The 57,671-nt window shown below is 69.7% G+C and carries 49 protein-coding genes and 1 pseudogene (2 of these 50 only partly in view); 17 read left to right on the top strand and 33 right to left on the bottom strand.

Annotation, left to right across the window (positions count from 1 at the left end; genetic code table 11):
• A protein-coding gene (locus K7C20_RS05945) for an AAA family ATPase (protein WP_053210513.1) crosses the window boundary here: on the bottom strand, window positions 1-1,647 show its 5' portion. It extends 249 nt beyond the left edge of the window; only the first 1,647 of its 1,896 coding nucleotides appear in the window; the start codon lies at window positions 1,645-1,647; the stop codon falls past the left edge of the window.
• 473 nt (window positions 1,648-2,120) lie between these two features.
• A complete protein-coding gene (locus tag K7C20_RS05940; protein ID WP_030080795.1) occupies window positions 2,121-2,705 on the bottom strand; it encodes a uridine kinase family protein in 585 nt (194 codons plus the stop codon).
• A 205-nt stretch (window positions 2,706-2,910) separates the two neighbouring features.
• On the opposite strand from K7C20_RS05940, the gene K7C20_RS05935 reads away from it, so the two are divergent.
• Window positions 2,911-4,323: a peptidase C39 family protein gene (locus K7C20_RS05935; protein WP_053210539.1), complete on the top strand. Its 1,413-nt coding sequence runs from the start codon at window positions 2,911-2,913 to the stop codon at window positions 4,321-4,323.
• Here the strand turns inward: K7C20_RS05935 and K7C20_RS05930 are convergent.
• From K7C20_RS05930 to K7C20_RS05870, 13 genes are all read right to left on the bottom strand, one after another.
• Window positions 4,279-5,754, bottom strand: coding sequence for a DegT/DnrJ/EryC1/StrS aminotransferase family protein (locus K7C20_RS05930; protein WP_048829368.1), 1,476 nt, complete (start codon window positions 5,752-5,754; stop codon window positions 4,279-4,281). The two genes, K7C20_RS05935 and K7C20_RS05930, sit on opposite strands and share 45 nt — an antisense overlap.
• 256 nt (window positions 5,755-6,010) lie before the next feature.
• Entirely contained in the window at window positions 6,011-6,829 is an 819-nt protein-coding gene (locus K7C20_RS05925) for an immunity 49 family protein (protein WP_063753930.1), read from the bottom strand.
• A 143-nt stretch (window positions 6,830-6,972) separates the two neighbouring features.
• Window positions 6,973-7,752: a hypothetical protein gene (locus K7C20_RS05920; RefSeq protein WP_048829367.1), complete on the bottom strand. Its 780-nt coding sequence runs from the start codon at window positions 7,750-7,752 to the stop codon at window positions 6,973-6,975.
• On the bottom strand, window positions 7,749-10,997 hold the full coding sequence (locus K7C20_RS05915) for an ICP22 family protein (protein ID WP_052414306.1): 3,249 nt from the start codon (window positions 10,995-10,997) through the stop codon (window positions 7,749-7,751). Before K7C20_RS05915 ends, K7C20_RS05920 begins: the two co-directional genes overlap by 4 nt.
• Window positions 10,994-11,449, bottom strand: coding sequence for a DUF6507 family protein (locus tag K7C20_RS05910; RefSeq protein WP_053210540.1), 456 nt, complete (start codon window positions 11,447-11,449; stop codon window positions 10,994-10,996). Before K7C20_RS05910 ends, K7C20_RS05915 begins: the two co-directional genes overlap by 4 nt.
• Before the next feature lie 125 nt (window positions 11,450-11,574).
• Window positions 11,575-11,886 carry a pore-forming ESAT-6 family protein gene (locus K7C20_RS05905; protein ID WP_030080780.1) on the bottom strand — a complete coding sequence of 104 codons (312 nt, stop codon included), beginning with the start codon at window positions 11,884-11,886 and terminating at the stop codon, window positions 11,575-11,577.
• Between the two features lie 48 nt (window positions 11,887-11,934).
• Window positions 11,935-12,267: a hypothetical protein gene (locus tag K7C20_RS05900; protein ID WP_030080778.1), complete on the bottom strand. Its 333-nt coding sequence runs from the start codon at window positions 12,265-12,267 to the stop codon at window positions 11,935-11,937.
• 202 nt (window positions 12,268-12,469) lie between these two features.
• Window positions 12,470-13,888, bottom strand: a complete 1,419-nt coding sequence (locus tag K7C20_RS05895) for a DUF6177 family protein (protein WP_030080777.1) — start codon at window positions 13,886-13,888, stop codon at window positions 12,470-12,472.
• A gap of 85 nt (window positions 13,889-13,973) precedes the next feature.
• Entirely contained in the window at window positions 13,974-17,948 is a 3,975-nt protein-coding gene (eccCa, locus tag K7C20_RS05890; protein ID WP_053210514.1) for a type VII secretion protein EccCa, read from the bottom strand.
• Between the two features lie 36 nt (window positions 17,949-17,984).
• Window positions 17,985-19,214 carry a MinD/ParA family ATP-binding protein gene (locus tag K7C20_RS05885; protein WP_053210515.1) on the bottom strand — a complete coding sequence of 410 codons (1,230 nt, stop codon included), beginning with the start codon at window positions 19,212-19,214 and terminating at the stop codon, window positions 17,985-17,987.
• A 61-nt stretch (window positions 19,215-19,275) separates the two neighbouring features.
• Complete coding sequence (gene eccD, locus K7C20_RS05880; RefSeq protein ID WP_053210516.1) at window positions 19,276-20,631, bottom strand: type VII secretion integral membrane protein EccD; 1,356 nt, start codon at window positions 20,629-20,631, stop codon at window positions 19,276-19,278.
• A gap of 159 nt (window positions 20,632-20,790) precedes the next feature.
• Window positions 20,791-21,069: a hypothetical protein gene (locus tag K7C20_RS05875; protein ID WP_030080767.1), complete on the bottom strand. Its 279-nt coding sequence runs from the start codon at window positions 21,067-21,069 to the stop codon at window positions 20,791-20,793.
• Window positions 21,070-22,089: 1,020 nt separating this feature from the next.
• A complete protein-coding gene (locus K7C20_RS05870; protein WP_246655291.1) occupies window positions 22,090-23,067 on the bottom strand; it encodes a PP2C family protein-serine/threonine phosphatase in 978 nt (325 codons plus the stop codon).
• Between the two features lie 860 nt (window positions 23,068-23,927).
• On the opposite strand from K7C20_RS05870, the gene K7C20_RS05865 reads away from it, so the two are divergent.
• From K7C20_RS05865 to K7C20_RS05855, 3 genes are all read left to right on the top strand, one after another.
• Window positions 23,928-24,440 carry a putative immunity protein gene (locus K7C20_RS05865; protein ID WP_030080763.1) on the top strand — a complete coding sequence of 171 codons (513 nt, stop codon included), beginning with the start codon at window positions 23,928-23,930 and terminating at the stop codon, window positions 24,438-24,440.
• A gap of 37 nt (window positions 24,441-24,477) precedes the next feature.
• A complete protein-coding gene (locus K7C20_RS05860) occupies window positions 24,478-24,660 on the top strand; it encodes a hypothetical protein (RefSeq protein ID WP_030080761.1) in 183 nt (60 codons plus the stop codon).
• 340 nt (window positions 24,661-25,000) lie between these two features.
• Complete coding sequence (locus tag K7C20_RS05855; protein WP_209444045.1) at window positions 25,001-26,911, top strand: FAD-dependent oxidoreductase; 1,911 nt, start codon at window positions 25,001-25,003, stop codon at window positions 26,909-26,911.
• 599 nt (window positions 26,912-27,510) lie between these two features.
• Here K7C20_RS05855 and K7C20_RS05850 read toward each other — a convergent pair.
• A pseudogene (locus tag K7C20_RS05850) lies at window positions 27,511-27,750 on the bottom strand (transposase); the annotation flags it as partial.
• 277 nt (window positions 27,751-28,027) lie between these two features.
• On the opposite strand from K7C20_RS05850, the gene K7C20_RS05845 reads away from it, so the two are divergent.
• From K7C20_RS05845 to K7C20_RS05835, 3 genes are all read left to right on the top strand, one after another.
• Complete coding sequence (locus K7C20_RS05845; protein ID WP_053210518.1) at window positions 28,028-29,161, top strand: hypothetical protein; 1,134 nt, start codon at window positions 28,028-28,030, stop codon at window positions 29,159-29,161.
• A 110-nt stretch (window positions 29,162-29,271) separates the two neighbouring features.
• Window positions 29,272-29,865 (top strand): hypothetical protein, encoded by a 594-nt coding sequence (locus K7C20_RS05840; RefSeq protein WP_053210519.1) that lies wholly within the window; start codon window positions 29,272-29,274, stop codon window positions 29,863-29,865.
• A 354-nt stretch (window positions 29,866-30,219) separates the two neighbouring features.
• Window positions 30,220-31,074 carry an alpha/beta fold hydrolase gene (locus tag K7C20_RS05835; RefSeq protein ID WP_053210520.1) on the top strand — a complete coding sequence of 285 codons (855 nt, stop codon included), beginning with the start codon at window positions 30,220-30,222 and terminating at the stop codon, window positions 31,072-31,074.
• Between the two features lie 107 nt (window positions 31,075-31,181).
• Here K7C20_RS05835 and K7C20_RS05830 read toward each other — a convergent pair whose 3' ends face one another.
• The 6 genes from K7C20_RS05830 to K7C20_RS05805 all read right to left on the bottom strand — a co-directional run bounded on the left by K7C20_RS05830 (window position 31,182) and on the right by K7C20_RS05805 (window position 37,004).
• Window positions 31,182-31,703, bottom strand: coding sequence for a MarR family transcriptional regulator (locus K7C20_RS05830; protein ID WP_048829378.1), 522 nt, complete (start codon window positions 31,701-31,703; stop codon window positions 31,182-31,184).
• 165 nt (window positions 31,704-31,868) lie between these two features.
• Window positions 31,869-32,480 (bottom strand): DUF4142 domain-containing protein, encoded by a 612-nt coding sequence (locus K7C20_RS05825; RefSeq protein WP_245171906.1) that lies wholly within the window; start codon window positions 32,478-32,480, stop codon window positions 31,869-31,871.
• Between the two features lie 288 nt (window positions 32,481-32,768).
• On the bottom strand, window positions 32,769-33,383 hold the full coding sequence (locus tag K7C20_RS05820) for a GTP-binding protein (RefSeq protein ID WP_030080746.1): 615 nt from the start codon (window positions 33,381-33,383) through the stop codon (window positions 32,769-32,771).
• A complete protein-coding gene (locus tag K7C20_RS05815; RefSeq protein ID WP_030080823.1) occupies window positions 33,331-33,747 on the bottom strand; it encodes a DUF742 domain-containing protein in 417 nt (138 codons plus the stop codon). The genes K7C20_RS05820 and K7C20_RS05815 overlap by 53 nt, the downstream gene beginning before the upstream one ends.
• Window positions 33,748-33,916: 169 nt before the next feature.
• A complete protein-coding gene (locus tag K7C20_RS05810; RefSeq protein WP_053210521.1) occupies window positions 33,917-34,393 on the bottom strand; it encodes a roadblock/LC7 domain-containing protein in 477 nt (158 codons plus the stop codon).
• On the bottom strand, window positions 34,374-37,004 hold the full coding sequence (locus K7C20_RS05805) for an ATP-binding protein (protein WP_167352557.1): 2,631 nt from the start codon (window positions 37,002-37,004) through the stop codon (window positions 34,374-34,376). Before K7C20_RS05805 ends, K7C20_RS05810 begins: the two co-directional genes overlap by 20 nt.
• 434 nt (window positions 37,005-37,438) lie before the next feature.
• Here K7C20_RS05805 and K7C20_RS05800 point away from each other — a divergent pair, with 434 nt between their 5' ends.
• Entirely contained in the window at window positions 37,439-38,575 is a 1,137-nt protein-coding gene (locus K7C20_RS05800) for a substrate-binding domain-containing protein (protein WP_030080740.1), read from the top strand.
• A gap of 204 nt (window positions 38,576-38,779) precedes the next feature.
• Here the strand turns inward: K7C20_RS05800 and K7C20_RS05795 are convergent, their stop codons facing one another.
• Window positions 38,780-40,297: an amino acid permease gene (locus K7C20_RS05795; protein WP_048829364.1), complete on the bottom strand. Its 1,518-nt coding sequence runs from the start codon at window positions 40,295-40,297 to the stop codon at window positions 38,780-38,782.
• A gap of 84 nt (window positions 40,298-40,381) precedes the next feature.
• Window positions 40,382-41,323, bottom strand: coding sequence for a hypothetical protein (locus K7C20_RS05790; protein ID WP_245171909.1), 942 nt, complete (start codon window positions 41,321-41,323; stop codon window positions 40,382-40,384).
• A gap of 634 nt (window positions 41,324-41,957) precedes the next feature.
• Between K7C20_RS05790 and K7C20_RS05785 the strand changes: the two genes are divergently transcribed.
• Window positions 41,958-42,875 carry an ABC transporter ATP-binding protein gene (locus K7C20_RS05785; protein WP_030080734.1) on the top strand — a complete coding sequence of 306 codons (918 nt, stop codon included), beginning with the start codon at window positions 41,958-41,960 and terminating at the stop codon, window positions 42,873-42,875.
• A 39-nt stretch (window positions 42,876-42,914) separates the two neighbouring features.
• A complete protein-coding gene (locus K7C20_RS05780) occupies window positions 42,915-43,721 on the top strand; it encodes an ABC transporter permease (protein WP_030080733.1) in 807 nt (268 codons plus the stop codon).
• A 43-nt stretch (window positions 43,722-43,764) separates the two neighbouring features.
• Here the strand turns inward: K7C20_RS05780 and K7C20_RS05775 are convergent, their stop codons facing one another.
• Together K7C20_RS05775 and K7C20_RS05770 are read right to left on the bottom strand one after the other, a co-directional pair.
• The gene (locus K7C20_RS05775) at window positions 43,765-44,421 is read right to left on the bottom strand and encodes a response regulator transcription factor (RefSeq protein WP_030080731.1); all 657 of its coding nucleotides are present in this window, start codon (window positions 44,419-44,421) and stop codon (window positions 43,765-43,767) included.
• Window positions 44,418-45,710 (bottom strand): sensor histidine kinase, encoded by a 1,293-nt coding sequence (locus tag K7C20_RS05770; RefSeq protein ID WP_078953644.1) that lies wholly within the window; start codon window positions 45,708-45,710, stop codon window positions 44,418-44,420. Before K7C20_RS05770 ends, K7C20_RS05775 begins: the two co-directional genes overlap by 4 nt.
• 415 nt (window positions 45,711-46,125) lie before the next feature.
• On the opposite strand from K7C20_RS05770, the gene K7C20_RS05765 reads away from it, so the two are divergent.
• The 3 genes from K7C20_RS05765 to K7C20_RS05755 all read left to right on the top strand — a co-directional run bounded on the left by K7C20_RS05765 (window position 46,126) and on the right by K7C20_RS05755 (window position 48,380).
• Entirely contained in the window at window positions 46,126-46,710 is a 585-nt protein-coding gene (locus tag K7C20_RS05765) for a hypothetical protein (RefSeq protein ID WP_030080727.1), read from the top strand.
• 195 nt (window positions 46,711-46,905) lie between these two features.
• A complete protein-coding gene (locus K7C20_RS05760; protein ID WP_053210522.1) occupies window positions 46,906-47,703 on the top strand; it encodes a DUF3761 domain-containing protein in 798 nt (265 codons plus the stop codon).
• 128 nt (window positions 47,704-47,831) lie between these two features.
• Window positions 47,832-48,380 (top strand): hypothetical protein, encoded by a 549-nt coding sequence (locus K7C20_RS05755; protein WP_030080723.1) that lies wholly within the window; start codon window positions 47,832-47,834, stop codon window positions 48,378-48,380.
• 141 nt (window positions 48,381-48,521) lie between these two features.
• Here K7C20_RS05755 and K7C20_RS05750 read toward each other — a convergent pair whose 3' ends face one another.
• Window positions 48,522-49,301 carry an SDR family NAD(P)-dependent oxidoreductase gene (locus K7C20_RS05750; RefSeq protein ID WP_030080721.1) on the bottom strand — a complete coding sequence of 260 codons (780 nt, stop codon included), beginning with the start codon at window positions 49,299-49,301 and terminating at the stop codon, window positions 48,522-48,524.
• 528 nt (window positions 49,302-49,829) lie between these two features.
• Between K7C20_RS05750 and K7C20_RS05745 the strand changes: the two genes are divergently transcribed.
• The 3 genes from K7C20_RS05745 to K7C20_RS05735 all read left to right on the top strand — a co-directional run bounded on the left by K7C20_RS05745 (window position 49,830) and on the right by K7C20_RS05735 (window position 52,853).
• Entirely contained in the window at window positions 49,830-52,049 is a 2,220-nt protein-coding gene (locus tag K7C20_RS05745) for an NADP-dependent isocitrate dehydrogenase (protein ID WP_053210523.1), read from the top strand.
• 188 nt (window positions 52,050-52,237) lie between these two features.
• Window positions 52,238-52,426, top strand: coding sequence for a hypothetical protein (locus K7C20_RS05740; protein ID WP_030080715.1), 189 nt, complete (start codon window positions 52,238-52,240; stop codon window positions 52,424-52,426).
• A 28-nt stretch (window positions 52,427-52,454) separates the two neighbouring features.
• Entirely contained in the window at window positions 52,455-52,853 is a 399-nt protein-coding gene (locus K7C20_RS05735; protein WP_030080713.1) for a VOC family protein, read from the top strand.
• A 31-nt stretch (window positions 52,854-52,884) separates the two neighbouring features.
• On the opposite strand, the gene K7C20_RS05730 is transcribed toward K7C20_RS05735, so the two are convergent.
• The 5 genes from K7C20_RS05730 to K7C20_RS05710 all read right to left on the bottom strand — a co-directional run bounded on the left by K7C20_RS05730 (window position 52,885) and on the right by K7C20_RS05710 (window position 56,715).
• Window positions 52,885-53,583, bottom strand: a complete 699-nt coding sequence (locus K7C20_RS05730) for an HAD family hydrolase (protein ID WP_030080711.1) — start codon at window positions 53,581-53,583, stop codon at window positions 52,885-52,887.
• Window positions 53,580-54,320, bottom strand: coding sequence for a phosphatase PAP2 family protein (locus K7C20_RS05725; protein WP_030080709.1), 741 nt, complete (start codon window positions 54,318-54,320; stop codon window positions 53,580-53,582). The genes K7C20_RS05730 and K7C20_RS05725 overlap by 4 nt, the downstream gene beginning before the upstream one ends.
• Before the next feature lie 48 nt (window positions 54,321-54,368).
• Window positions 54,369-55,304, bottom strand: coding sequence for a M56 family metallopeptidase (locus K7C20_RS05720; protein WP_030080707.1), 936 nt, complete (start codon window positions 55,302-55,304; stop codon window positions 54,369-54,371).
• A 139-nt stretch (window positions 55,305-55,443) separates the two neighbouring features.
• Window positions 55,444-56,091, bottom strand: a complete 648-nt coding sequence (locus K7C20_RS05715) for a DUF5134 domain-containing protein (RefSeq protein WP_053210524.1) — start codon at window positions 56,089-56,091, stop codon at window positions 55,444-55,446.
• 237 nt (window positions 56,092-56,328) lie between these two features.
• A complete protein-coding gene (locus tag K7C20_RS05710; protein ID WP_030080701.1) occupies window positions 56,329-56,715 on the bottom strand; it encodes a VOC family protein in 387 nt (128 codons plus the stop codon).
• A gap of 140 nt (window positions 56,716-56,855) precedes the next feature.
• Here K7C20_RS05710 and K7C20_RS05705 point away from each other — a divergent pair, with 140 nt between their 5' ends.
• On the top strand, window positions 56,856-57,389 hold the full coding sequence (locus K7C20_RS05705) for a GNAT family N-acetyltransferase (RefSeq protein ID WP_030080698.1): 534 nt from the start codon (window positions 56,856-56,858) through the stop codon (window positions 57,387-57,389).
• Window positions 57,390-57,456: 67 nt separating this feature from the next.
• Here the strand turns inward: K7C20_RS05705 and K7C20_RS05700 are convergent, their stop codons facing one another.
• A protein-coding gene (locus K7C20_RS05700) for an amino acid ABC transporter ATP-binding protein (RefSeq protein WP_053210525.1) crosses the window boundary here: on the bottom strand, window positions 57,457-57,671 show its end. The gene runs 598 nt beyond the window's last position; only the last 215 of its 813 coding nucleotides appear in the window; the start codon falls outside the window, past its right edge; it ends in the stop codon at window positions 57,457-57,459.

Genomic DNA, 57,671 nt, shown 5'->3' with positions numbered 1-57,671 from the left:
CAGCTCGTCGCGGGACTCCTCGTCCCAGCAGTCGCCGTTCTCGGCGGCCAGTACCTCGCCGATCGCGGTCAGCTCCAGCGGCCGGTAGCTGGGGAAGTCGACGCGGCTGGTGAAGCGGGACGACAGGCCGGGGTTGGTGGCCAGCAGCCGGTCCATGCCCTCGGGGTAGCCGGCCAGGATGACGACGAGGCGGTCGCGGTTGTCCTCGGCGCGCTTGAGCAGCACCTGAAGTGCCTCGTCGCCGTAGGCGTCGCCCTTGCTGTAGCCGGAGTTGGACAGGCTGTACGCCTCGTCGACGAACAGCACCCCGCCCAGCGCCGAGTCGATCAGCTCATTGGCCTTGACGGCGGTCTGGCCCAGGAACTCGCCGACCAGGTCGGACCGTTGGGCCTCCACGAGATGATCGCCGCCGAGGAGCCCCAGGGCGTAGAAGACCCGCCCCAGTATCCGGGCGACGGTCGTCTTGCCGGTGCCGGACGGGCCGGAGAAGACGAAGTGTCGTTTCGGCGGCTGGACCGGCAGGCCCTGGCTCGCCCGCAGCCGCGCCATCCGCAGCTGGGCCGACAGCGCGCGCACCTGCCGTTTGACCGGCTCCATGCCGACCATCCGCTCCAGCTCCGCCAGGGCCTTCTCCAGCAGCACCGGATCGGCGGGACCGGCGGGCAGCCGCTCGGCGCCGCGTGGCACCGGCGCCGTCGCCTTGACCCGGGCCGCGGCATCGCTCCCGGCCGGGGCGGGCCCCACCTCGTCGTCGGGCCCGTCCGCCTCGCCGGTCACCAGCAGCTCACGGCCGTCGACCGGATCGAGCGGGGTCAGATCGCCGCCGGCCTCCTGGCCGAAACCGGACGCGGAGACCGTCGCAAGGTCGGCGCCCTCGTCCAGGCCGTCCCCCTCCGCGATGGCGGCGAGCCGTGCCGCGGTGTCCATGAACGCCGGGTCGACGCGGTGCACCGCGCGGTAGAGGGGGAGCGCCGCGGCACTGCGGCCGGTGCCCTCATGCGCGCGGGCGAGCCAGTAGCGCAGCTCCTTGCGCTGCGGCTGCTCACTGCGGCAGCGCATCAACGCGGCCGACAGCAGCGGCTCGGCCTGCCCGTACATCTCCAGCCGCACCCGCGCCATACCGCCGAACAGCCCGGCCTCGATGCCCAGCACCGGATCGGCGAGCAGCGGCTCGGTGTGCCGTACGAGCTGGTCCCAGTCCTTGACGAGATAGGCGCGGCAGGCGTGCAGAAAGCGCACCTGGGGGTCGGTGTCGACCGGCGGGCAGCCGGCCAGCGCCTGGTCCAGCTCGGCGACATGACGGCCGTCGAGCCAGTGGGAGGCGTGGGCGAGCAGCAGATCGCGGCCGGTCTCCAGCACCGGCTGCACCCACCAGCCCAGCCAGTACCAGGAGTTGAGGGTGCGTCGGTGGCGGGCGCGCATCTCACCGAAACGGTCGCGGTGGCGGTGCATCCGCAGCAGCGCTATGGAGGTGTCGGCGCGCAGTGCGTGCAGACCGAGCCAGGCGTCGGCCATCGACGGGTCGAGGCGCACCGCGGCCCGGAACTCCTCCTCCGCCTGCGGATAGGCGCCCACGGTGTAGGCGTCCACCGCGCGCAGCCAGGCGAGCTCGGCCGGGGCGGGCGAACCCTGAGTGCCGACATCCATCCCGTCCCCCCACAAAACGTCCCCCGAGTACCGCCGGGCGCGTGCCGCCGTGGCCTAGCGAACCGGCATACGGCGGGCGGGAGTTGACCGGCTCCGCGCGCATATCGGTCCTGGCCTGCGGTGGCACAGACTCGCATCGTACCCGCGGGATCGGTGCAGGCCGTAGAGGGCGGTACGGGGCAAGAGCGGAGGGCGGGGCACGGCGCGGCGGCGCGAAGAATGCGGTGACCCAGGGTGAGGGAGAGGCGGCGCCGAGCGGCGGCAAGAGGTGATTTCGCACAGAACGAAGCCCCCGATCACGGGGGAACAACCGGGGGCTTCGCATCTGCGGGCGGTCCGTAGAACCGCACATTGAGAACGTAAGTCCTGTACGGCCCCCAGGTCAAGCCGAGTTGGGGCACTCGGCGGGACCCTGTCGGCGCCGTTCGACCGCTCGGCCGCCGTCCGTCACAGAGCGTGAAATGCGGGGCCCGTCACGGCGTCGCGGAAGGTCCCACGAGCACCTCGTACCCCGTCTGTTCCTGGTGCACCAGGAAATCGGCATACGGACGCGAAGGGTCCGCCTTGAAGTGCGCGCGCTCCGCCGGAATCCAGCCACTCCAGAAGGCGGAGAGCCCCGGTCCGTCCCGGAGTTGTCCTCTTTCCCAGGAATGCTCGCTCGCCAGTTCCATCCACAGCAGGCACGCCAACGAGGGCCGCAGTGCCCGCCGCCCCGCGCCCACGCCCTCGACCAGCACCAGCGGAGCGGGCGCCAGCACCCGCTCCTCGGTGAACTCGCCGCGCACCCAGTCGTAGACGCCGTACCGCGCCGTCTCGCCCCGGGACAGCGGCCCCAGGATCTGGGCGGCGAACCGCTCGCCCCAGGCGAACAGTTCCTCATGGGTGGCGAGATCGTCGGTGTGCACCACCGGCACGCCGCCCAGCGCATCGGCCAGCCGGCCGGCGAACGTGCTCTTGCCCGACCCCGCGTGCCCGTCCACCGCGATCAGCCGCACCGGCCCGCAGGAGGGCGGCAGGGCACGCAGCCGGGCGGCGAGCGGAGCCAGATCGCGATCCATTGCGTCAGCGTACGCGTGGGGCCCACGCCGCTGCTCATGCCAGTGGTCCACACCAATATTCGTACGGCGACGCGCGCCGTAGCGCCTTCCGAAGCAGGCCCGGAACCGGAATAGTTGAGCCACTGCCGACCCGCCCGTGCCCGCCCGTGGCCCCGGCCCGACCTTCCGCGCCCGCTCGTACGCATCCGACTGGGGGACCTCCACCATGACCAGCTCCGCGCCCCGGCGCACCGTCCTGGCCGCCGCGCTCGCCGCCGCGGCGGGTGTCGCCGCCCCCTCCGCGCAGGCCGCCGACACCTCCCGCAGACCCGCCGCGGCCCCGGCCACCACCACTACCCCGGCCACCGCCACCACCCCGGACGCCGCGCGCCGACCGAAGAGCCTCGTGGACTATCACGCCTGGACCACCGCATCCGACTGGACCAAGGGCCACGCAAAGGGCACCGCCGTCGCACACGGCGCCCGGCCCGGCATCCGCCTGGCGCACCCGGCCGGCACCTTCGACTACAAAGATCCGCACACCGGCAAAACCGCCACCTGGGAGTACGCGACCTGGACCGCTCCGGTCCACCATCTCAGGGTCCCCGCCACCGAGGTCATCGCCTCGTGGAACGCGCACACCCCGTCCGGCACCTGGATCGCCGTCGAACTGCGCGGCACCTACACCGATGGCGGCCGCACCCCCTGGTACGTCATGGGCCGCTGGACCGCCGGCGACAGCGACGCCGACATCCGGCGTACCTCCGTCGACGACCAAAAGGACGGCAAGAGCAGCATCTCCACGGACACCTTCGCCATCGACACCCCGGCGAGCGGCCTCCGCCTGACCTCCTACGAGCTCCGCGTCACCCTCTACCGCAAGCCCGGTGGCACCCTCACCCCCACCGTCTGGCGGCTGGGCGCCATGGGCTCGGACGTCCCCGACCGCTTCGAGGTGCCGGCGTCCGCGCCCGGTCTCGTCGGCCGTGAGCTGGTCGTCCCCCGCTACTCGCAGGAGATCCACAAGGGCCAGTACCCGGAGTACGACAACGGCGGCGAGGCATGGTGCAGCCCCACCTCCTCCCAGATGACCATCGAACACTGGGGCCGCAGGCCCACCCAGCAGCAGCTGTCCTGGGTCGACCCCGACTACGCCGACCCCCAGGTCTGCCACGCCGCCCGCCACACCTTCGACTACCAGTACGAAGGCTGCGGCAACTGGCCCTTCAACGCCGCCTATGCCGCCACCTACCGGGACCTCCAGGGCATCGTCACCCGCCTGTCCTCCCTCACGGACGCCGAACGCCTCATCCACGCAGGCATCCCGGTCATCACGTCCCAGTCCTTCCTGAAGACCGAACTCGACGGCGCGGGCTACGGCACCGCGGGCCACCTGATGACCGTCATCGGCTTCACCAAGGACGGCGACGTCATCACGAACGACCCGGCCTCGCCCGACAACGCCGCGGTCCGGCACGTCTACAAGCGCCGTCAGTTCGAGAACATCTGGCTGCGGACCAAGCGCAAGAACGCGGACGGCAAGGTCGTCGGCGGATCCGGCGGCGTCTGCTATCTGTACTTCCCGGCCAAGCCGTCACCAACTCAGCGCCGGGTACTCGCGGAGCTGGGAATCCGCTGAGCATGTGCACCCCGAAGGTGGCCTCGACGCCCTCGACGGCAGGCAGCGCTCACTGCCGTCGAGGGCGAGGCGGCCGTACCGGTCCACCGTGATCTTGATGGAGCTCTGGCCCATCCACCGTGACACCTCGTGGATGGGCACGCCGTTGCTCAGGGGCACGGTGGCCATTTGTGCCGCAGGTCGTGCGGGTACGACATCGGCGAGTTCCGATGGGTCTTCGAGCAGCATGCCCGACCCGGCTGCCTGTCCGAACAGCGCCAGCCTGGTGCAGGCAGCACGGGCCTGCGTACACGACACGGTGCGTGAGTGCGCGTAGTCCTGGGCTGCGCCGTCGGCGTAGATCGGCTCGTCGGGACAGGCGATGAGGTCGCGGAGACCGACAGGGATGCCTTCCGCTCTCAGCGCGGAGCGGAAGGAACTGATCGAGATGTTGCTGAATGCTTCGGCGTCGATGGTGAACGCGAGGGAGAACCGGCCGTGTCTGGTTACCCGTGGATCAAGATCGGCGGGCACAGGCCGCAATCCTGGCACGCTGGACAGCACGCTGGTGAGGAACGCTGCGCCCTTTGTCTTCGCTGCGAGTTGGCGGTCCAGGCGTTCGAGCCGGACGCCCAGTATGGCGGACTGAAACTCGCTGAGCCGCAGGTTCCAGCCCAGTTCGGGGTGGTGACCGGTGACGCCAAGGGGGCGCCCGTGATCGCGTAGCGACGCGATACGTGCCGCGAGCTCACCATCTTGTATGACAACCGCTCTACCCTCTCCGGCGGAGATGTTCTTGGTACGGGCGAAGCTGAACACGCCGACCCGACCAAGCGATCCGGTGTGAGCGCCGTTCCAGGTCGCGCCGAGAGACTGGGCGCAGTCCTCAATGATCGGGACACCGCGTTCCTCCGCGATGAGTCCGAGGCGGTCCATGTCGGCAGGGTGCCCGCCCAGGTGAACGGCAATGATCGCCTTCGTCTTCTCGCTGATCGCAGCTTCCACGGACGAAGGGTCGATCGTGTGGGTGTCAGGGGCGATGTCCGCGAACACCGGCACCCCGCCGAGTACGGATACTGCGGTGGCCGTCGCCACATAGGTCATGGCGGGGACGACGACCTCGTCGCCGGCTGGGACACCCAGTGCTCTCAGGGCGATCATCAGTCCAGCAGTGCCGCTCGAGACCACCGCCATGTGCGGCACGTCGAGGTACTCGCCGAGCGCCCTTTCGAACGCCTCACCTTGTGATCCGCTGTGGACCCCTCCCCAGCGGCGGCTGGCGAGGACACCGGCAAGTGCACCGAGCTCCGCCTGGTCGGACTTCCCGGCGTGCAGGTAGTCCTGCGGGCCGGTGGCGGGGAGCCTGCGCACCTCGTCCAGGGTCCCGGCCCGCAGCGGAACAGGCCCCTCCTGCGTGGTACTCGCGGCGAACAGGGCGGAGCCCACCTGCATCGCAAGTATCCAGGACTCCCCTCCTCGAGCCAGGTCTCGAGCTTGTCCGAACTGGGGTCTTGGAGACAGCGCCACTTCGCTGCGCCCGGTGTGAAGGTCAATGCGTCGTAGCGGTCGTCCTCGGAGGTCTCCATCCCCTCGACGGCTTCCTGCGCGGCCGCGACAACCGGCGCCATGATCACGGCCACGTTGCCCATACGGAATGCGTGGCGTGGGATGACGATGGTCATGTGTGCGCCTTACGTGGGGTGCGGTGTTACGCGTCGAACTCGCCGCGCCAGGCGAAGTCGAGGAGGGCCTCGGGGAGGAAGTCGGTCTCGACCTCGACCGGGATGCCGTTGGCCTTCGCGAGGCTGGCGATGGCCAGCGGGGCGAGGGCCACGATCCCGAGGATGTTTTCGGTGCGGTCCTCGTCGGCGGTCCAGTACTCCTTGTGCCAGTGGATGGCGTCGGCCAGGGCGTCGTTGAAGCCAGCGACGTCGTTGCGCAGGTAGCGGTAGAGCATCATGATCGGCGGGTACTTGAGCTTGATCATTGTCTCCGCGTCGACGACGCGGGCGTGCTCGGGAGCGCTCAGGTCCACGGCGTTCACCAGGTGTGTGCGCAGGTCGTCTCGGTGGAGCCAGAAGCTCCGGAGGGTTTCCACCCAGGCGTAGGTGTACTCGTCCAGGGCGCCGCCGAAGTCGCGCAGCAGGGACACCGGGATCCGGGCCAGCATGTCGAGGCGGGCTGCTTCACGGCAGATGACCGCGAGGTAGAAGGCGTTGAGCCAGGTGTTCGCGTTGAGGTAGGTCTGCGGCCCGGTGGTGGCGAGGTGGCGCTCCTCCTGGCGGATCTTGCAGGTGACCGTTTCCCGGTTGGGATCGGCGGCGGCGAAGACGGCCGAGTGCACCTGTATGGCCAGCAGCCAGGACTCCCAGGTCTCCAACATGCCGGCAGTGGGGTCGCCGACACAGCGGACGAGGGCGACGTTCAGCGACTCCATGACCGCTTCCGACCTGGAGTTGTGCGAGGTCTCGATCTCCTCCAACGAATCGGACAGCGACCCCTCCATGACGGGAACCACCGCTGCCATCTGTTCCAGGTGCCTCACGTGGGGAACTCGCCGAGCCAACCGTGCTGCAGGAGGTGCTTGGGCAGGTACTCCGACTCGTCCTCGATCGGGCTCCTCCCGTCATAGGCGAGGCAGTCAATGGCGAGCAGGCAAGAACGTGACGGTCACGGTGTGGCCGAAGGGGAGCCAAGGATCTTCGCCGTCACCGATTCGATGAACGCGGCAGCCTCGATCTCTGTGATCTTGACATGGTCCACTTCGTTGTGACCGAGGTCGTACAGATTGAGGTACTCGGTCGGCTCCCAGCGGAGGCGCCGGGTGAAGGCTTCGTCATACGTCTGGCCTTCGTCGATTCGACGCCGGACGATTCCGCGCGGTTTGTGCCGGGGGTAGCCCTCGCTGACCTTCGCGTAGTAGGTGATCTGGCCTTCGGCATCGAGCGCGTCGAGTGTCGCTGGGGCGAGCGTGACGAAAGACGTGGCGGAAGCGTTGCTCTCCACGTTGCCGAGCCGGATCATCACGCCGTTGAGGTCGAGATACTCCTCCAGGTAGTACCCGCCGCCCCGTTCGTACATGAGGAGTAGCGGTTCATAGGGGTCCGGCAGATCGGCAGGCAGATCGTCTCGGACGTCACGCAGCGCCGCCCACCGGATAGCGGCTCGGCAGGTCCGCTTCAGCGAAGTCGGGGCGAGCCCGGCCAGGACTTCTTCCACTTCGGCGGCGACATCGGGGGGTGTCTGGAACTCCGCATCGACGTGCTCCGCGACGTCGAAGAAAGGCCAGGACTGCTCTGCCCCACAAGCACGCGCCCACAGAGCGGCTCGTCGGAGGTATTCGCGCATGAGCAAAGCGCGCGAATTGGCGTGATCGGATGCCGCGAAATCGTCGGCCCAGTCAATGGCACGCAGTCGCTCCAACACCCTGCGTGAAGAATTCTCGGTCACTTCAGGTCCACCCCCTTGGCTCGCAGTTCCTTAACAATATCCTTCACGAAGTCATCGATGTTGGACAAATCAGCGGCCAGATCCGTCTTGGGGTGCCTGAGGCCAAGCTTCTGCCACTGCCTCCCGAAACCACCCCGTGCAGGGTTGGGCGCCAGGTCGTGTGCACCTGCTGCAGACAGGCTCTTCGGCGACCTCCTGCCTTCGAATTCACCCTCGTCGCCCCACCTCCACAGGCCCGTCTCGTCGTACACGTACGGCAGACCCCCCTTCATCAGCCGGCTCTCCACGTACTCGTGTGTCATCAGGTGCCTGAATTCCACGATCTGGTCCGCGTCCAGGGTTCCCTTGCGGGCACCGTCCCACAGTTCAGCCAGGTCATCGCGAGGCGTGAAGAGACCACGCTTAGACTCCCCGGGCCGGGTGACCACGTCGTGCTGTTCCTTGATCATATGGGTCTTCACCTGCCGGATGACGGCCTCAGCGATACCGGTGTTACGGGCCATCACGGGGACGTCAACGTGATTGGGTGTGGCCCGGAGCGATTCGTACACACCAGCCGCATAATCCGAGGGCTTTTCGACCCAACCGGCTCCTCCCCAGCCGCCGTTGGGTCCGTGGGCGTACGGATTCTCCGCATTGCCCGCAGCGTCCAGCGCATCGTCACGCAGTCCACTGATGTCTACCGCGTCTTTGCCCAAGCCCCCGACATCGTCGCCCACCGCCCCGAGGTCGTGAGCCGTCGAGTCGAGGTCTTTGCCGAGTGCGGCTGCCACATCGTCCGCGCCGTGTGCACCGATCCTGATGGCACCCGCATCATGCGGTACCGGCACCTTGCCGAACAGTTCGGCCTGCTTGACCTTGATCGCGGCAATCTCGTCGCGGGAGACTCCGGGCAGGCGCTCCTTCTCGTACAGGACGTGGCCGTCCATCTTGGCCACAAAGCTATCGGCTGTGTGGAATTGCAGCTCGAAGACCTGGCCACTGACCGGGTCGCGCCAGGTTGAGTTAATTCCCTTGTAGCCGACGGAGTCCCAGGTGTTCTTGAACGTGACGTTCTCGAACCCCCTGGCCTGCAGGTCGTTGATCGCCTGCTGCACTCCGTGGGTGTAACGGTTGCTCGGGACCTCCATCGTGTAGCGGATGGAGTCCTTGATATCGCCGAGCGCTCGGCCGTGGTCCATGCCGATGTCTTCAAGCATGTCAGTGGCGAGCTTGCGCTTGAGGGAGTCCTCCCCCTTGAGGCGGTACTCCAGGCCGATCAACTTCCCGTCGTCGGCCTTGCCAGCGATGTCCTGCATCGCCTCAGTGATGCGCGGCTCCGCCTCAGCGGACCTGCGCATGAAGTCGTCCGCGGCGGCGTTCGCTTCCTGGTCTAGATGTAGGCCGTTCTCGCCCGCCCATGATCCGTCGGCCCGATTGCTTTGCGGCCCGACAGGCGTTGTTTCACCAGGACCGTCGGCGTCGCCGACGCCGCCGGGCGCGTGGTCCCCACTGGATGAGTTCGTCGGGTCGTGCCCGTGGTCACCGCTGGTCGGGGTGTCGGTGGTGTGGCCACTGCCACCGACTGTGTTGTCGTCCAGGCTATTCGTGGGCATGTGGTCGCCCACGTTTCCGCCGGGGGCGCCATGGCCGTCGGCGCGGCCCATGGGGGTGTTGTCGTGTGAGCCAGCGGCGCCGTGGCCTGCGTTGTCGCCGGTGCGGGCCGGGTCGGGGATGTCCGGGCCGACGCGTGTGAAGTCGTCGCCCCGTCCGCCGACGCCGGCCGGGACCCGCTGTTCCTGGTGGGCCGGGGTCTCGATTCGTGGGTTGTCCGCTCCCGTGGCGGGTTGGGCGGGGTTGCCCTGGGGGGCGTCCTTGGCGTCTTGGAGCAGGCTGCCGTCGTCCTTGCTGTAGAGGTGGCCGGCGGCGTCCGTGTAGTTCCCCGTGAAGGGGTCCTTCACTGTGTGCGCGGGGAGGGTTACCGTGCCTTCGGGCAGCTCGATTCTGCCGCCCGGGAGTTTGGTCGCCCCTTCCGGAATGGCGGCGCCTTCGGGCAGTTGGATCGTGCCGTCCGGCATCTTGGCGGCTCCCTCGGGCAGGCTGTAGGCGCCCTCGGAGATCTTCGGGGTCTCGACGTGGCCGAGGCCCTTGAGGTGGGCCATCAGGTCGCCGACCTTTGACAGGCCCGCACCGGCGCCCTTGATGACGTAGGTCATCGGGTCGACGGCGCTGCCCACCTTGCTGACGACGGACAGACCCTTGGCCAGCCCGCCCGCCTTGCCGGCGCCCTGCACGGCGGCACCGCCACCGCGGGTGAAGAGGGCGGTCACGATGTTGAAGGTGACTGCGCCGGCGGCTCGGGAGCCGTTCGTTTCCCACTGGTCCCAGGCCACAAGAGCCTTGCCGGTATCCAGCACCGCGGTACGCGAGTCCCGCAGCCAGGAGGGGAGCATCTTCCCCGGCGCCATCCAGTAGGCGACGTTCAATCCGGGCGTGGTGGTGATCGCCACTGCGGTGGAGAGCTTGGCCAGACCGAGCCACGCCTCGCCGGCGGCGTCCCCGCCGTGCCCGCCGAACAGGGTGTAGATGCCGTCGATGGTGCCCCCCACGCCGTCGACGATGAAGCCCTTGCCGAAGTCGTAGGCGTGTTCCCACACCTGCCACCAGGGAACGGATTCTTCGACCGTGTCGCCCCAGGGAAGGCTCTTGGATGCCTTGAGGGCTTCGGCGTCGTAGCCGTATCCCTTCTTGTGGGAGGCGTCGATTGTGTGGAGCGCCTTGCCGCCGGGTACCAGCGCGACGATCTTGGCGTGGCAGTCGCGTTCGGCTTCCTGGAACGCGGCCCAGACCTCGGCGATCTTGTTGCGGCGATTGAGGTTCTCGTCGGTCAGGTCGCCGTCCTCGCTCCAGTCGTCTTCGGCGGCCTCGTTGTCGCGGAAATCGGCGGCCTCCTGCTTGAGCTGGTTCAGCCGGTGGATCAGTGGCCTGATCTCGCGGGCGTAGGTGCTCAGAGCCCCGGCGATGACATGCATGTCGTCACTCAGGTCGTGTGCCGTGCGCTCCACCGGCTTGGTGACGCCGAACAGCTGCTCCGCCTCGGGCGCCTTGTAGAAGGCAGCCAGTCCGCCGAAGGACTTGTGGACGTCCGAGCCGGCGGTTCGGACCTTGGAGCCGCCGTGGGACAGTGCCTTCGTCTTGGCTTCCAGAACGTCCAGATCACCGGTGAAGACCGGTACATCGGCCGGGTCGACCGGTCCGCCGCTCACTTCTTCTTCCCCCCGAAGTCCTTGAGAGCGTCCAGCCGCACGGTATGGGCGGCGTTCTGGGCGTTCTTGGCCGCCTCCAGATCGCCTTGGACGTATTCATTGGTGGCTTTGGCAGCCCCCAGGACGGCGGCCTGGCAGCGATCGGCCATTGCCTTCATGTGCGGCTTGTGTTTCGTCACGTACTCGGCCAGGGCCGCGGCGACCGGCCCCGTCGCCGTCTGCGTGAACAGGGAGGTGGCCGCCGGTCCCAACGGCTTGTTCCTCGGCGCCCACGGTCCGGGCGACAGCGGCGTTCGGGCCTGCGTGCCCGGCACGGCCGTACCCGCAGCCTGAGCAGCCTCCTGGATGTCAGAAAGCAGTGTGGTGAGGGCTTTCCCCAGATCTTCGGCATGCGTGCCGACGACCTTCAACTGGCCCTGCACTCCCTGCGGCTGAATGTCCCATGACGCCATGAACGCCCCCTGCGTACATATTTCTTGCACCGGCGCCGCGACCCACGCGGCGCCGCCCCCCACGGCCGGCAACCCGTCCGCGCACTCCGACGGATTGCCTGATCTGTCGATGCGCTGAGGCCGGCTCAGCCGATGTTGTCGACCGCGGACTTCGCGCGTGCGAGCGTCTGGTGCGCGGTGCCGTCGTTCTTCTCCAGCGTCGTCTTCAGCAGCTGGATGATGCTCCTGACCTCCTGCGAGGCGCGGTTCCAGCGCAGTTCCTTGCCGTGGTACTCCTCCGCGACACCATCCGCGGCGAAATCCGACATCGCCGCCTTCACCTGCGCATCACGCGCCGCGATCACTTGCTCCAGGCGCGCGATCACCGCCTGGATGTTGCCTTGCGCCTCCGCGGACGCACCCGTGTCGTACGAACGACGGTCCATGCCGGCAGCCATCACAATCACTCCCCCTGAGATCTGAGTACTTCTGTCGCCTGCGGGCTGTCAGCGGCCCGAGAAGCGGGCGGCGTCGAAGTTTGCCGCCGACATCTGCGACCGGGCGTTGTCGGCCTGCTCCTGGTCGCCCGAGCCGAATGCCGTCTCCATGCCCGACTGTCCGCCCACAATCGCGGCCAGCGCACTGTTCAACTCCGCCGCGATCTCGTCCGAGTGCGACTTGAACGAGTCGAATGCCGCCTTGCCCGACCCGTTGAACTTGCCTTCCAACGGCTGTGCTGCTTGCACGAGCTGACGGATCAACGTCCCCAGTTCCGTGCTCGATCCCTGCGACTTCGACCTCAGGGTCGAGAGCGTCTGCGCCCCCATGTCGAACTTCATCAGGCTCCCCCCGCCAGACTTGACGATCGTATGTACGGTCATGCCTATCAATTGCGAAGTCATTGGTGCAATCCGCAATCCCGATGCTATGCCCAAGGTCTGACAACGGCTCAAAACAGCCTGGAGCCCACCCACCTGCCAATGCCTGCAGGGTGCTTGGCAGGGAGGTCCACGCGCACGTTCCCCCCTGTGCCAGGTGCTCTCACTCGCCTTTCAGATGCCGCATCAGGCGTTCGAAGTCCTGCCAGCCCGACAGGTCCAACGGGTCCCCGGGCAGCGGGTAGTACATCGCAGGGCGGGTCTTCGGACCGAGGGGGACAGGCGGCTTGGACAGTGGCGTCTTCCGGGCACGGTCGCCGGGCATCTGGCGGACCTCGTCCGCGCCGAGCACGAAGGCGAGTGGGACACCGGGCCCCTCGAAGTGGGGCGGCACCGCCAGATCCCGGCGAGCTTTGCGGATCTGGATGAGCATCGACAGGAGGCGGTGGCGGGTGGCGAGCAGCTCCGCGGCCCTGGGGAGGGAGTCCACCGGCGGCTTCTCGTCGGGGCCGTAGCCGAACATCAGCGTGACGTACTCCTCCACGCCCGCCTTCGTCCGGCTGACGCGCACCGTGGCGAGGCCGGGCCGGTCAGGGCTGCCGACCACCACGAACCAGGTCGGCTCGGGCGCTCGCTCGTAGGCGAGGTCGGTCATCTGGCGCGGCGACCAGGGGAGGTTGGCGGGTTCCGCGGTTCCCCACCCAGCTGGAGGCTCACCGGTGAGTTCGCGCCACATCGACTCCAGCGCGCCGCCGAGGACCAGACGGTCGTCTGCGGGGTGGACCGTGCGGAAGGTAATGGCCAGCTGCTGCTCGCCGGTGTCCGTGACCTCCTGGTAGGAGGCGGCGACCGGGGTGCGGGGGTCGTCAGCGGTCGCGTCGGCCGCCGCCACCGGTGCGAACATGCCGTCCTGCCAGCGCAGGACGGCTCCGGACTGTCCGTCGTAGTAGCCGTCCCGCTCGTCGCGCACGACCCAGCGGGACGGCCAGTTGCTCAGGCCGGCGCGTACGGCCGGGGAGAGCGTGGTTCCTGCCGGGGTGACGACCTGGAGGCCCAGCTCGTCGCCGGCGGCGGACTGGAACGCGTCCTGGAGCCAGGCTGTCATGGCAACCACCGGGCGGTCCTGGATGACGACGGCGACCTTGTCGGTAAGGACGTCGACGGCGGGCTGCCCGGCGGCGGGCGTGGGCGCAACGCTCACACCGTCGGTCTTCACCACCGCCAGGGACTGCGCGGCCTCAGGCGGCCAGGCCGAGCCGTCGGCCAAAGCGGCCAGCCGGGCCGCGAAGGTGCCCGCCAGCCGCTCGGCTTCTTCCACACCGGTGGTAGCGCGGGCCTCTGTCCACCAGTACGGCACCGGTGGCGGGGTGGCTCCGAGCAGCCGCTCGGCCTCGCCGGCGACCTGCACGAGCAGCGGTGCCTCGACGGAGACGAGGGGGCGTCCTTCCTCGTCGCACAGCCGCACGACGGCACCCTCGCCTGTCGTGTCCACTAGCTTGTCCGGGCCACCGGAGAGCAGTCCCGCGAGCATGGCCGACGGGTCGGGCATGCGTTGGGTGAGGGCGATGACGTCCTTGGTCATGTTGTTCTCGTCCGGTCCTTCGTCGTTCGGGGCATGGATGCCGTACGTCTCGTGGTCCGCGTGGGCGGGAGAGCCCTCCTGAATGTCACGCGGGGGAGTACACGGTCTGGATCAGACGATTGGCCTGGCCCCTGCGGATGAGGACACCGCGGCCCGGCGGCTGCCAGGAGGCGTACACGCCGGGGAACAGCTGGCCTTCGCCGCGGTCACCTGCCATGAGGAGCGCGGAGGATCCCGACTCGCGCAGGCCCTGCACCAGGGGCTCGTAGATGCCGCGTGAGGCGCCTGCGACGCGGCGGGTGAGGACGAAGTGAAGACCGATGTCCACTGCGGAGGGGATGTACGGCAGGAAGCGGGCCAGCGGTTCCTGGCCGGCGGTGGTCAGGATGTCGTAGTCGTCGACGAGGACCACGATCCGCGGGCCGCCGCCCCAGCTGCCCGGTTCCAGGTCCTCGAGGCCTGCGCCGTCATCGGGAAGTCGCTTGTCCAACTCGGTGCAGACCGCGGCGGCGAGGCCCGCGCACAGCTTGGCGTTGTAGGCGTAGCCGCCGTTGAACTCCTCGGGGATCGCGCCGCGCAGGCTGCGCCTGGGGTCCATGACGGCGAAGACCAGCTCGTCCTGGCTGTAGCGCTCCATGAGGCCGCTGGCGATGGTCTTGAGGAGGTTCGTCTTGCCGCACTCGCTGTCGCCCATGATCAGCAGATGCTGGTCGTGCTGGAACAGGTCCAGCAGAGCGGGTTCGAGTGCGGTCTGGTCCAGGCCGATGGGCACCCGCTGGGGTTCTGCGACCGGGCCCGGCAGGAGGTGGGGCTCAAGGACGTGCGGCAGTACCCGTACCGGCTGGGCGACCTCGCCGCTCCAGGTGGCACGGATCGTCCGGGCCGCACGCGCCAGAACCGCGCCCAGGTCCCCGGTGTCAGGAAGCGAGTCCGTACGGGGAAGCGCGACCTGCGCGAAGAGCCTGCCGGCGGTCAGGACGCGGCCGGGCTCGTCGGGGGAGAGGGTCATTGCCAGCTTGCTGTCGATGCTGGATTCGCCGGGGTCGTTGAGCCGTAGCTCGACGCGGGTGCCGAAGTTCGACTGGACGGCGATGCGCACGTCGTTCCAGCGGAGCATGCCCGCCACGACGTGGATGCCGTAACCGCCGCCGCGTTGAAGGATGTCGGCGACATCGTCCTCCAGCTCTTCGAAGTCGTCGCGCAGCGCGCCGAAGCCGTCGATGACGAGCACGATCTCGGCGGAGGCCAGCTGGGGCAGCCGGCCCGCCGCGTGCAGGTCGCGAAGCTGCTCGACGGAGTCGATGCCGTGCTCGCGGAAGAGGCCCTCCCTGGCGGCGAGCATGGTTCGTACCTCGTCGACGGTGCGGGCCACCCGCTCACGGTCGACGCGACCTGCGATACCCCCGACGTGCGGCAGGCCCGCCAGGGCCGCCAGGCCGCCGCCGACCAGGTCGAGGCCGTAGACGCCGACCTCCTGCGGGGTGTGGGTCAGCGCCAGCGAGAGGACGAGGGTGCGCAGGAGCGTGGTCTTGCCGGACTGCGGGCCGCCGATGACGGCGGCGTGGCCGCCCGCCACCGTCAGGTCCAGGTGCCACTGGCCCTGCCACTGTCTGGCCGGATCGTCGAGCAGACCGAGAGGTACCTCCAGTGGGGCGCGGCGCCCCGCGAGCTGCATACCGCGCGCACCGACGTTCAGGGGGCCGGCGACCGCGTCCAGGGCGATCGCGTCGGGCAGCGGGGGCAGCCAGATGCGGCGCACCGCACCGGCGGCGTTCGCCAGCTGCTCGACAACGACGCTCAGCTCGGTCGGCCCGGTATCGCGGCGCCGCATCGCAGGCTCCTGCGCGTCCGCATCTTCCTCAGTGGAAAGGGTGTTGAAGGTGTCGTAGGGGAGGGCGAGGGGGCCGCTGTCCTCGTCGTCAGGGCGCTGCGCGGGGCCGCGGTAGGCGCCCGAGACGTAGCTTGCCTTGAAACGCTCGTAGTGGCTGGTGTCGACTTTGAGGTAGCCGAATCCTGGCAGCGGCGGCAGGTGGAAGGCGTCCGTGGTGTCCAGGACCGTACGGGATTCGTCGGCGGAGAAGGTGCGCAGGCCGAGCCGGTACGAGAGGTAGGTGTCCAGACCTTTGAGGTTGCCGCCCTCGATGCGCTGGCTGGACAGCAGCAGGTGTACCCCGATGGAGCGGCCGATGCGGCCGATGGACAGGAACAGGTCGATGAAGTCCGGTTTGGCGGTGAGCAGTTCGCCGAACTCGTCGATGACGACGAACAGGTGCGGCAGCGGCTCCAGGTCGGGCCGCCGGCTGGCGCGCAGTGCGGCGTAGTCACCGATGTCGGCGATGTTGCCCGCGTCCTTGAGGACCTGCTGGCGGCGCTTGACCTCGCCGGCGAGCGAGGCGTGGACGCGCTCGACGAGGCCGGCCTGGTTCTCCAGGTTGGTGATGACACCGGCGACGTGCGGCAGGTTCGCGAACGGCGCGAAGGTCGCACCGCCCTTGTAGTCGATGAGGACCAGGGCGAGGTCCTCCGGCGGGTGCGTGGCCACGAGGGCGAGGACGAGGGTGCGCAGGAGTTCCGACTTCCCGGAGCCTGTGGCGCCGACGCACAGACCGTGCGGGCCCATGCCGAGCTCCGAGGACTCCTTGAGGTCCAGGAGCACCGGCTCGCGGGAGTCGTTGATGCCGATGGGGACGCGCAGGAAGGCACGCTCGCCGCGGGGCGCCCACAGACGCGACACGTCGAGCTGCGCCACGTCGTCGATGCCGAGCAGGTCGGCGAAGTCGACGGGCCCGGACAAGGGGGCGTCGGTGAGCGACTCGGCGGACAGGCGCAGCGGCGCCAGCATCCGGGCCAGGCCCTCGGCGAACGGGATGCCGGCCTCGTCCACGGTGCCGTGGACACTGACCGGCTCCTGCTCACGCAGATCCTCGATGATCACCCGATCGCCGTCGACGGTGATCCGGACGCCGACCTGTCCCGGCTCCTGGACCCGCTGTTCGAGCAGGTGCAGGACGGTGACGCCCATCTCCCGCAGGCCGACCGCCTCGTCGGGACGCGGCAGGTCCACGGCGTCCGCGCCGTGTCCGTCGGCGACGACGAGCAGCCGGGACGTCAGGGACAGGGCGTCCTTGCCGGACAGGCCGCGCCGCACCTCGGCCGCGTAGGAGGCCCGTCGGCGCAGTTCGGGGCCGAGCAGCCGGGCGAGTTGGGGCGCTGAGGGGGCGATGCGGCGAGCGGCGACGGGCCCGTCGAACTGCTCGGTGTCGAGCAGATGCGGCATCCACTTGGCCCACTCCCAGTCGGCGAGGCGGTCGCCGGGCGCGGCGAGCGCCATTGCCACGTCGTCGGGGGCGTGCATGGCGGCGGTCTGGACGAGCAGGGCGCGCGCGACGCGGAGGCAGTCCTCACGGGGACCGATGACGCTGACGTTGCCGGCACGGTCCAGCGGGACGGTCAGCGGCAGCTCGGTGCCGGTGCGGAAGCGGGCCATCAGCGCCGACGCCTCATTGAGCATGAAGCGGTCGGGCGGGGTGAGGACCGACGAGCCCTGCTGAGCGATCTGCAAGTCGCGCACGGGCATCTCGCCGGATCCGACCCGCACATGCAGGAAGTCGCCGTCGATGCGGCGGCGCTCCCACAGGCGAGCCGGATCGCGCACGATGTCGTAGAGGGCGGGTGGCGGCGGGTTGAGGACGTCGGCGCGCTCGCGCCTCTGACGTTCTTCGGCAGAGAGTTCTTCGCGCAGATCCTCCAGATAGGCGAGATACGCCTCGCGCTGGGTGCGCCGGGTGCGCTGGGCCTTGCCGCGCTGCGAGAAGACGAGCGCGACGGACCCGATGACGGTGACGACGAGGATGATCGCCCCGAGTCCGGCGAACTGGCTGTTGCGCACGACCGTCATCATCACCACGGACGACATGACACCGGCGACGGGCAGCAGCGACATCGCGATGTTGCCCGCCTTCCCCTCGGGGAGGTTGGGCGGGGCCTCGATGACGCGCGCCTCGGAGGCGGCCGGGGGCCTGGTGGCCCTAGCGGGGCGGTGTATCAGTCGGGTACTCATCGTCGTCCGTCATTCACGATCGGGCTCGGCATCTGGTCAGTGACGCTTTTGGGCGAGAGAAAGCTGGAAGACGTCCGCGGCGATGCGGGCAGCGGCTTCCCTGGTCGGGTGAGCCAGCAACTCGGTCTGGACTCGCCCACCGGCTGCCAAATGCCGGTCATACGGCAGAACCTGAACGCTTACCCCAGTGGACCTGAGCCTCTGGGCGGCCTCGTCGAGGTCGACTCCCGAGTGAGCTACCAGTTCGGTGAGCACGACGACCGTGCCGGCGATCACATGGCGAGGCAGCCCCTGCATCCACTGGAGCACCGAGAACGTACTGGTGACGCCTTCCGGCGTGGCGGGTGCGGTCAGCACCCGGCCATGGGCGGCGGCCAGCGCGACCCGGGCAACCTCCGTGGGCAATGTCTCGCAATCGATGACCATCACACCGAAATAGCGGCGCAACGCCACCACGGCCCGCTCGTACGACCGGCTGTCCAGCATGACGCCGATCTGTCCCTGGCTTGCGGGCAGCAGCCAGGCGTTGTTGGGGAGCTGGACGAGATAGCCGGTGACATCGAGCAGCGACATGTCCGCCTTGACGATGTCCGCGATATCGCTGGTCGTCCAGCGCAGCGCCTCGGCGCCGAGACGCAGCGGCAGCGAGCCGAGCGCCGGGTCGGCCTCCAAGAAGAGGACCGGGTCGTGCCGGTAATGCGCGTACGCGGTGCCGAGCAACGCGGCGACGGTCGACTTGCCGGACCCGCCCCGGATAGAGGTGATGGCGATCTGCCGACCGGTCGTCACGGGCTGCTGCAGCACCGCAGCGGTGCGGGTGATCGCGGCGACCTCGCTCGCGGCCGACGAGGAAAGCGTACGGCGCAGGGCACGTGCGGCACGCGCCGCGAAGGACTCGCCGTGCCGCGGCTTGCTGCGTAGCGTGCCGGCCAAGCCCTCGTCCACCACGGGCCGCGAGCCGATACCGCTCTGGGGCTGGGGGCCCGGGGCGTACGCGGCTGGGGCCTGCTGCTTCTGCTGCTGTTCCTGGTACCCGGCCTGCTGCGGCCAGCCGCCCGGATGACCCGCGTGCTGCTCCTGCCCGTACGGGTAGCCGGCCTGCGGTGGCGCGCCACCGCCAGGGGCGGCGTCCGGCGCCTGCATGCTCTGCACAGGGCCCGGCGCGGAAGCGCGGTACGTCTGTCCGCCGGGGCCTTGTGCACCTTGCTCGGCGCCGCCCCTCAGGTCGCGCAGCACATCACCCTGCCAGCCGTCTCCGCTCGGCATACCTGTTTATCCCCCCACTCTGCTGCCCTGCCCACAGCGCCAGCACATCGACTCAGAACTGTCAGAACTCGTTGAGCAGCTGCCCGTACACACCGAACACACCAAAGGCGAGCGGGAAGAGCCCCACCATGCCAATGGACTCGACCAGATCGCCCATCCGCCGCAGCCGCACCTGCACATGCTCGGGCACCTGCACCGCCAAAACGACCAACGGCAGCGTCGCAGCCACACACAGCACAGCCAGCGGCCCGACACCCCCCGCATGCTCCATCCACCACGTCACCAGGCGCACCACCAGGCACGACGCAGCAGCCAAGAGCGCAACAACCTCAACGACCAACGGGAACGCTCGCGCCCTCGACACCAGCACCACGACAACGAGCGCCGCCAGCACCACGGTCCATACGGTCGGCTTCTCGGCCAGCGTGAGCAGCCACCCGGCGGAGGCTGCCGAAATCGCCGTGACGATCGTCGAGAGGGCAAGGCCGCGGTGCGTCGCCGCCAGCGCGGTACCTACCTGGTGACGGCTGACGGAGACACCGCCCGAGCGGCGGTCATCGAGCGCTGTGAGTCCCGACGCCATCAGCGCAAGCCGCGGCAGCACACCGAGCACCACCAAAGAGAAGACAGCCATCACGGCACCGAGCCGGGCCGGATCACCCTGAACAGCGGCAACCGCCTCCCATGCAACGGCGAGAGCGGCAGTGGTTACCGCACCAACGAGCCCACCCTTGCCCAGCGGAGAGAAGTAACCAAGGAACACAAGCGTCACGACCAGCGCACCCGCCACGGCAGCGAGCCGCGCGGTGCCAGGCCAGCCGAACGCATCGGCAGCCGTCCACCCCGTGAGAACACCAAGCCCACCAGCGGCGAGTAGGAGGGCGGTCGCCAGCCCCCGGTTCCCCCGCCCGATCTTCGCGACGAGCGCACCGGCCGCCAGGAGCACAAGCGCTACAACTGACAGAGCACCGACCAGGGCGCCCAGCGGGAACTCACGGCGGGCGAGCAGTGCGGCGATCACGGCGAAGGCGACGGTGGCGACACCCGCACTGGCCCGGCGCGCAGCAGGACGCCAGCGCCAAGACCGCAGATCGAGGTCGTCAGCCACCTGATCGGTAACGTCGTGCACCACGGGAGCCGGCGGCGCAGAATGCGTCGTCACCAGCCGGAGCACGGCGCCGTCGGCTACACCGGCCGATGCCAGCGTGCTGTCGTACGGCAGGACAGAGCCGTCGGACGTAATCAATTGCCGGGCTACCGGCCGCGATGCGGGCCGATCGCCCAGCAACGGCAGGACATCCGGGATCAGCTGCCCGATCGGTGTATCGGAGAGCAGGACGACATCGGCCCGGCGTCGCTCGCCGACCAACGTCACTCGGCTCAGTTGCGTCCGGGAACTCGCTGCTCTGCTCACCACTTACCGGAACCTATCATCGCGGAGTTGACGAACTCTCTGGCCAAACGGGACATGCTTCCACTCTGACTCTGCGTCAGGGAATCCTTCTCCCGCCACGGGAGCTCTTCGCGCATTCGCTGGGAATGCCGCAAACTCTGTCCGGATCCGATCCGTTGGCTTCTAGGGTTTCGCCGACCTTGTCGGTTGCCCGTACTGCTGCATCTGACGCTGCTGCTTCTCCTGCTCCGCCTTCTGCGTGGCCAGCGTGTGCTGAAGGAACGACCACCCCACGCACCCCGCGCACAGGACAGCCGTGATCGCGATCCCCGCGAAGACCTTCCCCAGCCGCTCGTCCGCCGTGCGACGTCCCCGCTGCGCACCGAACAACAGGGCATCCCGCATCCTGCGACGGCGTACTGCCACCGACTCCAGCAGCTGACTGTCGTAATCCCGCGCCATTTCCTCGTCCGTCGCTTCAAGTCGCCTGCCGTACTCGCCATGGTCGATGAACCCTCGGCCATTGGCGTTCCATACGCTGGCCGTTACTCCGAGACCCTCATGCATGATGGCGCACTTCTGTGCCCGCCGTCGTCCGGCTGGCTCGTCGAGCACCGTCATGCGCCCGGTCGAAGCGGTGCATGGCGGGCCGACTCCAGATCTTCAGCGACCAGCCAGCACGTGTCCGCATGACGCACAGGCCCATGCCGGGACCAACCCCGCGGGTGCGGGGAGCAGCCGAGCGGACGCTGCTGCTGTCCTGGCTCATCGGGACCAACCTCGCATGCGCGGGGACTACCGGTGAATTGCTGCATGCAGGCTCCTGTCGCGGGGACCACAGCGAGCGAGGAGCGCGGGCCGTCGTCCGCGAGGGATCAACCCCGCATGCGCGGGGACCCAAGGGGCCACTTGAGGGACGTCGGGCGGAGCGCGTCATCGGGCTCGACGACGTCCGACAGGACATCGCCATGCTGCGGACCCGGACGGCCACGGCCGAGTAGGGATGGCGGTGTTCCACAGGCGCGAAGGCCATCACCGCCGAGCCGAAAGAGGCGCCGGCGAACACGCTGGGCATTCGTCGCATCATGTTCGCCGTCGACGACACCGAGGACGTCATTGCCCGCCCCGCACCCGCGGCGCCGAACTCGTCGGCGAGCTGGAGCAGTACGAGGACACCTATCGGCTCTGTTACGTCCGCGGCCCCGAGGGCATCATCGTCGGACTGGCCGAGCTGCTCGGCTGAAGGCTCCGCAGGGACCGTCCACCCACAGAGTCATCCGGGCAGCCGGGCGAGGCGTCGGGTGTGGCTTTCAGACTCCTGTCCCTTGTGCTTCCACCGATGGGCCGCCCGGCGGCGACTCGGCTGCCAAGGCGGAATGGCGAATGATCGCTCGGTAGGGAATCGACAGCGCGGTCGTCCGTGGGAGGCACCGGCAGCGCACCGGATGGAGGCATCACATGGCCGCGATCCGGGCCCCGGCCTTACTCCGAGGGCTCGCACAGGCGCACTGCGAGGGCGGCGATGTCGTCGTCCAGGCGTCCCCTGCTGTAGCGGAGGAGGTCGCGGTGAAGAGCCGTGAGCAGCTCGTGGGGCGGCGTCGGGGGCTGTTGGCGCATCCAGGCCGCCAGCGGGAAGAACCCGCCGTCGCGGGCGCGGGCCTCGGCGACCCCGTCGGTATAGAGAAGCAGCAGGTCGCCGGGGGTGAAGTCGAAGGTGTCAATGTTGTAGTGATCGCCGATCAGCTCCGCGAGGTTGAGCAGCGGCGAGGGGGTGGTGGGCTCAAGGGCACGGAGTTCCCCGCGGTTCAGGAGCAGCGGCGGGGGGTGGCCGCAGTTGAGGATGTCGATACGCCTGCCGTCGTGCGGGATCTCGACAAGGAGGGCGGTGGCGAAGCGCTCCATCGGCCCCTCGGGGGGAAAGGCGGCGTTGTAACGGGTGCTGCTGGCGTCCAGCCGGCGCGCGACGCTGATCATGTCGGCCTCGCCGTAGGCCGCCTCCCGGAAGGAGTTGACGATCGCCGCGGCCGCCCCCACTGCCGGCAGGCCCTTGCCCCGCACATCACCGATGAGCAGCCGGACCCCGAATCGCGTGTCGACCACCTCGTAGAAGTCCCCGCCGATACGGGCCTCCGCCGCGGCCGCGAGATACAGCGACTCGATCTCGACGCTCCCGAAGCGGCGCGGCATCGGACTCAGCACCACCTGCTGCGCCGCCTCGGCGACCAGCCGCACCTGAAAGAGGGTCCGCTCCCGCTGGAGCCGGACATGACTTCCGTACGCGGCCGCCACGGTGACCGCGATGATCCCCGCGGCCGTCCACCACGTCCCCAGACCGGGGAACACGATGCTGAGGCCGATCATCAGGAAAAGGCAGACCGTCCCCAGCAGGACGGTGGGGAGCACCGGCCACATAGCGGCGGCGAGGGCCGGCGCCGCGGGCAGGAGGCGACTGAAGGCCATTTCCGGGGGAGTGGCATATGCCAGGCTGGCAATGACGACGGTGAGGATCACCGGCGACAGCCGCACAAGCCTCCGTCGGCCGTGGCGACGCCGGAGCCGCGGCCGTCCAGACTCGATCACACTTCACAGAATATCTACGCAAAGAGGACATGGCGCTCTGACGGATGGGAGTCGGCCGCCTGTCCCGGGCCGGCTCGCCGGCTTTGGCGATATCGCACCTGTTCCGCGCGGCTCCGGCAAGGTCGGCGGAAACCTGCGACGCACCCAGCGATATGGCCGCCGCCTCCAGCGGGACGCGTCCGCGAGGTTCGGCGGCGACGATCAAGGTTCGGTCGCACGGGATGCTCGGCTTGGTCTTGCGGGCGGCGGTCGAAGCAGGTCCGCAATCGAACGCGGGTGCGAGGTGGCCTCTGTCGAGGCTGCAGGCCGTAGCCACGTACCTGCGCTGGAGCCGTCGGATCGGGTCGGACGATGTGCACGCTGCCGGCAGCCGTGTCACAGGAATGGCGTCGGCGGGAACCCCTCGTGCACCAGGTGCCGGGCGACGGTCGAAGCCCGGCGGGCCATGGCGGCGGCTGTCGCGTAGGTGCCCGGCTGCCTGCTTACCACCGGCTTCCCCGGCCCCTCTCCGCAGGTCGGAGGCCGGGGTGTGCAGGCGGGCATCCAGTCGTGGACGTTGTCGTCGGTCGGCGCCGGTGCCCCGAGAGCCGCGAGCAGCGCGCTCAGGTGCGCACCGGGTGTGGTCGACGAGCTTGCGGATCGACCATCGGGTTTGCAGGATCTGCTTCGGGGTGGGCATGGCTGGTCGCGGGCGCGCGCCCTCGGGTGTGGGGCGGATGCCAGCAGAAGGAGTGCCAACCATGATCCTCCCGAAGGTCCGGGACCCCCGGTTCGTGACGATCCGGCGCGGTGGCACCCTCACTGATCCGGATCACCATCTCCTCGCTCTTTGGGCGGCATCTTGCGCGGAGCACGTCCTTGACCTCTTCGAGTCGGCTCAGCCCGAGGACCCACGGCCGCGTCAAGCGATCGAGCATGCCCGCGCCTGGGTGCGTGGCGAGGTCAACATGACCCGGGCTCGCGCGGCGGGAGGCCATGCCATGGGCGCGGCCCGAGACCTGCGTGGCGCAGCACGGCATGCCGCGTACGCCGCCGGCCAGGCCGGGGTCGTCGCACACGTCGCCGCGCACGAGCTCGGTGCGGCCGCCTATGCCATCAAGGCCATACGTGCTGCCGCGCCGGAAGGGGAGGGTGAGGCCGCAGGGCGACGCGAGTGCCAGTGGCAGCGTGACCAGCTCCCGGAGGCGATTCGCGAGCTCGTACTTGACGACCAGCGATTGCGGAACGGCATCTGCTGGTCGGTGTTCGACTGAAGTTGGACTGGACCCTCTCCTTGTCGATGCTGACGGCGTGCCGACGCTGGTGCAGGTCGAGCGGGACGCCGACACCCGTGTCCGCCGGGAGGTCGTGGGGCGGATGCTCAACTACCTCGCGAACGGCGCTTGTTACTGGTCCGGCGTGCTGCTGTGGCGCTCTCCGCAGGCGAGGTGGATTGTGCTGGTCAAGGTGCTTCGGGAAGGGGCGGGGGAGTGAACGTCCGCTTCTCGTCTGGACGTTGACGTTGACGGGGGAGCCGCGTCATGTAGCGGTTTGAGTGGTTTACGGTCCTCGTCCGTGTGAATGCACTGGCTCTGTGTCGCTCGTATGCCAAGTGTGATGCCCGATGAGTACACAAGACATGACTACACAAGACATGAGCACCCCAGACGTGAGCACCCCAGGCATGAGCACCCCAGACGTGAGCACCCCAGACGTGAGCATTCCGAGCACGAAGAGCACGGGCGCATCGAGCGAGGAGCAACTCGCGACGGATGCTTCACGCGCCTCGCACCCCTCGCCTCGGTCGCACGACGCACAGCCCTCCCGGCGCTCCGTGGTCACGGCGACCGGTGCCTCGGCGCTCGCTGCCGGGCTCACCGCCGTCTCCGCCGCGCCCGCAACCGCGTTGAGCCCTGCCACCGCACCCTCGGCGGCGCCGGCCGCGCTGCTGCCCGGCGTCGATCCCAAGGCATACACCACGGTCGCCCGCGCCATCGCCGTCTACGACGAGCACGACAAGCCCCTCGTCCCGGCCTACCTGAAGGCCATCGAGAACGGCTTGCCCGCCAGCGGGGCGAAAGCAACGAAGCGGGTCCTGATCGTCGGGGCCGGACCGGCCGGCCTGCTCGCCGCCAACCTGCTCAACCGGTCGGGCCACGATGTCGTTGTGATCGAGGCCAACGGCAACCGCGTCGGCGGCCGAATCAAGACGTTCCGCAAGGGCGGCCACGAGAAGGGGGAGCAGCCCTTCGCCGACCCCAAGCAGTACGCCGAAGCCGGGGCCATGCGGCTGCCCGACAGCCACCCGCTCCTCATGGCACTGATCAAGAAGCTCGACCTCGCGCTCCAGGAGTTCTACCTGGTGGACGTGGAGGTCGACAACCCGACGAAGAAGGCCAATCGCACCTGGATCCACGTCAATGGCATCCACATGCGCCGTGCCGACTACGAGAAGAACCCCGAAAAGATCAACGGCACCTTTGGTGTCACGGGCCCCAACCGCACGAAGACCGCCTCCGCCATCCTCGCGCACGCCCTCGAACCCGCACACCGGCTCATCCGGGGCAAGGAGGGGACGGCCCTCGTCGACGGATGGGCCGAGGTTCTCAAGAAGTACGGCCACTGGTCCATGTACCGCTATCTCACCGAAGCCGCCAGGCTCGACACCAGGACCATCGACCTCATCGGCACCGTCCAGAACCTGACCTCCCGGCTGCACCTCTCCTTCACGCACAGCTTCCTGTCCGCCGCGCTGATCGACCCCAAGACCAAGTTCTGGGAGATCAAGGGCGGCACCGCGCTGCTCGCCGACGCGCTGTACGCGCCTGTGAAGGGGAAGGTACGGCTCGACAGGCGCGCCTTACGCGTCGAACACCACGGCGGCAAGGTCAGGGTGCACACCGTTTCCGAGGACTGCCAGACCGGCGACGGGGGCGTCACGGAGGTCTTCGAGGGTGACGAGGCGATCATCACCGTCCCCTTCTCCGGACTGCGCCACGTCACCTTCGACCCTCCGCTCACCTACGGCAAGCGCCGGGCCATCACGGAACTGCACTACGACGCCGCGACCAAGGTGCTGCTGGAGTTCTCCCAACGGTGGTGGGAGTTCACCGAGGCGCAGTGGAAGGCGGCGCTGAACTCCATCGAGGACAAGCTCTACGAAAAGTACAAGGCGGGCGGAGTCAAGCACGGCAAGTACCTCGGCGCGCACAAGTCCGTGAAGGCCCTGGGGGTGACGATCCCCGACGAACTCAAGAAGTGCTTCGCCGTCTTCCGGCCCGTCGTGAGCGGCGAACCGGATGCCGCCCATGTCCGTGGCGGCGGCTCCGTGAGCGACAACGCCAACCGCTTCATGTACTTCGAGCACGCGCACCCTCTGGAGGGCAGCGACGGAGGCATCATGCTCGCCTCCTACAGCTGGTCCGACGACGCCCTCAAATGGGACGCCTTCGCCGACGAGGAGCGGTATCTGCGCGCGCTCGCCGGAGTGCAGGCTGTCTTCGGCCGCCGGTGCGAGGTCTTCTTCACCAACAAGTGCAAGACCCAGTCGTGGATGCGTGACCACTACGCTTACGGCGAGGCTTCCGTGCTCTTCCCCGGCCAGCACACGGAACTGTTCCCCGACGTCCCCGCATCCGAAGGGCCGCTGCATTTCGCGGGGGACCACACGTCCATCAAGCCCGCCTGGATCGAAGGCGCCCTCGAATCCGCCGTCCGGACGGCATTGAAGGTCCACACGGGCTGAGAGGGGTGAGGGGACCCCCGGCCCGGTGTCCCGGCATCCCACTCGCCGGGACACCGGGCCGGGCCCCGTCCGCTCAGCCCCCGTTTTGATGCTCGCGATCCTGCAAGAGGGCCGCTGACCTCCAGGTCCCACCCACCACCGTCTCCCGTCGAGGGGATGACGCGGGGGCGGGGTCGGGGGTGGGGTCGGGGGGTGTCGCCGGGCCCGAGGGGTGCATACGCCTCTTCTGCCGTGGTGATCCCCAGCGCCGGGGCAGCAAGCGCAGGCGAAAGGGCCGGCAGGCGCCGGCCGTGGCGTTTTGGGAAGCCGGTTCGGTCTTCCTGACCTTGGGGGCGAGACGGTAGTGGTCGGCCTCGCGAAGCAACTCCCGAAAACGCAGCTGGTGGCTCTCGATGTTCATCCTCGCTCCTCCGCGAGCCGGCCACTTCAGTTGGCCCACTGATGCTGTGGCTTCTCCCAGGGGCAAGGTCAACCAGCGGCCTCGGTCACAGGCTCCAGCGGGTGAAGACGGTGTGTGGCTCGGGCGTGTTGAAGGGACTCTGGAGATTGGCCTGGGGCGAGTCGCCCGAGTGGTGTTCGTCGTAACGGGCTGCGCGATGTCACAGGAGGCGTCCGCCTGACTGGGTCTGAATCTGCTGCAGAGCGCGGGTGGGCACGCCGTCGAGCGCGTAGCGGCGGAAGCGGGTGCAGAGCGTCTGCCACGGCCCATAGCGTTCCGGCAGGTCACGCCGCGAGATGCCGGGGCGGATCTTTAGGCCAATCCCCTTGCTGACCTGGCGGCCTGCCACCCGAGGCCGTTTGGTGACGGCCCACGGTATCAGCGGGGTGAGCAACTCCCACTCATGTTCAGTTCATGGTCAGTGAGTTCATGGCGGCGTATCGCCCCACCTGGACCCTAACGGAAATACGAGGATACCTCCCACCTTATGCGCCACTGCGGTGACTTGAGGGTGCAACCTTTTCGCAGTGCGAGCCGTCTTGCACGGGGCGCAGGTGTGCACATGTACGCATGTCTGCAAGCGCACTCACGCACACCATGCGTCATGCACGGCCTGACCATGACGAACGTCAACCTCTGCCGCCCAGGCGGCACTTGGGATCCGAGAGGTCTGCTGAATGAAGATTCGCCGCGCCCTGACGGCCGCCGCAGCGGCTGCCGTGATAGCGCCCACCGCCGTACTGGCCGCGCCCGCCGCCTCGTTCGCAACGGAACCGGTGTCCGAGGCCGGTCCCCGCACGCCCGTCTCCCCCGCCTCCCCCGATGCCGCGACACCGGCGGACCGGCCGGCGGATTCCGCAACGAGCGGCGGCGGAACGGGTAACCCGGACGAGCCGCGGCGCCCGGGCGAAGCCGCTGCCGGCGGCTCGGCATCCCAGGACCGCGACGGGGCCGCCCGTCCCGGCCCGGGGAAGCCGCCGAAAGCCGCCGGGACCGCCGAAAGGACCGCTGCGGGGACCACCGGCGCGGGTGGTGCCACCGGTGGAGGCAAGGCCCCCGGTGATGCCGATGATGCGGGTCAGTCCTGCGCGTTCGAGTCCGGCCAGTTACAGGTGGCCGTCCACAGACTGCCGCCCCAGCTGACTGCGGGCGGCGCCTGGACCCCCTTCTCCATGACGCTCACCAACACCACCGGCAAGTCCCTGGGGGAGGTCCAGCCCTTCCTGCTCGTGTCCTCCGCCGAAGATGTCGACCGGCCGTACTGGGAGCTGGAGACCGAATACCGCGACGCCAAGACGGGGCGGTGGAAGACCTTCCATGACGCGGCGCCCGACGACCTGTTCGGCTTCTTTGCCGTCGGACCGCACAGCACCATCACGCTCCAACTGCGCACCCGCGTGGTCAAGGACGCCAAGCCCGGCGCCGGGTACGCGCTCGCCGCCGGCGACTACCGCAACCGCGACGGTTCCTGTGGTTCGGCCAAGGAAGCCTGGTACGACTTCACCATCCTCCCCGCGGGCGCGAAGCCGACGCAGCACCCGACCACCAAGCCGGGTGAGCCGGGCAAGCCGGGTGGCACGGCCGAGCCCGGCCAGAACGCCGCGTCCGGCGGCGGTACAGGTGGTTCCGATTCCACCGGTGGCCTCAGCCCGCAGGGCGGCGCCCATCTCGCCGCGACCGGTTCCTCGTCCGCGCTCCCGGAGATCGCTCTCGCCGGCGGAGCCGCGACGGTGGTCGGCGCGGGTGTGGTCATCGGCGTGCGCCGCCGGAAGGGCGTGGCCGGTCCGGGTGCCACGGACGTCACCGCGTAAGCCCCACCCTTTCTCCAAGAACCTGATAACCCAAGGATCCACGGCCTGAGAACTCGATGACACGGGAAACAAAGGCTCCAAGGGTCCGAAGAACCGGGAAAGAGATCTTCATGAAACTGCGCCGCGCCCTGTCGGTCTTGGCCGCGACGGCCGCCCTGCTCCCCGTGGCGGTGGCCGCCGCGCCCGCCTCCCAGGCGGCCGCTGCCGCGGACATCCCGAAGTGCTCCGACCTCGACACCGGGCAGTACCACAACTACTTAGTGGGCCGCTCGTTCGGCATACCCAAGTCGATCACTCTGGGCACTCACTGGACGACCTACACCGCCACGCTCACCAACGTCTCGGCGAAGGAGCTGAAGTCGTTCGAACTCAGCGGCAAGCTGGGCAGTTATGTCTACAACGAGGGCGAACGCGACCTGAGCCCGTACGGCGATCTGCAGTACTGGGACGCCTCGCAGCGCGCCTGGAAGACGCTGCGCCAGGCCGGCGGAAACGCCGGCGGCACCATCCCCGGCCCGAAGACGTTGAAGCCCCGTGAGTCCGTCCACGTGCAGCTGCGGTTCAGGGTGAGCAAGGACCTGCCCCTGGACCATGCGTACGACGCGTTCACCGGCCTCACCGGCACCTTCGTCGACCGTTACCGCGACACGGACTGCACGGCCCGCGGGGACGCCGACGGCGGTTTCTCCCCCCGCGAGGGCTGAAACCCGCGGGGAGGACTGCCGCCGTCGCAGGCCCGACGGCGGCAGCCCCCTGGAGTCCGTCTTCAAACGGATCTTGCCCGGAGCAGGAGTGCGGCGAGTGTGACCGCTGCTTCGTAGGAGGTGGCGGTCCTCTCGTATCGGGTGGCCGTGTCGCGTCGCCGCAGGGAGTGGTGGCGGAAGCCGTGAGAGCCGTATGCGCTGTCCGCGATCATGTGGTCAGGGCGGCGGTGTGGCCGGCCCGGGCCGGGGCGAGGGACACGGATTCTTCCAGCAGGGCTGTGCGCAGGTGCTGTTGAAGACGGGCCCCAGAGGACTTGATCTTGCTCCTGAGATCGTTCTGGTGGAGGCTGAGGTATGCAGAATCTGCCGACATTTGTTCTTGTTCACGGGGCCTTCGCGAATTCGTTCTCGTTTGCGCCGCTCCAGGCCGAGCTCGCCCTCCTCGGGCACCGCTCGGTTGCGGTCGACCTTCCGGGCCACGGGTTCGCGGCGTCCTTCCCCGCGGCATACCAGGCGCCTCAGGATCTCCACGCGCTCGCCGCGGAACCGGGGAGCATCAAGGGAGTCACGCTCGCCGACAATGTTGCCCATGTGATCGAAGTCCTCGAACGGGCGAAGCGGAACGGGCCGGTCATCCTCGTCGCCCACAGCAGGGGTGGCAGCACGATCACCGCGGTCGGCAACACCCGGCCCGAGCTGGTCGACCGGCTCGCTTACGTCTCCGCCTGGTGCCCGGTCGACCTGGACGTCGGCGACTATTACGCCGAGCCGGAGATGGCGGACGTCGACCCGGGTGCCTTCGCTCCGGCGGTCGCCGGGAACCCGGCCGAACTCGGCGTGCTCCGGACCAACTTCCGGACCGCTGACCCGGCGGTGCTCGCCGCGTTCCGGCAAGCCTTCGCCGCCGACCTCACCGATGATGAGTTCCGTACGTTCCTGAACACCTTCCAGCCCGACGAGAACCTCGATGTCGGTACGTCTGCCGACCGGGCCCAGGCCGCGACCTGGGGGCGGATTCCCAAGAGCTATGTACGCCTGGCCGACGATGCCAGCATTCCGCTCGCCATGCAGGACCGGATGATCCGCGAAGCCGACGCGCTCACACCCGACAACCCCTTTGAGGTGCGGACCCTCGAAGGGAGCCACCTGCGCTGGCTCGTCCACCCGAAGCCCGCCGCCGAGTTGCTCGCGAACCTCGCGGCGCGCTGACGCTCCACTCCGGCAGGCTCGGCTTGGGCTCGTTCGCCGTGAACGAGCCCACCAGGGGCATCATGGGGAGGGGCAGACAGCGGCACGCCGCTCCGAATTCCCGCTGGTCAGAGGGCTGGTGGTTCGGTCCAGCCCAATGGGTACGCATGGTGACCGGTCGACGGTACGGCCGGTTCGCCGGCCGCCTCGGTGAATGCGGTGAGGGCATCCACCAGCGCCGCGCCCTGTGCGGGGTCCATGCGGGCGACGATCGCCGCGACCTCCTTCCGGCGACGGGCCGTGACCTCTTCGACGATGCGGCGTCCGTCCTCCGTCAGCTGGATCAGGGTTTCGCGCCGGTTGCCCGGGTTGGCCTGCCGGTTCGCGAAGCCGGCGCCGATCAGCCGGTCGATCATGCGCATCGCGGTGGAGGGGTTGACCCCGAGGAGTTCGGCCAGCGCGGACAGGTTGGTGGCGCCGTGCACGGACAGTACGACCAGCAGGCGGAACTGGGGCAGCGTGGCCTTGTCCTCGGCTGCGGCCAGTGAGCGTGCGGACACGCTGACCAGCACTCGGGAGGCCGTCAGCACCGCCCGGGTCACCGCATCGACATCGCCCATGTCCGACGCTCTCCCCTCGCGCTCGATCATGCTCATTTCTACCTCGGTCGGGCGCACGCTTGACAAGCTTTGCGCAGAGCAAAGAGCGCGGGGAGGGGGAAATGTGAGGGGGCGGACGCAGCGGGCCCTGCCGACTGTGTCCTTGAGCCGTTCGTCGCCGAGATGGATGCCTCGTCGAGCAGGTGGGGCGGACCGTTATTCGGGAATGGCGGAGGCGACGTCGTCGAGGGTGGCGTCCGTGACGAGGCCGGTGTCCTCCAGGACGTCCATGTGGTCCTGGACGGTGTTGTTGGTTTGCGTTGCCAGTCGCCTGACCAGGGTGTTCTTGGTGGAGGCGCGGACTTCGCCGATGGTGATGAACACCTTGCCGTGGGACGCACGGAGCAGGTCCACGAAAAGCTGGTCGAAGGCGCGGCCCCGGGCCTTCTTCAACTGGTTCACCCAGCCCTGCTGTTCGGCGGTTGCCTCATCGGGGATGGGGACGTTCAGCGCCTCGGAGTCCTCACGGACCAGTTGATCGAGTTTGCTGTGTCCGTCGAGCAGATGCATGCCGGCCCGTTTGATCGCTTCGTTCGATGCGTGTGTCTGGGCGAGCCGGCCCGCCGGCATCTCCCACAGTCCGGCCTGCCGGACCTTGGTGAGGAAGGTCTTGTCCAACGCGGTGACTGCGCCCGTGTTGGACGTCTGCGGTGCTGCCGGTCCGGCCTCCGCTGACGGGAGATGGGCGGAGACCGCCTCGCCGGCCGAGCTGTTTCTCTGCGAGAGCCACACGGACACGGTGGCGACGACCGCGACAAGAGCGACCACAGCAGCTATCAGCCGGCCACGACTGGATGGTGCCTGGGAATTCCGTGCGTGAGATTTCATCATGCCTCCTGGAGTGCGTGACGCTGCGCGGACACTGCGGCACCCGAGACTGCTGGGGCACGGGTCACGCTAACGTTTGCACTGGGCAAACGAATCGATTCAGCGATGATGCTCAAAAGGGGGGAGCGGGCAGCCGTCATCGGATACCCTCCCGCCGCCCACGGCCGTACGGCGGTACGGCGTGGACCTCGCCAGGGGAAGTGCAGGTACCGGAAGGGGGCCGGGGAGTCAGCTCCGTGCGGAGCTTTCCGCGCGGGACAGGGCGACTTCGAGGACGACCAGCAGGGCGTCCCGGACCGAGCCCGTGTGGCGTGCGTCGAAGACGATCAGCGGTACGTGTGCGGAGACGTCCAGCGCCCACCGCACCTCGTCGAGGTTGTGGTGGACCGCACCGTCGAACGCGTTGACGGCGACGGCGAACGGGATGTCCTTGTGCTCGAAGTAGTCCACCGCGGCGTAGCAGTCGTCCAGGCGGCGGGTGTCCACGATCACCAGGCCGCCGAGAGCGCCCTCGACCACGTCGTCCCACATGAACCCGAACCGGTCCTGCCCCGGCGTCCCGAACAGATAGAGCTTCAGCGTCGGGTCGATGGTGAGGCAGCCGAAGTCCATGGCGACCGTGGTGGTGGTCTTGGCGGGGGTGTGCGAGAGATCGTCCACGCCTGCCGCGACCTCGGTGATGGCGGCTTCCGTGGTCAGTGGCCGGATCTCGGAGATCGCCCCTACGGCCGTGGTCTTGCCGACGCCGAAGCCGCCGGCGATGACCAACTTGACCGGTACCGGCGGCTGTTCAACCGCTGTCACGGAGTGCCTCCCGTGAGTCGGGGACGGTACGGAGGCCATCGATAACCCTTCGCAGTACGGAGATGTCCTGGGCTGTGCCGGCGTCCGGGACGTGCACCGCCAGATGTCCGGCGGTGCACAGGTCCTCCGCCAGCACCCGGACGACGTTGAGGTGCAGGCGCAGCCGGGCAGCCAGTTCCGCCACCGACTGCGGCCGTCGGCAGGCGGCGACGATGTCGTGTTGTTCGAAGGCGAGCGAGCCCAGGGCGGAGAGCCCGGACGAGGTCGCCACGACCTGGGCCTCGACCGGGAGCGGGGGGCCGGCGCCGCCCCCCGCCACCCGGCCGGCGGTCAGCAGGAAAGGCCGGATCGCGGGAGCGCGGCCGACGGGTTCCGTCGGATCCGGGGCGCTGCCCTCCCCCAAGCTCTCGGCTCCTCCCCCACTCTCGGCTTCGCTCGAGCGGGGGGACGCCCATGAGCAGGGGGGACCCCCGCCCTCGTCCGGTCCTGGTTCACCGGCGGCCATCTTGCTCCTCTTCTCAGCGCCTGCCCTGCCTCCGCGGTGTGGGACCGACTCCGCAGTGTGGGACGGGTCAGCGCGCCGGTGCGGCGCCTGCGCTCTTCTTCAGCTCCAGCACCAGTTGGGGGGTGAGCGCGCTCCCGGCCCGGTTGGCGAAGAGGGTCATCTCGTAGGCGATGTTGCCGAGCTTCGCCTCCTTCGAGGTCACCACGCCGAGGACGGCGCCGCAGCCGATGGAGGACACCAGCACATGGCCGCCCTCCAGATCGATGATGACCTTGTTGAGACCGCCGAGTCCGTAGTTGCCGGACGCACCGGCGGCCAGGCTCGTGATGCCCGACACGATCGCCGCGAGCCGCTCGGAGTCGGCCTGCTCGCGCAGTTGGGAGACCGCGATCAGCAGGCCGTCGGAGGACACCGCGATGGCGTCGACGACACCGGCGGTCTGGGTGGCGAACCGGTCGAGCAGCCAGGTGAAGTCGGCCGCGGCGGCTGTCAGATCGGTGGGCTCCTCCCGCTCGGAACTGCTCTTACCTGTCGGCGTCGTCACTGCCCGACTCCTTCCGGGGGTGCTGGTGTGGTGAGGGCGCTGGGTCCCTCGGGGCAGCGGCACTTTCTTGCTCTGCCCTGCGTACGGCGGCCTCGAATTCGTCGAGCTCCGTACGGACCGCGTCGGCGTCGGCAGGCCGGCGCACGGACTGGACCCCACGGTCGGCCGTTGGGGTGGTCATGTCGAGCGTCGCACCCCGTACCCGCCGTCGCAGCGGCCGGCCGGACTGTGCCGGGCGCGGCTCGGGCACGGGAGCTGCCCGGTCCGCGTCCGTGCGCTGCGGGAGGCGCCGGGGGAGCTCGCCTTGCGGAGACGCGGCCGCCGGCCGCCGTGGGAGCGTGGCGGCGGGGGCCCGCACCGGCAGGGGAGCGGCGGAGGCGGGCGTGGCCCCGGGCTCGGGAGCGCGGGGCTCCTGCTCGGGCGTCGCCGGTTGCTCTGGTGCGGACTCTGTCTCGGACTCGGACTTGGGCTCCGTCCCGGACCCGGATTCGGTTGTGGACGCGGCCTCAGCCTCGGTCTCGGCCACGTCCGGGCCCACGTACGCATCCACGTCCCTCTTCACGTCCGTGTCCACGTCCGCGCCCCGGGCCGGGGCAGAGGCGGGGACCGCTGTGGCGGCGGGATGCACGGCCAGCAGCAGCGTGGAGGGCAGCCAGACGGTGCCGGTGACCCCGCCGCCCGGCGTACGGCTCAGGGTGACCCGTATGCCCGAGCGCCGGGCGAGGTTGCCGACCACGAACAGGCCGAGGACCTTGGTCGGTACGAGGTCGAGCCGTTCCCGGCGGACCAGCCTGGCGTTCTCCTCGTCGAGGCGTTCCGCGCTCATGCCGAGGCCATGGTCGATGACCTCGATCAGGGCGCCACCGTCCGCGGTGATGTCGGTGCCGGGACGGACGACCACCTCGACGGGTGTGGCGGACGGGGAGAACGAGACCGCGTTCTCCAGCAGTTCGGCGAGCATCAGCGTCACATCGTCGACGATGTCGGGCGCGACGGTGACCTCTGTCTCGGACCGCAGGGAGACCCGCTGGTATCCCTCGATCTGGCCGAGCCCTGCCCGAATGACGTTGACCAGGGTGGTCGGCCGGGCGTGCACTTCGGGGTCGCGAATGCCGGCGAGCAGCAGCAGGCTGTCGGCGTTGCGCTGGAGGCGTACGGCGATGTGGTCGATGCGGTACATCCGCTCCAGGACGTCGGGGTCGGTCTCCTCGCGCTCCACGGCGTCGATCAGCATGAGCTGGCGTGAGGTGAGGTTGCTGACCCGGCGTCCGACGTTGCCGAACATCTCGGCGACGTTGCGGCGGCTGACCACCTGCCGCTCCAGCAGCGCCGCGGCGGTGACCTGTACCTGGTTGAACGCCTCGGCCAGGTCGCCGATCTCGTCGTGGACCGGGACGGGGATCGGCCGCGGCCGCAGCGGAGTGCGCTCCGTCGACTCGTCGTCCTCGATCTTGGCGAGTTCCCCGCCGGCCACGTCGACCACCTGCTGGGCGGCGCCGGTCAGGGCCGCCAGGGGACGAAGGACCGAGCGCCGGGCCAGGACGGAGAAGGCCAGCCAGCAGGCGAAGCCGAGCAGGGCGACGCCGAGCATCGCCAGCGCGTTGTGCAGGGCGCTCCGGGAGAGACCGTCGGCCCGGGTGGCGATCTGCTCGATCAGCGACCTGGTGATGTCGAGGCGGGCCTCGGCCTGCCGGGTTCCGGCGGCGATCGCCTTGCGCAGCTGCTGCGGGGTCTGGCCCTGGAGGGAGCCCGGATCGATCTGGAGCTCCGCGAACCGGGCCTCGATGCCGTTCTCCTCGGCCTCCCGGGCGATCCCGCCGAGGCGCAGGACCTGTTCCGGGTCGGCGATCCTGCCGAAACGGGCGGCCTGTTCCTCGTAGAGCTTGTGGGCGCCGACCGCACGGGTGTACTCGGTGAGCGCGTTGGCATCCCGGGTCTGGGCGGAGAACACCCCGCTCTCGTAGGCCGCGTGGGCGGCGTCGGCGCGCAGCACCGTGTCGAGCAGACGGGTGACCGAGGACGACGTGGTGCCGGCGAAGCGGTCCAGGCCGATGCCGTCGATCAGGTAGCCGACGGCGGCAGCGTACGCGGGATCGATGCTCGCGGCCGGAACCGAGCCCCGTTCGACCTTGTCGCGCAGCACGGTGAGGCCCCGGATGAACTGGAGGGCCCGCGCCTCGTCCTCCGGCAGCCCCGCCCCGAACGCGGAACGCACGGCGGTGACCTGCTCATCGGTGTCCCGCTGGGTCCGGCGGTAGGCGGTGGTGGGCGGCAGGGCGGCGCCGGGCCGGGCCGACTCCTGCTCCACGGACAGCAGGAGCGCCTGCCGGTGTTCGGCCTGTACGTCGTTGATCAGCCTCGTGACCTGCTCACTGTCGCGCACCAGCTCCGCGCTCCGGCCGGCGTCCCGGGCCTTCTCCACCTGGGTGTTGACGCCGATGGCCAGCAGCACGCCGACGACGGCGACGGGCGCGATCACCAGAACGTTGAGCTTGCGCCGGAACGGCCATCGGTCCAGGAGGGCGCCCGCCTGCTCACGGAACCGCGGCTTCGACGGTGGACGCCTGGACGGGTCCGGTTCGTGTGGCGGGTCCACTGCGTCCACAGACACCCAGGCCTCCTTACGACTTCTCCTGAGCGGTGACCGAGGTGGTGTTGTTGCCGACCGCCGACGACGGGGGGAATGTGATGCTCGCGAAGTCCGCCCACAAATGAGAGCGAAAAGTTTGCGCCACATGCCCGACCGGCCGTGAACATTACCGCTTGTGCACGCACAGGCAACACATGACGACCAATGGCCAAAAGGTATTCAACTCTTTGTCATGTTTGGCCCGTTAATCCCTTGTGGTGGGCCGTGCGGGCCGCGTGGGCGATGTGCCACTGTCCGGAGGGGAGCAGTGCGGCGGCCGAATTGATTCTCACCGGGCCCGGTGCCGGCGGCGTGGCCGTGCCTGTCGAAGGTGGCTGCCGCCCGGGACATCGACACCCGTAACCTGTCTCCCCCCACCCCAACCCGTATCCTCATCCTGCCCTGCGAGGAGACCCGTGCACCCCACCCGCAAGGCGGTCGTGACAGCCGCTGCGCTCCTGGTCTTGGCCGCCACCGGTTGCGAACCCGGCGTCGGCACCACCGCGTCCCACAGGAACTCCGACAAGCCCGGATGCCCTGCTGCCTTCTCCAGGGCCGAACAAGCCGTCAAGAAGGCTGAAGCGGTCAACGCCCCCTGGAGAGGCCCCACTACCGGGCCCGAGGCCGTCCACGGCAAGAGCGTCGTCTACATCGCCCAGACCCTGACCAACCCTGGCGTCGCCGGGGTCGCCCAAGGGGTCCAGGAGGCCGCCAAGATCGTCGGGTGGCACTCCCGCACCCTCAACGGGCAGGGCACGCCCGCCGGTCTCCGGGCCGCCTTCCAGCAGGCCATCCGCCTCAAGCCGGATGGCATCGTCATCAGTGGTTTTGATCCCGGGGCAGCCCCCGAGGAGGTCAAAAAGGCCCATGCGGCGGGAATCCCGCTGATCGGCTGGCACGCCACGGCGGCTCCCGGTCCCAGTAAGGATCCGCAGCTCTTCAGCAACATCACCTCCCGGGTCGAGGACGTCGCGAAGATCAGCGCCGACTGGATCATCGCCCGCTCCCACGGCCGCGCGGGCGTCGTCCTGTTCACCGACGCCTCCGTACCCTTCGCGAAGCGCAAGTCCGACCTGATCAAGAAGGAACTCGCCACCTGCTCCGGCACCAAGCTGCTGAGCTACACCCACATGCCCATTCCCCAGGTCAACAGCCGCTCCATCAAAGAAGTCCGCTCGCTGCTGTCCCGTTTCGGCCGCAAGTGGACCTATTCCGCCGCCATCAACGACCTGTACTTCCAGCATGCCGCGCCCGCCCTGCGCGCCGCGGGCAAGGACGGCGCCGGCGCCCCCTTCAACATCGGTGCCGGTGACGGCGACCCGTCGGCCTTCCAGCGCGTCAACGGCAAGGAGTTCCAGACCGCCACCGTGCCCGAGCCCCTCTCCGAACAGGGCTGGCAGATCATCGACGAGTTCAACCGCGCTTTCACCGGCGCCCCGGACAGCGGGTATGTCGCCCCCGTCCACATCGCCACCGCGGCCAACAGCGGCGGCGCACTGTCCTGGGACTCCGAGGGCTACCGGCAGGCTTACCGCAAGATCTGGGGCGAGTGAGGGGGCTCGACCTGCTCTCCCGGCCGGGGTTGGGGTGAGCGCCCCCGGTGCGTTTTGTCGTGGCGCGGCTGAGAGGGACGGTCGGCAGGGCCGCCACCTCGATGACGGCAGAAGGTCCTTCATGGGTACGGCCCGCCGCCCGGTCCAGGGGGAGTGCCCTGGGACGGGGCGGCGGGCCGTCGGCCGGCGGGGTCGGGCCAGGCGCTACGGAGTGGAGGCCCGTTCCGGTACCGGCGTCTGCGACGGGTTGTTCCGCGGGTGGCGCGGGTCGAGGAACCACTTGCGGGCGGAGACGAGCCACCAGGTGCCGGCGAAGACCAGCACCACACCCACGGTGATGGGCGCGTAGTTGAACGTTTCGATGGTCACCGGGTTCAGCTGGGGCAGCATGAACAGCACAGTGATGATCACGACCCAGCTGACCGCGATCAGACCCACGGGCCTGGACCAGCGCCCCAGGTGCCAGGGACCGCGCCGGAAGTCCTCCCCCTGGCGCAGCCGCAGCAGGGTGGGCACCACGTACGCGATGTAGAGGCCGATCGTCGCGATGGACGTGACAGCGGCGTACGCGGTCGTGTTGAACAGGTACGGCAGACCGAGGAGGAAGGCACCGCCGGCGGCGAGCCACACGGCGTTGGTCGGGGTGCGGGTCCCCGGGTGGAGCTTGTGCCAGACGGAGGAGAACGGCAGCGCCCCGTCGCGGGAGAAGGCGTAGATCATGCGGGAGTTCGCGGTCACCGAAGCCATACCGCAGAACAGCTGGGCGCCGATGATGACGAGCAGCATCAGCTTGCCGGTGCTCGCGCCCAGTGCGTCCAGGAAGATCTGCGCCGGCGGCACACCGGTGTCCGAATCCAGGGCCCCGGTGTAGGACTGGATCGCGAAGGTCAGGCCGAAGAGCAGCACGAATCCGGCCGCCCAGGACACGACGATCGAGCGGACGATCCCCTTCGGCCCCTCGACCGAGGCATTCTTCGTCTCCTCCGTCATGTGGGCGGAGGCGTCATAGCCGGTGAAGGTGTACTGCGCCATCAGGAGACCGATGAGCGCGACGTAGACCGCCGAGCCCCAGCCGGTGTTGTTGACGAACTCGGTGAAGACGAATCCAGGGGACTGGTGCTTGTCGGGAATGATCAGCAGGGCGCCGACGATCACCACGACGCCGATCAGATGCCACCACACCGAGATGGTGTTGAAGAAGCCGACGACGCGCACGCGGAAGGTGTTCACCACGGCGTGCAGCAGAAGGATCACACCGAAGAGCGTGATGGTGTGGGCGGGAGTGGCGGCGTAGCTGAACTGAAGGTTCAGGTAGGCATTGAGGAACGACGCGGCGCCGAAGTCGATGCCCGCGGTGACGGCCACCTGGCCGAGCGTGTTGAACCAGCCGGTGAACCAGGCCCAGGCCGGAGCGGACTTCTGCGGGGCGAGTTTGTGCGCCCAGAAATAGAGGCCGGCGGAGGTCGGATAGGAGGAGCAGACCTCGGCCATGGCCAGGCCGACGAAGAGGGTCATCAGGCCGACGAGGACCCAGCCCCACATGATCAGGGCCGGCCCGCCGGTGTTCATGCCGAACCCGTACATGGTCAGGCAGCCGGACAGGATGCTGATGATGGTGAACGAGACGGCGAAGTTCTGCCGCCCGGACATCGAGCGGTCCAACGTCTGGGTGATGCCGAGTTCGGCGAGGCGTTCCTCCTCGGTCTGCGTGACGCTTGGCATGTCCAATGGCATGGCTGGGGCCTCTCCTAGTGGTGGCGCGGTGCATTGCGGCACAACATCGGTCTGCTCGGCGTCGGGGCGGCGCTACGGTGCGGACCCCTTGACCGCCCACTTCCGATGGCGGGTGAAGAGCTGCTGAGCGTCTCCGCAGTAGCTCCACGGCACATCCGTGGCGTACGGGCCGATGGCGTCGAACACCTCGGCCGCCGCCCGGTGCTGATTGGCGAAGGACATCGCGTGGGCCAGGTAGTTGGCGTCGTCGTGGAAGGCGGCGTGCGGCATGGAAGGAGCCCGGTACGTCCACCAGTTCACCCACGCCTGCTGGGTCGACGGGTTGTCCGTCCACGGATGGACCGTCAGGCCGTAGCGGTGCCCCTCCTTCTTCATCCGCGTGCGGTGCGACTCGGCGAGCGCGACCAGCGGCAGGACGTGCAGCGGCATCCCACGGGGGACATGGGCGCACCGTTCCTGCGCCCAGTGGAACATCTCGCCCGCCACGCCGTGCCAGTCGGGGAACATGTAGGTGAGGAGCTCGTGGTGCGCCTCCCTGTTCCACGGGTCACGTTCCTCGACCTCCTGCCACACGCTCTGCATCGTCTCCCGCCACTGCCGGTCGCGGTCGGGGGAGTGGTAGCGCAGCAGGGCGAGCATGACGACGTACGGCGTCGGATCGGCCGGCAGGACATCGCCGGCGGCATGGCAGCTCTGCCACGCCTCTTCCATCTCCGAGCCGCTGCCCTGCCCCCGTGGGAGGGCCATCGAGCGGAGGGCCTGGACGGTGGCGAGGAGGGCCAGGGCGTGCGGGGAACGGGGTTCGGCCTGCGCCCAGGTGTCGGCGAAGGTGAGCCGTGCCCCGGCGCGGGCGAGCACCTGGAGACGGAAGATACGGCGGTCCCAGTCGGCGCCGGTCGCGGCCAGCAGTTCGCGCGCGCCTTCCCATCTGCCCATCGCGGCGTCCTCCACCACTGCGCGCAGCCGGGAGTCGTCCCGCGCCGGATGCCGGTCGAATGCCGGCTGGCGTCTCACGGCCGTCCCGCCACAGTCTTCTCGGGTGGGGGAAGCAGTACCTCACCGTGCGCAAGGCGATCCGGTCCGTGCTGTGGTGCCTTCTCGTGCCCAGGCGAAAGCCCGATGCGACCTTGAGGGGCAATCACCGGAATCTCCTGTACGTGGGGATGCATGAGTTTCGCAAGCTGACTGTCAACTTCGTTCATGAAGTGCTGACTTGAGAAAGAAGACTATTCACTGACGCACGGTGGCGCACATTCCTTCGCTGATAAAGCTCATGCGATTGCTTCCTAGGGGGGCGGGTGAGGGGTGTGCGCACTCCTCTCCGGGCTCAGCCGGCCTTGTCGTAGGGCGATTTGACTGCTATAGGTGCCTTCGCGTCGAGGGGGGCGGAGTCGGCGCCGCGGGGCGCGGTAACGGGTTCGGCGCGTGCGCGGGGAACGGTGGCCGGGCGCGCCCCTGGTGGTGTCCCTCGCCCGGCGTACCCGGTGGTCCGTCGAAAGTCGCAGCGGGCGGGTCGCGCCTCGGGACGATCGGGCGGCGGAGTCCGGCCTTTCCGGCGATCCGCTGGGAGGGGCCGCGTTCCTACTGTGCTGGGGACGAGAAGTCCAGCGCAGTGGTGCGGGAACGGAGTGGGTTCGTGAGCGTCGGGATGTTGGAGGCCAGGGGGCTGACCAAACGCTTTGGCGGGAAGCCGGCGGTGGACGAGCTGTCCTTCACCGTGCACGCCGGCCGGGTGACGGGTTTCCTGGGCCCGAACGGGGCGGGCAAGTCCACGACCATGCGGATGTTCCTGGGCCTGGACCGCCCCGGAGCAGGCAGTGCGCTGGTCAACGGCAAACCCTTCCACCAGCTGCGCCACCCCATGAACGAGGTCGGTGCGGTGCTCGATGCCAAGGCCGTCCATCCGGGCCGCACTGCGTACGGGCATCTGCTGGGCCTTGCGTACAGCAACGGGATCGGACGCAGGCGGGTGGCGGAGGTCCTGGAGATCGCCGGTCTCGCGAAGGCGGCGCACAAGCGGGTGGGCGGTTTCTCGCTGGGGATGGGACAGCGGCTCGGGATCGCCGCCGCTCTGCTCGGCGATCCGCAGGTCCTGCTCTTCGACGAGCCGGTCAACGGTCTCGATCCCGAGGGCGTGCGCTGGATCCGCACTCTCATGAGGGGGCTCGCCGCGGAGGGCCGCACGGTGTTCGTGTCCAGTCATCTGATGAGCGAGATGGAGGTGACGGCCGACCATCTCGTCGTGATCGGCCGGGGCAGGCTGATTGCCGACACCGCTGTGCGGGATTTCCTCGCGGGCGGTTCACGGGACATGGTCAAGGTCCGCTCCCCGCAGGCCATTCAGCTCGCCGGAAGACTTCGGGAGGGCGGCGGGGAGGTCACCGCGGACGACGAAGGCGCGCTCCTGGTCACCGGCCTGGACCCGGTGCAGGTATCGGCGGCCGCCGCGGCGTGCGGGGCCGCGCTGCACGAGCTGTCGCGACAGCGCGTTTCGCTGGAGACGGCGTTCATGCAGCTCACCGAGGACAGCGTGGAGTACCGCGCCGACTCGCCGCCACCGGCCTGATTCGCGCCGCAGCCCCATCCCGACCCAGGAGGTAGCCCCATGTCCCTGACCATCGCCGCGACCGAGCACCGGTCCGCCCTTCCCCCCGGCCCCGCCTTCCCCCAGCTGATCCGGTCCGAGTGGGCCAAGCTCCGCACCGTCCGTGCCACCGTGTGCTGTCTGCTCGCCACCGCGGCCGTATCTGTCGGCATCAGCGTCATCATGGCCACGGTCATCGACAAGGAAGGCCCCCAGCCCATCTCCCAGATGGTGATCAACAGTCACATCGGCTACGGGGTGGGCCAGCTCGCCGTCGTGGTCCTCGCGGTGACGACCATCGGCAGCGAGTACAGCACCGGGACGATCCGCACCTCGTTGACGGCCGTACCGCGGCGCGGGCCGTGGCTGGCGGCCAAGGCCCTGGTCACGGCCGCGCTGGTGCTGGTCACCGGGGAGCTGCTGAGCATCGTCTGCTTCGCCGTCGAGTACGCTTCCGCGCCCGCTGTCTCCGGCTCGGTCACCGATCCCTCAGTCGTCCGGGCGGTTCTCGGCGGCGGGCTCTACCTGAGTGCGCTGGCCGTCCTCTCGTTGGCGGTCGGCGCCGCGCTCCGGAGCACGGTCGGCGGCATCGTCGTGATGTTCACGCTCATCTTCGTGGTGCCGACGCTCGCGGCCGCCCCGGCGCTCAGCGGCCTCGGGCATTTCCTGCCCGGCAGCCTCGTGCCCGGCAGCGCCGGCTGGGCGATCATGCAGCCCGGTCCGATGCTGGGCGGCCTCGGCCCGTGGGCCGGGTTCGGGGTGCTGTGCGCCTGGGCGGCGGCCGCGATGGCGGGCGCCCTGTATCTGCTGGACAAGCGCGACGCCTGACGCCCCGCCGCGAGGAGGCGGGCAACGCGGGCAAGGCCTCACGCTACGCCGCGAGGAGGCCGGCATCGTGGGCGAGGATCGCGGCCTGGACGCGGTTGGTGCACTCGAGTTTGGCGAGAAGCCGGCTCATATGGGTCTTCACGGTGGACTCGCTCATGTGCAGGCGGCCGCCGATCTCGGCGTTGGACATGCCCTCGCCGACCAGGCGCAGCACTTCGCCCTCGCGTTCGGTCAGGACGGACGTGCGGCGCCGTGCGTCGTTGGCCCTCGACGTGCCGCGGGCGGAGAAGTTGGAGATCAGCCGGCGGGTCACCGAAGGGGCCAGCATGGCATCCCCGTCATGGACGGTCCGGACCGCGCGGGCGAGGTCGCGGGGCGGGGTGTTCTTGAGCAGGAACCCCATCGCGCCGGCCTCCAGGGCCGCATGCACGTACTCGTCGAGATCGAAGGTGGTGAGGACCACCACCTTGGGCGGGGAGGGCAACTGGTTGATCTCCACGGTCGCGGCCAGCCCGTCCATGACCGGCATACGGATGTCCATAAGCACCACATCGGGCCGGTGCAGGCGGGTCAGGTGCACGGCCTCCACCCCGTTGCCCGCCTCGGCCACCATGCTGATGCCGGGGTCGGCCTCCAGGATCATGCTCAAACCGGACCGGACCAGGTCCTCGTCATCGGCAAGCAGGACGCGAATGCTCATGGTGTTTCTTCCCTCGTGGGTATCACGGCCGAGACCCGGAACCCGCCGTCCGGTCTCGGGCCGGCCTCGAAGACTCCGCCCAGGACGGTGACGCGCTCACGGAGGCCGACCAGGCCGTGGCCACCACTGGGCAGACGTGCGGTCGACGGGGCGCTGGGCACCTCATTGTCCACGGTGAGGTGCAGCTCGTCGGGCACGTACCGCAGCCGGACGAGGGCGGCGGCGCCTCCCGCATGCTTGTGTGCGTTGGTCAGTGCTTCCTGGACCAGCCGGTACGCGGTGCGCTCGGCGGTCGCGTCCAGCGGCCGGGAGGGGCCGGACGTGGTCAGTTCGATCCGCATGCCCGCGGCGCGCGACTGGTCGACCAGCCTGGACAGGTCGTTCAGGGTCGGCTGCGGGGCGCGGGGTGCCGGCTTCGCGCTCTCGTCGAGGCGGAGGACGCCCAGAACCTGGCGCAACTCGTCCAGCGCCTGCCGGCCGATCTCGCCGATGAGCCGGGCCTGGGTGGTGTGATCGCGGTCCGCCGGGGTGACTTCCAGGGCTCCGGAGTGGATGACCATGAGGCTTACCCGATGGGCGACCACATCGTGCATCTCCCGCGCGATCCGGGCCCGTTCTTCCATCCGGGCCTGCGAGGCCAGCAGGCGCTGCTCGCGTTCCAGCCGTTCGGCCTTCTCGCGCAGGTTCTCCACCACCGTCCGCCGCGCCCTCGCGTACAGGCCGGCCAGGACGGGAACCATCATCAGAAGGCCCAGCAGCGGTATGCCGGACAGCAGGTCTTCGATGGTGAGGTCGCGCTGGTCGGTGAGGAGCAGGTAGGCGCCGGTGGCGGCGGTCGCCACCGTGGACACCGCAGCCAGGGTGCGTCGGCTGCGACCGTATTTCGCCAGGGAGTACAGGCAGACGGTGAGCGCCGGGAAGCAGACCTCGGCGGGGAGGGCCAGGAGCACGGCCACGCACAGCCACGTCGGCCAACGCCGCCGCACCACCACTGCCAGCCCGGTCAAGGCCGCCAGCGTGAAGTAGGCCGGTGCGGGAAGCCCGAGCGGGTACTCCCCCTGGACGTCCACGAGGACAGTGGGGAACAGCGCGCAGCCCAGCGCGACCAGGATGTCGAAGACCATGCCCCGGCGGTTCTCCCACCAGAGCGGCCGCGCAGGGGTGAGCGACGGACGCCATCTGCGCCCGTCGGCGGGCGGGGAGCGGTGTGCGCTCGCGGGCGGGGGAGACGGGGCCGGCGGGGGTCCTGGAACCTGCGGCTCGGCCCGCGCGGCGTCGCGAAGTCGCATGGCGGCTCCATCCTCCAGCGGTGTGAGGGGTCTTCACCGGCGGTGGGGGCCGTGCCCTGCCCGTTTCTGCCTGGTCGCCCGTGCGGATGTTTCTGAATTCAACCAATTGCTCGGTCAGTTGGACCAGCATGCAGCAATTCGGCCACCGAAGCATCGGTCGATCGGTGTACCGGGCGGTAGGGCTGCGGTGCGGCACGAAGCCGGTACGGGGAGTGGCGTCTCCGCCTCCCGCCGTCCCGGGTGAGGTGAAGGCGGCCCGGTCGGCGGACGCGGTCGCACCGCCAGGTTCCCGCTCACGCACCGTGCTGGGCCAACCCATTTCGGTCACGACATCATCACAGGTTCTTCACTTCATCTATTTCGATGTTCAATCACTCGCTACTCTCCCGGTTCCAGACACCTTGGGGGGATCGTGATGAATCAGATGAACCAGCAGTATCCGGGCCGGCCTGGACAGCAGCCGCCGACGCCGGCCGGCATGTATGCCCCGCCACCGCCCAAGAAGAAGAGCGCGGGCGCAAAGGTCGGCATCGGATGCGGCGGTGCCTTCGGTGCGCTCGTCCTCATCGGCGTCATCGCCGCCGCCATGGGTGGCAGCGACGCGGAGCCCCAGGCCGGCAAGCCCGGCAAGGCCGCCATCGCACCGGCGAAGGGGCAGGCGCAGGGCGACGCGAAGCCGGCCGAGGCCGAGCCGGAAGAGAAGCCCGAGGCGGCCCGCAAGTCACCGGCCGACCAGTTCAAGGCCTTCGTCGCGAAAAACGGAAGCGCCAACGAGAAGGCCGCCATCGGGCACGTCACCAAAGTCCAAGGCGCGGACGAGCAGAACGACATCCTCGACTCGGTCGACATCTACACCGACTTCACCGGCGGGATGGTGGGCCCCCACCAGAGCGAAGGCAAGCTGATCGCCTCCGTCTTCGCCGACTGGAAGCAATCCAAGAACGGCCTCGTCACCATCTACGACGCCAAGGGCGAGATTCTCTCCAACGGCAATTTCTGACCGGCCTGAAGCGGTAGGGGCTCCGTCGCGTCCGAGGAGCGGCGGGGCCTCGCCCTCCGGCAGGAGCTCGGCTCCGCGCTCACCTCGCTTCACGCTCACACCACTTGTCTCTCCGGTTTCAGCCGGGCGGCGGCTCGCGACCGTGGGCAGGGCCATGCACGCAGCGGAGTGTGCAGTCGCAAGGCAGGGGGCCATATGACGGGAAACCAGGCGTCGACGTCGCCGGAGGGCAAGAAGAACGCCAGGCTCGGCTGCGCGGTCATTGCCGCCTTCGTGCTGCGCGTCGGCGGGTGCGTCAACCTGATGGACGGCGACGACGAGACGAAGTCGTCCGCCACTACATCCGTCTCCGATGCCTCCGACGGCGAGTCCGACGCATCCGGCAGCCAGGGCGACACCATCACGGTGCCCGACTACACCGGCCAGAACCTGCAAGAAGCGCAGGACGCGGCACAGCGTGCGGGCATCTACCAGCTCAAGAGCCGGGATCTGTCCCTGCGGGAACGCATGCAGGTATCGGACCGGAGTTGGCAGGTCTGCGAACAGGAGCCGGCCGCCGGGTCCGTCATGCAAGACACCAAAACCCTGACGTTCGGCGTCGTGAAGGCCGATGAGAGCTGCGACGATCCTGATGCGGCAGCGGCCACGGGCGGCGGCGACGCGCCCGAGCCCACGGACGAACCCACCGGGACCGGCAGTTCCGCCACCTCCGGCGGTTCGGACGTGGACGAGGGCGACTCCTCCGGGGGTTCGGGTGCGGCCGGCAGCGGCTCCTCCGGGGGTTCCAGTTCCTCCGGGAGTTCCAGCTCCTCCGGAGGGACGGGCTCCGGGGGCGGCGGCGGTTCCGCGAGCGGTGGCGACGAGCAGCCGCAGGCCCCGGCAGGCGCCTCTGCGCGATGCAACGACGGGACGTACAGCTACAGCGCGCACCGGCGGGGCACATGCAGCCATCACCACGGCGTCGCCGTCTGGCTGAGGAGCCTTCCGGCCTGACCAACCGCCCGGCACGGGACCGACGGGAAATAACGGGTGCCGCGGCACGCGACGGCACATAGCCGTACAACCTTCAACGGCGTTGGGCGGTCATCACCACACCATCACAGATGTCAGGGGGATCGTTCATGTCGCACTCGCCGCAGCCCGCCCCGTCCGGTCAGCCGCCCCGTCCGTTCGCACCGCCGCAGGTCACCGAGCCGCCGAAGAAGAACCACGCCGCACTCAAGATCGCAGTGGGTGTGGTCTGCGCGGGCATCGTCTTCGGGCTCGGGGCCGCGGTCGGAAGCGGCAAAGACGGCGGCAAGAAGACCGAGGCGAAGCCCGCCCCCACTGTCACGGTCACCGTCACCGCCAAGACGGCCAAGGCCAGGGCGAAGAACCCGAAGAGCGGCGCGAAGCCCGTGGAGAGGGCGGAGGCGCCCGCGGCTCCGGACGCCACGGTCGGCCAGGGCAGCTACCTCGTGGGGGAGGACATCGCCGCCGGCACCTACAAGACCGGCGGCCCCGCCGCGTCCGATGTCCCGCTGTGCTACTGGGCGCGCGCCAAGGACTCCAGCGGGGAGATCGACAGCATCATCGCCAACGGCACCCCCCAGGGCCCGGCCCGTGTCACCGTCAACAAGGGGGAGACGTTCGAGACCAACGGCTGCAAGGAGTGGACGAAGGTCCGCTGACCGGCCGCCAAAGCCCAGGGCGCGGCCTTCTCCGGCCGCGCCCTCAGCCCCCGTGCCGCCCGGTTCGGCCTGCCCCTCCGGCCGGGCCCTCAGCCCCATTGCCGCCCCGTCCGGTCTGTCCGTCGGCGGCGCCCCCGGCGGTCAGGTCACCGAGAAACCACCGTCGACGAACACCGTCTGCCCCGTGACATACGCCGCCCCCGGCCCGGCCAGAAACACCGCCGCGCCCGCGAAATCGTCCAGTTCGCCGTTGCGCCCGGTCATCGTCCGGCGCGCCATGGCCTCGGTGCGCCCGGGGTCGGCGAAGACCGCCTCGTTCAGCGGGGTGCGGACGAAGCCGGGGGCGATCGCATTGACGCTCACCCCGTACCGGGACCAGGCCTCCGCCTGGGAACGGGTGAGCGCGGTGAGCCCGGCCTTGGACACGCCGTACGCACCGCTGTTGCCGAACGCCCGGACCGACTGCTGCGAGGCGATGTGGATGATCCGTCCCCAGCCGCGGTCCGCCATACCGGGCCCGAAGCGCTGTCCGAGCAGAAACGGCGCATCGAGGTTGACGGCCATCGTGCGGTCCCAGTCGGGTGTGGTCAGCTCGGCCATCGGCGGACGGGGGTTGACCCCGGCGGCATGGACGAGGATGTCGGGTTCGCCGTGCCGTTGTGCCATCTCCTCCGCGCCCCGGTGCAGGGCGTCCCGGTCGCCGAGGTCGGCGTCGATCCAGTGTGCGGTCGCACCTGCCGCCTGCAACTCCGCTGCCGCGGACCGCAGTTGGTCCACATTCCGGGCCAGCAGCACGACCTCGGCTCCGGCGCGCCCCAGTGCCCCGGCGACGGCCCGGCCGATACCGGAGCTGCCGCCGGTGACCAGGGCGGTACGCCCGGCGAGGGAGAAGAGTGTGTCGAGGTAGGGGGTGACGGTCACGGTGGCGGTCCTCCTGGTGTTCGGCCGGTGCGGGGCGGCCGGGCCCGTGGGGAGGGGGTGCGGGCGGGCCCGGGGCGTCCGCCGGGGCGATCATGCTCCGTGCCGGCGCCCGGCAATCCTGTCGGGCACCCGCCGGCGGATACCGCGGGCCATGACGTCCGACGGCCACCGTCGGCTGCCACGCGCGCGGGCCGTCCCCTGCCGCGAGACCGGCGGATGTCATGCGTCACGAAGCCGCCGGGAGTGAGATCCCGCCGCGGACCGGCTGATACCGGTCGACGGTGCGCTGCGGCCGGTCTGCCGCAGGCCCGAGGCGCCCGGAGCAGCACGGGAGCAGACCGGAAGCAGATCGGGGGCGGACCTGCAGCGGAGTGGCCGCCCCGCTGGACGGGCAGCCGGAATTCACCGGTGGAAACCGCTCGGAACCACTTCCTCCGCTTTTGTCGGGGGCGGGGTCCTGTCGAGCGGGGGCCGGTCACGAGATATCTTGATGTCGAGCAATGTTGCAGACGTGGAGCGGAGCACCCGGTGACTGACTCGACCATCATCTACACCCACACTGACGAGGCCCCGGCCCTGGCGACGTATTCGTTCTTGCCTGTGATCCAGGCATACGCGTCGACGGCCGGCGTCAGCGTGGAGACCCGTGACATCTCCCTGGCCGGGCGCATCATCGCGAGCTTCCCCGAGCGCCTGGAGGAGGGCCAGCGCATCGAGGACGCCCTCGCCGAGCTCGGCCAGCTGGCCAAGACGCCCGGTGCGAACATCATCAAGCTGCCGAACATCTCGGCCTCGATCCCGCAGCTCAAGGCCGCGGTCGCCGAGCTTCAGGAGCAGGGCTACGCGCTGCCCGACTACCCGGACGACCCGAAGACCGACGAGGAGCGGGACATCCGTGCCCGTTACGACAAGGTCAAGGGCAGCGCCGTCAACCCCGTCCTGCGCGAGGGCAACTCCGACCGCCGGGCACCGGCGTCGGTGAAGAACTACGCCAAGGCGCACCCGCACCGCATGGGCGCCTGGACGGGCGACTCGAAGACGAACGTCGCCACCATGGGCGTCGACGACTTCCGCTCCACCGAGAAGTCCGCGGTCATCGACCGGGACGGCTCGCTGCGCATCGAGCTGTCGGGCGACGACGGCTCCACCACCGTCCTGCGTGAGTCGGTACCGGTCCTCGCCGGCGAGGTCGTCGACGCCTCCGTGATGCGGGTGGCCGCGCTGCGCGAGTTCCTCACGGCGCAGGTCGCCCGCGCCAAGGCCGAGGGCGTGCTGTTCTCCGTGCACCTCAAGGCCACGATGATGAAGGTCTCCGACCCGATCATCTTCGGCCACGTGGTCCGCGCCTTCTTCCCGAAGACCTTCGCCCAGTACGGCGAGTCCCTCGCGGCGGCCGGCCTGACCCCGAACGACGGCCTCGGCGGCATCTACAAGGGCCTTGAGTCGCTGGCCGACGGCGCCGAGATCAAGGCGTCCTTCGACGCCGAGCTCGCCGAGGGCCCGGAGCTCGCCATGGTCGACTCCGACCGCGGCATCTCCAACCTGCACGTGCCGAGCGATGTCATCGTCGACGCCTCCATGCCGGCCATGATCCGCACCTCCGGTCACATGTGGGGCCCGGACGGCGGGGAGGCCGACACCCTCGCGGTCCTGCCCGACAGCAGCTACGCGGGCATCTACCAGGCGGTCATCGAGGACTGCCGGGCGAACGGCGCCTACGACCCGTCGACGATGGGTTCGGTCCCGAACGTCGGCCTGATGGCGCAGAAGGCCGAGGAGTACGGCAGCCACGACAAGACCTTCGAGATCCCGGTCACGGGCACCGTGCGGGTCCTCGACGAGAGCGGCAACGCCGTGCTCGAGCAGGTCGTCGGCGCCGGTGACATCTTCCGTATGTGCCAGACCAAGGACCTGCCGATCCGCGACTGGGTCAAGCTGGCCGTCACCCGCGCCCGCGCGACCGGCGACCCGGCGGTGTTCTGGCTCGACGAGGACCGTGCGCACGACGCGCAGCTGATCCAGAAGGTCAAGGCCTACCTCCCCGAGCACGACACCGAGGGCCTCCAGATCGAGATCATGTCGCCGGTCGACGCGATCAAGTTCTCCCTCGACCGCATCCGCCGCGGCGAGGACACGATCTCCGTCACCGGCAACGTACTGCGTGACTACCTGACCGACCTGTTCCCGATCCTGGAGCTGGGCACCAGCGCGAAGATGCTCTCGGTCGTCCCGCTCATGAACGGCGGCGGGCTGTTCGAGACCGGCGCCGGCGGCTCCGCGCCCAAGCACGTCCAGCAGCTGGTCAAGGAGAACTACCTGCGCTGGGACAGCCTGGGCGAGTTCCTCGCGCTCGCGGTCAGCTTCGAGCACCTGGCGCAGACGACGGGCAACGCGCGCGCCCAGGTGCTCGCCGACACCCTCGACCGTGCCACCGGCACCTTCCTCAACGAGAACAAGTCGCCCAGCCGCAAGCTGGGCGGCATCGACAACCGCGGCAGCCACTTCTACCTCGCGCTCTACTGGGCGCAGGAGCTGGCGAAGCAGACCGAGGACACCCAGCTCGCGGAGGCGTTCGCGGCACTCGCCAAGACGCTGACCGAGCAGGAGCAGACCATCGTCGACGAGCTGGTCGCGGTGCAGGGCTCGCCGGCCGACATCGGCGGCTACTTCCAGCCGTCCGTGGCGAAGGCCTCGGCGGTCATGCGGCCGTCGACGACCCTCAACCAGGCCCTCGCGACCCTGAGCTGATGCGATAGCCGCGGAAGGCCCTTCCGCCCCGGCCGGCGCCCTGCCGGCCGGGGCGGTTCCGTTTTCGCGGACAGTGGCGGTCCGTACCGCTGCCCGTGCCCCGCGGCGGGGGTGCCGAGGCGGGCCCGGCACTCCGTCCGCGATGTCCGCCGGTCGGAAGCGGTTGCTCCGAAGCCGCGCGCGGCATCATGACGCCGTGGAACCCACGTTGCCCCCGCGACCACGCCTGGATCGCCCGCCACCACCAGGGCCATGCGCTCCCGCACCGCCTCGATCCGGCCAAGGGGCTGCTCGCGGACGACTTCGCGACGCTGCGGCAGTGGGCGGCGGGGCTGGGGGAGGGGCGGAGCCCCGTGAGGGGTAGCGTCGGCCTGTAGCCGCACTGCTGACCTCACGGGGGTATCGATGGAACTCGCCCAAGTCCGCCTGCTCGTCACGGACTTCCGCGGCTGCTACCGCTTCTACCAGGACGTGCTGGGGCTCCAGCCGCAGTTCGAGGCCCCGGACGGTCCGTATGCCAAGTTCAGCTGCGACAGCGGCTCGGCGGGCATCGCACTACAGGAGCGCGACCGGATGGCCGAGGTCCTCGGCGAGCTGGGGACGGCGCCGGACGGATACCGGTCCCTGGTCGTCCTGCGGGTCGACGACCTCGACGGCTACTGCGCGCAGCTCACCGGGCGCGGCGCCGTCCTGGTAAACGGCCCGGCCCCGATGACGGACCGGATGCGGGTCGCCCACCTCAAGGACCCCGACGGAAACCTCGTCGAGCTCCAGCAGTGGCTGGAGCTGCGCGGCGCGGTCTGACCCGGCGCGGTCCGACCCGCGCCCGGACTCCTCAGCCCACGAGGTCCAGCACCGGCCGCAGCCCGGCCGGGCGCCGGTCCACCGGCAGATGGTCCACGGGCAGGAAGGAGCAGCCCACCGCCGTGGCGCCGCCGTCCGCCGTGCGGTCGTCGCCCACCATCAGGACGGCGGCCGGGTCGAGCCCCAACTCCCGGCAGGCGAGGACGAAGAGCTGCGGATCCGGCTTCTGGAGGCCGTGCTCGTAGGACAGCACACAGATGTCCACATAGCGCTCCAGGCCGTGGGCGCGCAGTACCGGTCGCAGATCCCAGCCGATGTTGCTCAGTACCCCGATACGGATGCCGCGCCGGTGCAGCCGGTCCAGCACCTCGGCGGCGTCGGGGTAGGGCTGCCAGGCCTCCGCCGTCCTGGAGCGTTCGTAGAGCGCGTCGTACAACTTTGGTTCGGGCAGGGGGACTTGGCGGCCCAGACCGGTGTACAGCGCGCGGTGGTGGCGGGCGTCGCGGTCGCGTATCTCCCACAGGCCGGCCAGGTCGGCGGGGATCTCGACGGGCGAGGAACCGCCGGGCAGCGCGCCGGCCTTTTCCAGTGCGGCCGCCGAGCGGCCGATCTCGGCCTCGTCCATGGCCGTACCGGTCGCGGTCAGCGCCGCGCGCAGCCATGACTCGGCGGACTCGACACGCAGCAGGGTTCCGGAGAAGTCGAACAGCACACCCTTGATCACCCTCATGACCGCCATCCTGCCCGCTCTGCGGCACCGGGATCCAGCCGGGACGCGTACGCGGTGTACGCCGCCGCCGACCCGGTCACCAGGGCCCCGCCCAACAGCCAGCCGGCGACGACATCCGAGGGCCAGTGCACGCCCAGGTACACCCGGGTGAAGCCGACACCGACGACCGAGACCGCGATCACCAGCCGGGCCGTCCACCGCCACAGCGGGCGCGCCCCGGCCAGTCGCAGCAGCCAGAGGACCAGGACGCCCGCGACCAGCGCGGTCAGCGCATGCCCGGAAGGGAACGCCGAGTAGCTTGCGGAGGCCACCGGATCCGGCCAGGCGGGGCGCTCCCTGCCGACCAGGGCCTTCACCGCCTGCTGCAGCACCGTACCGACGAGCGCGGTGGCCACCACCCAGACGGCGAGCCGCCGTTCACCACGCCGTACGAGCACCACGACCGCCGCCGCGAGCAGCACGCGCATCGTCCACGGGTCCCACACCCAGTCCGAGAGCACCCGGTTGACACGGGTCCAGCCGGGCGCGGCGACGGCCGTCCGGTGCAGTGCACCGGAGAGGGCCGTGTCCAGGGACAGCAAGGGGCCCCAGCGCGCCGCGACGAGGGTGAGCAGCAGACCGAAGAGGAGCGTGCACAGCAGGGTGCAGGGGAGGGCGGGGAGAAGAGGGGCGGATGCCCGGTGGCGGTCGGCGTCCACGGCGCTGGTGCGGGTGGTGGGGAGCGGCGTCGATGGCATACCACGATACTCGCCGATACCGGGTGTCCCGGGCGAGGGCGCCGCGCCCTACGTCAGTGCCCTCAGCCCCGGAATGAAGGTGACCAGCAACGGAACGGCCGGTACCAGCGCCGCCACCGCCGTCATCCGCAGCCGGCGGCCGGGGGTGAAGCGGGGGGCGGGGGCCAGCAGCCGGTCCACCCGCTGGGGCACCTGGGCGAGTTGGGACGGGCAGGGGCCGAACACTCCGCGGTCCTCGTTGAGTTCGACCAGTGCCAGGGCGATCGTCAGCCGGCCGAAGCGGCGCGAGGCCACGTCGTCGGCGGCCAGCTCGACCAGCCGGTGCACCTGATCGCGGAACGCGGCGAAGACCGGGACCTGCGGAAAGCCGACGGCCAGCGCCGAGGCGCTGTACAGCAGAAGATCGTGCCGGGCCCGCGCGTGGCCCTGCTCGTGGGCGATCAGCGCATCGAGCTGACGTCCCTTCAGCCGTCGCAACGCCGAGGTGGTGATGACCAGTTGGGGCGAGGAGTGCTGGAGCCACCAGGCCTCCGGGCGGTCGCCCTCCAGGACGACCAGGCGCTCCCCGAGGGGCTCCTCGCCGGGCAGCAGCGGTGAGCGGAGCAGAAGTTCGGCGCGGCGCTGCCGACGCCGGGCGCGCGCCGCCCGTACCTCGCGGGTCAGTGTGAGGGCCGTCCAGGCGCCGCCGCCGGCCAGCAGAAGGGCCAGCACCCCGGCCCACGGCCCGTATCCCTGGAGCGCATACGCCTCGACGACCACCCGGGGGGCGAAGCCGAACACCGGACTGCGGACGGCCTCCCAGGTGGCGGCCGCGCTCAGCGACATCGCGAGCACACAGCACAGCAGGACACCGGCCACCACGCACTGCCACACCCACAGGGCGAGCACCGGTTCACGGTCGGGCCAGTCGGAACGGGCCATCAGCCGTGGCGCCATTGCCGCGGCCAGCACGCCGAGAATCATCAGCGCGAGAGGGACCATCATGGCGTCAGCCTATGAGCGCACCACTACTCGTTGGTACGGCCCGGCATCGGATGTGACGCATGCCACCCACGCCACAGTGGTGCACCGCCGCCCCTGCGTGCCGAGGGCGCGAAACCGTACACAACGGCATCGCCGCAGCTCACACCGTCAGCAGCATCGCCAGCATGCCGATGCCCATCGCCACCCGGCAGGCCCGCAGCACCCCGGCCGGCCCGGCGTCCCCCGGCGCCTCCGCTCCCGCCCCTTCCGGCACGGACTCCGCCGCCCGTACGCCCGGCACCAGCCGGATCCCGGCGGCGATCACATACACCGTGAAGTAGGCGAGCAACAGGCCCGTCAGCAGCGGCACTCCACCGGGCGCGCCGTGCTCCATCGCACTCACCGAACCCACCGAACTCGTGGGACTCATCGGACCCGTCGAGCTCGTCGGCCCCACCGCACCCACCGCCACCCCACCCGTCGGGTTCATGTGCGCCGACGGCACGGCCATCGCCAGCGCCATGTACGCCATGGCGAACGTGCCCACCGCGTGATGCAGATGCCGCCGTACCAGCGCCCAGACGCCGGCCGCCCCGAAGAGCGCGGTGAACAGCCAGGGCGACCACGCCGGCGGTGTCACGGCGGACGCGGGCAGCGCCATCGCCGCCATGCCCAGCGCCATCAGCCCCTCACCGCGGGCATCCTCCCGGTCTCCGGCCCGGCCGGTACGCGCCCGGCCGAGGCAGTACACACCGGCCGCGGCACACAGCAGCACCAGCAGCCAGCCGACCAACGGTGGTTCGTGCACGCCGCACCTCCCCGAGTACCGCCTGCCGTACCGATCGGGGGCAGAATGCCCGGCCGGTGCCCGTCACACGGGAGCGCACGGACGCACGGAGGGGGAGCGCGGACGGTACGCCGGAACAGCGGACGCGGCCGTGGGCGAGTGCCGCGGCCCGGTGGGTGACGGGGGCGCCGGAGGCGCCGGACCGGCGTCCCCGTCGGTCGCCCGAGGGGAGCAGCGGCTGTACGGGCGAAGGGGCCCTCAGGGCCGGTAGCGCAGGGGATGGTCCGCCGGGACCTGCGTCAGCACGATCCGGTGGCCGTCCGGGTCGGCGATCCACATCTCGATGAGCCCCCACGGCTCCTGTACGGGCGGCCGCAGCACCTCCACCCCGTGTGCCAGCAGCTCCTGGTGTGCCGCTGCCGCGTCCGCCACCTGGAGCCACAGCTGGAGGGTCTCCGTGGCCGGCGAGGTGGCCCGGCCGGAGACTTCCAGGAAGCCGCCGCCGAGGAAGTAGACCGTGCCGCGCTCGGGTCCCGTACCGAATTCCCGGTAGATCTCCAGACCCAGCGCCTTGCCGTAGAACGCCCGCGACCGCTCGGGGTCGGACGGCCGCAACAGCACCCTGCTGCTCAGTACGTGCACCATGGCAGGACCCTACGCGGCCGGCTCCGCGCCGCCGGAAGGCCGGGCCGGAATGCCGTGCCGAAAGGCCCTGACACGACGCCCATACCGCTTGTTAGCCTCCTTTCAGCCCTTCGTCCGGCACCGAGAGGACCCCGCGCACCATGCCCACCAGCGAGCTGACCTTCCGTACCGCCCACGACACCGACGTCCCCGGGCTCGTCGAACTCATCGAGTCGGCCTACCGCGGGGACGCGAGCCGGGCCGGCTGGACGACGGAGGCGGACCTGCTGGAGGGACAGCGCACTGATCCCGAGGGCGTCGCCGCCGTGGTGCGGGGCGAGAGCGGCCGGCTGCTGGTCGCCGAGCGGGAGGGCGCGCTGATCGCCTGCTGCCAGCTCGAACACCGCGGGGACCATGCGTACTTCGGCATGTTCGCGGTCCGTCCGGAGCTCCAGGGCGGCGGCCTGGGCAAGGTGATCATCGCGGAGGCCGAGCGGACCGCCCAGGAGATCTGGGGCGCCCGCGAGATGCGGATGACGGTCATCCGGCAGCGCTCTGAGCTGATCGCCTGGTACGAGCGCCGTGGCTACCGGCGTACCGGGCAGCTCACCCCGTTCCCGTACGGCGATGAGCGGTTCGGCATTCCACAGCGCGCCGACCTGGAGTTCGAGCTGCTGGTGAAGCCGCTCGGCTAGGGAGACACCCCCTGGGCCGGCGGACGGGGGTTCGGCGGCCGGGCCCACGGATGGGCCCGGCCGGCGCTCACAGCCGTCCCGCCTGGATGATCCGCTGGAGGAACTGCCGCGTACGGTCGTGCTGCGGATCGCCGAAGACCTGCTCGGGCGTGCCGCGCTCCAGCACCACCCCGCCGTCCAGGAAGCACACCTGGTCGGCGACCTCCCGCGCGAAGCCCATCTCATGGGTGGCGATGACCATGGTCATGCCGTCCTCCTTGAGGTCGCGGACCACGCCGAGCA

The organism is Streptomyces decoyicus, from assembly GCF_019880305.1.
Taxonomy (GTDB): domain Bacteria; phylum Actinomycetota; class Actinomycetes; order Streptomycetales; family Streptomycetaceae; genus Streptomyces; species Streptomyces decoyicus.
The sequence above is the reverse complement of the archived record's forward strand: the minus strand, read 5'-3'. Positions and strand labels throughout refer to the sequence as shown.

Coding starts and splice junctions, on each gene's coding strand:
- K7C20_RS05710 (WP_030080701.1), bottom strand. CDS start 56,715: ATGGTGCACGTACTGAGCAGCAGGGTGCTGTTGCGGCCGTCCGACCCC.
- K7C20_RS05780 (WP_030080733.1), top strand. CDS start 42,915: ATGTCCCTGACCATCGCCGCGACCGAGCACCGGTCCGCCCTTCCCCCC.
- K7C20_RS05740 (WP_030080715.1), top strand. CDS start 52,238: ATGACGCCGTGGAACCCACGTTGCCCCCGCGACCACGCCTGGATCGCC.
- K7C20_RS05765 (WP_030080727.1), top strand. CDS start 46,126: ATGAATCAGATGAACCAGCAGTATCCGGGCCGGCCTGGACAGCAGCCG.
- K7C20_RS05935 (WP_053210539.1), top strand. CDS start 2,911: ATGACCAGCTCCGCGCCCCGGCGCACCGTCCTGGCCGCCGCGCTCGCC.
- K7C20_RS05830 (WP_048829378.1), bottom strand. CDS start 31,703: ATGATCGAGCGCGAGGGGAGAGCGTCGGACATGGGCGATGTCGATGCG.
- K7C20_RS05905 (WP_030080780.1), bottom strand. CDS start 11,886: ATGGCTGCCGGCATGGACCGTCGTTCGTACGACACGGGTGCGTCCGCG.
- K7C20_RS05820 (WP_030080746.1), bottom strand. CDS start 33,383: ATGGCCTCCGTACCGTCCCCGACTCACGGGAGGCACTCCGTGACAGCG.
- K7C20_RS05925 (WP_063753930.1), bottom strand. CDS start 6,829: ATGGCAGCGGTGGTTCCCGTCATGGAGGGGTCGCTGTCCGATTCGTTG.
- eccCa (WP_053210514.1), bottom strand. CDS start 17,948: ATGAGTACCCGACTGATACACCGCCCCGCTAGGGCCACCAGGCCCCCG.
- K7C20_RS05840 (WP_053210519.1), top strand. CDS start 29,272: ATGAAACTGCGCCGCGCCCTGTCGGTCTTGGCCGCGACGGCCGCCCTG.
- K7C20_RS05755 (WP_030080723.1), top strand. CDS start 47,832: ATGTCGCACTCGCCGCAGCCCGCCCCGTCCGGTCAGCCGCCCCGTCCG.
- K7C20_RS05720 (WP_030080707.1), bottom strand. CDS start 55,304: ATGATGGTCCCTCTCGCGCTGATGATTCTCGGCGTGCTGGCCGCGGCA.
- K7C20_RS05900 (WP_030080778.1), bottom strand. CDS start 12,267: ATGAAGTTCGACATGGGGGCGCAGACGCTCTCGACCCTGAGGTCGAAG.
- K7C20_RS05735 (WP_030080713.1), top strand. CDS start 52,455: ATGGAACTCGCCCAAGTCCGCCTGCTCGTCACGGACTTCCGCGGCTGC.
- K7C20_RS05785 (WP_030080734.1), top strand. CDS start 41,958: ATGTTGGAGGCCAGGGGGCTGACCAAACGCTTTGGCGGGAAGCCGGCG.
- K7C20_RS05730 (WP_030080711.1), bottom strand. CDS start 53,583: ATGAGGGTGATCAAGGGTGTGCTGTTCGACTTCTCCGGAACCCTGCTG.
- K7C20_RS05865 (WP_030080763.1), top strand. CDS start 23,928: ATGATCCTCCCGAAGGTCCGGGACCCCCGGTTCGTGACGATCCGGCGC.
- K7C20_RS05725 (WP_030080709.1), bottom strand. CDS start 54,320: ATGCCATCGACGCCGCTCCCCACCACCCGCACCAGCGCCGTGGACGCC.
- K7C20_RS05895 (WP_030080777.1), bottom strand. CDS start 13,888: ATGACCAAGGACGTCATCGCCCTCACCCAACGCATGCCCGACCCGTCG.
- K7C20_RS05940 (WP_030080795.1), bottom strand. CDS start 2,705: ATGGATCGCGATCTGGCTCCGCTCGCCGCCCGGCTGCGTGCCCTGCCG.
- K7C20_RS05875 (WP_030080767.1), bottom strand. CDS start 21,069: ATGGCGCGGGATTACGACAGTCAGCTGCTGGAGTCGGTGGCAGTACGC.
- K7C20_RS05930 (WP_048829368.1), bottom strand. CDS start 5,754: ATGCAGGTGGGCTCCGCCCTGTTCGCCGCGAGTACCACGCAGGAGGGG.
- K7C20_RS05795 (WP_048829364.1), bottom strand. CDS start 40,297: ATGCCAAGCGTCACGCAGACCGAGGAGGAACGCCTCGCCGAACTCGGC.
- K7C20_RS05845 (WP_053210518.1), top strand. CDS start 28,028: ATGAAGATTCGCCGCGCCCTGACGGCCGCCGCAGCGGCTGCCGTGATA.
- K7C20_RS05885 (WP_053210515.1), bottom strand. CDS start 19,214: ATGCCGAGCGGAGACGGCTGGCAGGGTGATGTGCTGCGCGACCTGAGG.
- K7C20_RS05705 (WP_030080698.1), top strand. CDS start 56,856: ATGCCCACCAGCGAGCTGACCTTCCGTACCGCCCACGACACCGACGTC.
- K7C20_RS05835 (WP_053210520.1), top strand. CDS start 30,220: ATGCAGAATCTGCCGACATTTGTTCTTGTTCACGGGGCCTTCGCGAAT.
- K7C20_RS05870 (WP_246655291.1), bottom strand. CDS start 23,067: ATGGCCTTCAGTCGCCTCCTGCCCGCGGCGCCGGCCCTCGCCGCCGCT.
- K7C20_RS05770 (WP_078953644.1), bottom strand. CDS start 45,710: ATGCGACTTCGCGACGCCGCGCGGGCCGAGCCGCAGGTTCCAGGACCC.
- K7C20_RS05760 (WP_053210522.1), top strand. CDS start 46,906: ATGACGGGAAACCAGGCGTCGACGTCGCCGGAGGGCAAGAAGAACGCC.
- K7C20_RS05775 (WP_030080731.1), bottom strand. CDS start 44,421: ATGAGCATTCGCGTCCTGCTTGCCGATGACGAGGACCTGGTCCGGTCC.
- K7C20_RS05910 (WP_053210540.1), bottom strand. CDS start 11,449: ATGGCGTCATGGGACATTCAGCCGCAGGGAGTGCAGGGCCAGTTGAAG.